The 55,953-nt window shown below is 63.0% G+C and carries 52 protein-coding genes (2 of these 52 cut by a window edge); 29 read left to right on the top strand and 23 right to left on the bottom strand.

The window, feature by feature from the left end; translation table 11 throughout:
* Together ACGYK9_RS14870 and ACGYK9_RS14865 are read left to right on the top strand one after the other, a co-directional pair.
* A protein-coding gene (locus ACGYK9_RS14870) for a TRAP transporter large permease (protein WP_394411725.1) crosses the window boundary here: on the top strand, window positions 1–976 show its 3' portion. It extends 338 nt beyond the left edge of the window; the window shows 976 of its 1,314 coding nt (coding positions 339–1,314); the start codon falls outside the window, past its left edge; its stop codon occupies window positions 974–976.
* 94 nt (window positions 977–1,070) lie between these two features.
* On the top strand, window positions 1,071–2,123 hold the full coding sequence (locus ACGYK9_RS14865; protein ID WP_394411728.1) for a M42 family metallopeptidase: 1,053 nt from the start codon (window positions 1,071–1,073) through the stop codon (window positions 2,121–2,123).
* Window positions 2,124–2,144: 21 nt separating this feature from the next.
* Here the strand turns inward: ACGYK9_RS14865 and ACGYK9_RS14860 are convergent, their stop codons facing one another.
* The 4 genes from ACGYK9_RS14860 to repA all read right to left on the bottom strand — a co-directional run bounded on the left by ACGYK9_RS14860 (window position 2,145) and on the right by repA (window position 7,763).
* Window positions 2,145–4,121, bottom strand: coding sequence for a cache domain-containing protein (locus ACGYK9_RS14860; RefSeq protein WP_394411731.1), 1,977 nt, complete (start codon window positions 4,119–4,121; stop codon window positions 2,145–2,147).
* Between the two features lie 141 nt (window positions 4,122–4,262).
* Window positions 4,263–5,414 carry a plasmid replication protein RepC gene (gene repC / locus ACGYK9_RS14855; protein ID WP_394411734.1) on the bottom strand — a complete coding sequence of 384 codons (1,152 nt, stop codon included), beginning with the start codon at window positions 5,412–5,414 and terminating at the stop codon, window positions 4,263–4,265.
* A gap of 178 nt (window positions 5,415–5,592) precedes the next feature.
* Window positions 5,593–6,588: a plasmid partitioning protein RepB gene (gene repB, locus ACGYK9_RS14850; protein ID WP_394411737.1), complete on the bottom strand. Its 996-nt coding sequence runs from the start codon at window positions 6,586–6,588 to the stop codon at window positions 5,593–5,595.
* Window positions 6,588–7,763 (bottom strand): plasmid partitioning protein RepA, encoded by a 1,176-nt coding sequence (gene repA / locus ACGYK9_RS14845; RefSeq protein WP_394411740.1) that lies wholly within the window; start codon window positions 7,761–7,763, stop codon window positions 6,588–6,590. Before repA ends, repB begins: the two co-directional genes overlap by 1 nt.
* A 451-nt stretch (window positions 7,764–8,214) precedes the next feature.
* On the opposite strand from repA, the gene ACGYK9_RS14840 reads away from it, so the two are divergent.
* From ACGYK9_RS14840 to ACGYK9_RS14830, 3 genes are read left to right on the top strand one after another with little or no spacing between them, the layout of a single operon-like run.
* Window positions 8,215–8,919: an ABC transporter permease gene (locus ACGYK9_RS14840; RefSeq protein WP_394411743.1), complete on the top strand. Its 705-nt coding sequence runs from the start codon at window positions 8,215–8,217 to the stop codon at window positions 8,917–8,919.
* On the top strand, window positions 8,916–9,629 hold the full coding sequence (locus ACGYK9_RS14835) for an ATP-binding cassette domain-containing protein (RefSeq protein WP_394411746.1): 714 nt from the start codon (window positions 8,916–8,918) through the stop codon (window positions 9,627–9,629). The genes ACGYK9_RS14840 and ACGYK9_RS14835 overlap by 4 nt, the downstream gene beginning before the upstream one ends.
* Window positions 9,626–10,438: a substrate-binding domain-containing protein gene (locus ACGYK9_RS14830; protein ID WP_394411749.1), complete on the top strand. Its 813-nt coding sequence runs from the start codon at window positions 9,626–9,628 to the stop codon at window positions 10,436–10,438. Before ACGYK9_RS14835 ends, ACGYK9_RS14830 begins: the two co-directional genes overlap by 4 nt.
* Before the next feature lie 42 nt (window positions 10,439–10,480).
* Here ACGYK9_RS14830 and ACGYK9_RS14825 read toward each other — a convergent pair whose 3' ends face one another.
* The 5 genes from ACGYK9_RS14825 to ACGYK9_RS14805 are packed head-to-tail and all read right to left on the bottom strand — an operon-like array spanning window position 10,481 to window position 14,947.
* Window positions 10,481–10,966, bottom strand: coding sequence for a DUF6505 family protein (locus tag ACGYK9_RS14825; protein ID WP_271690283.1), 486 nt, complete (start codon window positions 10,964–10,966; stop codon window positions 10,481–10,483).
* The gene (locus tag ACGYK9_RS14820) at window positions 10,963–11,679 is read right to left on the bottom strand and encodes a DUF4444 domain-containing protein (RefSeq protein WP_394411752.1); all 717 of its coding nucleotides are present in this window, start codon (window positions 11,677–11,679) and stop codon (window positions 10,963–10,965) included. The genes ACGYK9_RS14825 and ACGYK9_RS14820 overlap by 4 nt, the downstream gene beginning before the upstream one ends.
* A complete protein-coding gene (gene apbC / locus ACGYK9_RS14815) occupies window positions 11,676–12,746 on the bottom strand; it encodes an iron-sulfur cluster carrier protein ApbC (protein ID WP_394411755.1) in 1,071 nt (356 codons plus the stop codon). Before apbC ends, ACGYK9_RS14820 begins: the two co-directional genes overlap by 4 nt.
* Before the next feature lie 5 nt (window positions 12,747–12,751).
* Window positions 12,752–12,955, bottom strand: a complete 204-nt coding sequence (locus ACGYK9_RS14810; protein WP_394411758.1) for a DUF6494 family protein — start codon at window positions 12,953–12,955, stop codon at window positions 12,752–12,754.
* 27 nt (window positions 12,956–12,982) lie between these two features.
* A complete protein-coding gene (locus ACGYK9_RS14805) occupies window positions 12,983–14,947 on the bottom strand; it encodes a 4Fe-4S binding protein (protein WP_394411761.1) in 1,965 nt (654 codons plus the stop codon).
* A 381-nt stretch (window positions 14,948–15,328) separates the two neighbouring features.
* Between ACGYK9_RS14805 and ACGYK9_RS14800 the strand changes: the two genes are divergently transcribed.
* The 12 genes from ACGYK9_RS14800 to ACGYK9_RS14745 all read left to right on the top strand — a co-directional run bounded on the left by ACGYK9_RS14800 (window position 15,329) and on the right by ACGYK9_RS14745 (window position 26,285).
* Complete coding sequence (locus tag ACGYK9_RS14800) at window positions 15,329–15,868, top strand: DUF3305 domain-containing protein (protein WP_394411873.1); 540 nt, start codon at window positions 15,329–15,331, stop codon at window positions 15,866–15,868.
* Entirely contained in the window at window positions 15,865–16,497 is a 633-nt protein-coding gene (locus ACGYK9_RS14795) for a DUF3306 domain-containing protein (protein WP_394411764.1), read from the top strand. Before ACGYK9_RS14800 ends, ACGYK9_RS14795 begins: the two co-directional genes overlap by 4 nt.
* Complete coding sequence (locus ACGYK9_RS14790; protein WP_394411767.1) at window positions 16,494–17,102, top strand: molecular chaperone; 609 nt, start codon at window positions 16,494–16,496, stop codon at window positions 17,100–17,102. The genes ACGYK9_RS14795 and ACGYK9_RS14790 overlap by 4 nt, the downstream gene beginning before the upstream one ends.
* 65 nt (window positions 17,103–17,167) lie before the next feature.
* Window positions 17,168–17,380, top strand: a complete 213-nt coding sequence (locus ACGYK9_RS14785; protein WP_394411770.1) for a twin-arginine translocation pathway signal protein — start codon at window positions 17,168–17,170, stop codon at window positions 17,378–17,380.
* A gap of 101 nt (window positions 17,381–17,481) precedes the next feature.
* A complete protein-coding gene (locus tag ACGYK9_RS14780) occupies window positions 17,482–20,469 on the top strand; it encodes a formate dehydrogenase subunit alpha (protein ID WP_394411773.1) in 2,988 nt (995 codons plus the stop codon).
* A 12-nt stretch (window positions 20,470–20,481) separates the two neighbouring features.
* Entirely contained in the window at window positions 20,482–21,075 is a 594-nt protein-coding gene (gene fdh3B, locus ACGYK9_RS14775; RefSeq protein WP_067266580.1) for a formate dehydrogenase FDH3 subunit beta, read from the top strand.
* Window positions 21,076–21,142: 67 nt separating this feature from the next.
* Window positions 21,143–22,342, top strand: a complete 1,200-nt coding sequence (locus ACGYK9_RS14770; protein WP_394411776.1) for a formate dehydrogenase subunit gamma — start codon at window positions 21,143–21,145, stop codon at window positions 22,340–22,342.
* Window positions 22,343–22,376: 34 nt separating this feature from the next.
* Complete coding sequence (locus ACGYK9_RS14765) at window positions 22,377–22,502, top strand: hypothetical protein (RefSeq protein WP_259950196.1); 126 nt, start codon at window positions 22,377–22,379, stop codon at window positions 22,500–22,502.
* Between the two features lie 17 nt (window positions 22,503–22,519).
* Window positions 22,520–23,875 (top strand): sigma-54-dependent transcriptional regulator, encoded by a 1,356-nt coding sequence (locus ACGYK9_RS14760; protein WP_394411779.1) that lies wholly within the window; start codon window positions 22,520–22,522, stop codon window positions 23,873–23,875.
* A 242-nt stretch (window positions 23,876–24,117) separates the two neighbouring features.
* The gene (locus tag ACGYK9_RS14755; protein ID WP_067266585.1) at window positions 24,118–24,876 is read left to right on the top strand and encodes an amino acid ABC transporter substrate-binding protein; all 759 of its coding nucleotides are present in this window, start codon (window positions 24,118–24,120) and stop codon (window positions 24,874–24,876) included.
* A gap of 3 nt (window positions 24,877–24,879) precedes the next feature.
* Window positions 24,880–25,554, top strand: a complete 675-nt coding sequence (locus ACGYK9_RS14750) for an amino acid ABC transporter permease (protein ID WP_322329781.1) — start codon at window positions 24,880–24,882, stop codon at window positions 25,552–25,554.
* Window positions 25,551–26,285, top strand: coding sequence for an amino acid ABC transporter ATP-binding protein (locus ACGYK9_RS14745; RefSeq protein ID WP_394411783.1), 735 nt, complete (start codon window positions 25,551–25,553; stop codon window positions 26,283–26,285). The genes ACGYK9_RS14750 and ACGYK9_RS14745 overlap by 4 nt, the downstream gene beginning before the upstream one ends.
* Window positions 26,286–26,535: 250 nt before the next feature.
* On the opposite strand, the gene dctP is transcribed toward ACGYK9_RS14745, so the two are convergent.
* Genes dctP through ACGYK9_RS14730 form a run of 3 tightly spaced genes read right to left on the bottom strand, consistent with a single transcriptional unit; the run spans window position 26,536 to window position 29,456 of the window.
* Window positions 26,536–27,624, bottom strand: coding sequence for a TRAP transporter substrate-binding protein DctP (gene dctP / locus ACGYK9_RS14740; protein WP_067266589.1), 1,089 nt, complete (start codon window positions 27,622–27,624; stop codon window positions 26,536–26,538).
* 19 nt (window positions 27,625–27,643) lie between these two features.
* Window positions 27,644–28,939, bottom strand: coding sequence for a TRAP transporter large permease subunit (locus ACGYK9_RS14735; protein WP_394411876.1), 1,296 nt, complete (start codon window positions 28,937–28,939; stop codon window positions 27,644–27,646).
* 16 nt (window positions 28,940–28,955) lie between these two features.
* On the bottom strand, window positions 28,956–29,456 hold the full coding sequence (locus ACGYK9_RS14730) for a TRAP transporter small permease subunit (protein ID WP_348540721.1): 501 nt from the start codon (window positions 29,454–29,456) through the stop codon (window positions 28,956–28,958).
* A gap of 242 nt (window positions 29,457–29,698) precedes the next feature.
* Between ACGYK9_RS14730 and ACGYK9_RS14725 the strand changes: the two genes are divergently transcribed.
* Window positions 29,699–30,793 carry a TRAP transporter substrate-binding protein gene (locus tag ACGYK9_RS14725; RefSeq protein WP_271690295.1) on the top strand — a complete coding sequence of 365 codons (1,095 nt, stop codon included), beginning with the start codon at window positions 29,699–29,701 and terminating at the stop codon, window positions 30,791–30,793.
* A 284-nt stretch (window positions 30,794–31,077) separates the two neighbouring features.
* Here ACGYK9_RS14725 and ACGYK9_RS14720 read toward each other — a convergent pair whose 3' ends face one another.
* From ACGYK9_RS14720 to ACGYK9_RS14685, 8 genes are all read right to left on the bottom strand, one after another.
* Complete coding sequence (locus tag ACGYK9_RS14720) at window positions 31,078–32,469, bottom strand: TRAP transporter large permease subunit (protein WP_394411786.1); 1,392 nt, start codon at window positions 32,467–32,469, stop codon at window positions 31,078–31,080.
* On the bottom strand, window positions 32,469–33,047 hold the full coding sequence (locus tag ACGYK9_RS14715; protein ID WP_067263666.1) for a TRAP transporter small permease subunit: 579 nt from the start codon (window positions 33,045–33,047) through the stop codon (window positions 32,469–32,471). Before ACGYK9_RS14715 ends, ACGYK9_RS14720 begins: the two co-directional genes overlap by 1 nt.
* A 141-nt stretch (window positions 33,048–33,188) precedes the next feature.
* Window positions 33,189–34,109, bottom strand: a complete 921-nt coding sequence (locus ACGYK9_RS14710; protein WP_394411789.1) for an isoaspartyl peptidase/L-asparaginase family protein — start codon at window positions 34,107–34,109, stop codon at window positions 33,189–33,191.
* The gene (locus ACGYK9_RS14705) at window positions 34,106–35,005 is read right to left on the bottom strand and encodes a polysaccharide deacetylase (RefSeq protein WP_394411792.1); all 900 of its coding nucleotides are present in this window, start codon (window positions 35,003–35,005) and stop codon (window positions 34,106–34,108) included. Before ACGYK9_RS14705 ends, ACGYK9_RS14710 begins: the two co-directional genes overlap by 4 nt.
* Window positions 35,002–35,754, bottom strand: coding sequence for an SDR family NAD(P)-dependent oxidoreductase (locus tag ACGYK9_RS14700; RefSeq protein ID WP_394411795.1), 753 nt, complete (start codon window positions 35,752–35,754; stop codon window positions 35,002–35,004). The genes ACGYK9_RS14705 and ACGYK9_RS14700 overlap by 4 nt, the downstream gene beginning before the upstream one ends.
* Complete coding sequence (locus tag ACGYK9_RS14695) at window positions 35,751–36,764, bottom strand: ketopantoate reductase family protein (protein WP_394411797.1); 1,014 nt, start codon at window positions 36,762–36,764, stop codon at window positions 35,751–35,753. Before ACGYK9_RS14695 ends, ACGYK9_RS14700 begins: the two co-directional genes overlap by 4 nt.
* Window positions 36,761–37,462, bottom strand: coding sequence for a creatininase family protein (locus tag ACGYK9_RS14690; RefSeq protein WP_271690301.1), 702 nt, complete (start codon window positions 37,460–37,462; stop codon window positions 36,761–36,763). The genes ACGYK9_RS14695 and ACGYK9_RS14690 overlap by 4 nt, the downstream gene beginning before the upstream one ends.
* The gene (locus ACGYK9_RS14685) at window positions 37,459–38,427 is read right to left on the bottom strand and encodes a GntR family transcriptional regulator (RefSeq protein ID WP_394411799.1); all 969 of its coding nucleotides are present in this window, start codon (window positions 38,425–38,427) and stop codon (window positions 37,459–37,461) included. Before ACGYK9_RS14685 ends, ACGYK9_RS14690 begins: the two co-directional genes overlap by 4 nt.
* 188 nt (window positions 38,428–38,615) lie before the next feature.
* Here ACGYK9_RS14685 and ACGYK9_RS14680 point away from each other — a divergent pair, with 188 nt between their 5' ends.
* From ACGYK9_RS14680 to ACGYK9_RS14655, 6 genes are all read left to right on the top strand, one after another.
* Window positions 38,616–40,187, top strand: coding sequence for an ABC transporter substrate-binding protein (locus tag ACGYK9_RS14680; RefSeq protein WP_394411801.1), 1,572 nt, complete (start codon window positions 38,616–38,618; stop codon window positions 40,185–40,187).
* Between the two features lie 73 nt (window positions 40,188–40,260).
* Window positions 40,261–41,235: an ABC transporter permease gene (locus ACGYK9_RS14675; protein ID WP_394411804.1), complete on the top strand. Its 975-nt coding sequence runs from the start codon at window positions 40,261–40,263 to the stop codon at window positions 41,233–41,235.
* Window positions 41,235–42,167: an ABC transporter permease gene (locus tag ACGYK9_RS14670; protein WP_394411807.1), complete on the top strand. Its 933-nt coding sequence runs from the start codon at window positions 41,235–41,237 to the stop codon at window positions 42,165–42,167. The genes ACGYK9_RS14675 and ACGYK9_RS14670 overlap by 1 nt, the downstream gene beginning before the upstream one ends.
* Window positions 42,164–43,129, top strand: coding sequence for an ABC transporter ATP-binding protein (locus ACGYK9_RS14665; protein ID WP_394411810.1), 966 nt, complete (start codon window positions 42,164–42,166; stop codon window positions 43,127–43,129). The genes ACGYK9_RS14670 and ACGYK9_RS14665 overlap by 4 nt, the downstream gene beginning before the upstream one ends.
* On the top strand, window positions 43,126–44,151 hold the full coding sequence (locus ACGYK9_RS14660; protein WP_394411813.1) for an ABC transporter ATP-binding protein: 1,026 nt from the start codon (window positions 43,126–43,128) through the stop codon (window positions 44,149–44,151). The genes ACGYK9_RS14665 and ACGYK9_RS14660 overlap by 4 nt, the downstream gene beginning before the upstream one ends.
* Complete coding sequence (locus tag ACGYK9_RS14655; RefSeq protein ID WP_394411816.1) at window positions 44,148–45,647, top strand: carboxypeptidase M32; 1,500 nt, start codon at window positions 44,148–44,150, stop codon at window positions 45,645–45,647. Before ACGYK9_RS14660 ends, ACGYK9_RS14655 begins: the two co-directional genes overlap by 4 nt.
* A 27-nt stretch (window positions 45,648–45,674) precedes the next feature.
* On the opposite strand, the gene ACGYK9_RS14650 is transcribed toward ACGYK9_RS14655, so the two are convergent.
* Window positions 45,675–48,059: a transketolase-like TK C-terminal-containing protein gene (locus ACGYK9_RS14650; RefSeq protein WP_394411819.1), complete on the bottom strand. Its 2,385-nt coding sequence runs from the start codon at window positions 48,057–48,059 to the stop codon at window positions 45,675–45,677.
* A 78-nt stretch (window positions 48,060–48,137) separates the two neighbouring features.
* Window positions 48,138–49,340 carry a methionine gamma-lyase gene (locus ACGYK9_RS14645; protein WP_394411822.1) on the bottom strand — a complete coding sequence of 401 codons (1,203 nt, stop codon included), beginning with the start codon at window positions 49,338–49,340 and terminating at the stop codon, window positions 48,138–48,140.
* A gap of 94 nt (window positions 49,341–49,434) precedes the next feature.
* Between ACGYK9_RS14645 and ACGYK9_RS14640 the strand changes: the two genes are divergently transcribed.
* The 4 genes from ACGYK9_RS14640 (at window position 49,435) to ACGYK9_RS14625 (ending at window position 53,193) form a co-directional block, all read left to right on the top strand.
* Window positions 49,435–49,914: an Lrp/AsnC family transcriptional regulator gene (locus ACGYK9_RS14640; protein WP_394411825.1), complete on the top strand. Its 480-nt coding sequence runs from the start codon at window positions 49,435–49,437 to the stop codon at window positions 49,912–49,914.
* 77 nt (window positions 49,915–49,991) lie between these two features.
* Window positions 49,992–51,065: a serine hydrolase domain-containing protein gene (locus tag ACGYK9_RS14635; RefSeq protein WP_394411828.1), complete on the top strand. Its 1,074-nt coding sequence runs from the start codon at window positions 49,992–49,994 to the stop codon at window positions 51,063–51,065.
* A gap of 16 nt (window positions 51,066–51,081) precedes the next feature.
* Window positions 51,082–52,218, top strand: a complete 1,137-nt coding sequence (locus tag ACGYK9_RS14630) for an aminotransferase (protein WP_394411831.1) — start codon at window positions 51,082–51,084, stop codon at window positions 52,216–52,218.
* 12 nt (window positions 52,219–52,230) lie between these two features.
* A complete protein-coding gene (locus ACGYK9_RS14625) occupies window positions 52,231–53,193 on the top strand; it encodes a pyridoxal-phosphate dependent enzyme (protein ID WP_394411834.1) in 963 nt (320 codons plus the stop codon).
* Window positions 53,194–53,214: 21 nt separating this feature from the next.
* On the opposite strand, the gene ACGYK9_RS14620 is transcribed toward ACGYK9_RS14625, so the two are convergent.
* Window positions 53,215–54,543: a DUF2793 domain-containing protein gene (locus ACGYK9_RS14620; protein WP_394411837.1), complete on the bottom strand. Its 1,329-nt coding sequence runs from the start codon at window positions 54,541–54,543 to the stop codon at window positions 53,215–53,217.
* Window positions 54,544–54,787: 244 nt separating this feature from the next.
* Between ACGYK9_RS14620 and ACGYK9_RS14615 the strand changes: the two genes are divergently transcribed.
* Window positions 54,788–55,953 carry the 5' portion of a nucleotide sugar dehydrogenase gene (locus ACGYK9_RS14615; RefSeq protein WP_394411840.1) on the top strand. 10 nt of this gene lie beyond the right edge of the window, so the window shows 1,166 of its 1,176 coding nt (coding positions 1–1,166); it begins with the start codon at window positions 54,788–54,790; its stop codon lies off the right edge, out of view.

The following is a 55,953-nucleotide window of genomic DNA, read 5'->3' as shown; positions in this document are numbered from 1 at the left end:
ATCGCTCGCCACCGCCGCCACGATGTCCAAGGTCGCCATGCCGGAGATGCGCAAATACGGCTATTCCGACAGCCTCTCGACCGCCTCCATCGCCGCCGGGGGCACGCTCGGCATCCTGATTCCGCCATCGGTGATCCTCGTGATCTATGGCTTGCTGACCGAGACCTCGATCGGCGCGCTGTTCATCGCGGGCATCGTGCCCGGCGCATTGGGCATCCTGCTCTACCTCGGCGCGGTGCGCTTTTCCGTCGCCATGAACCCCGAGGCCGGCCCCGCCGGCCCCCGTGCGACTTGGGGCGAGCGGCTACGCGCGCTCAATCACGTCTGGTCGGTGCTGGCGCTTTTCGCGTTGGTCATCGGCGGGCTCTATGGGGTCTTGGACTTCTGGCCGATCCACCTCGCCTTCTCACCGACCGAGGCCGCGGGCATGGGGGCGGCGGGGGCCTTCCTCATCGCTTGGGCGCGCGGCGGGCTCAGCTGGCGGGGCCTGCGTGAAGTGCTGGAGGAGACGACGCTCACCTCCGCCTCGCTCTTCTCTGTGCTGATCGGGGCGTGGATCTTCTCCAACTTCGTGAACCTCGCGGGGCTGCCCGAAGGGCTGCTGGCCACCGTCACCGCCCTCGACCTTGGCCCTTGGGTGGTAATGGGGCTGATCCTTCTAATCTACATCGCGCTCGGCTGCATTTTCGAGAGCATGTCGATGCTGCTGCTGACGGTGCCGATCTTCTTCCCACTGGTCACGAGCCTTGGCTTCGATCCGGTCTGGTTCGGCATCATCGTCGTCGTCGTGACCGAGATCAGCCTGATCACCCCGCCTGTTGGCCTTAACGTCTTTGTCCTTAAAGGCGTGGTGGGCGATGTTTCCACCGGCACGATCTTTCGCGGCGTCACCCCGTTCTGGCTGGTCGATATCCTGCGGCTGATCCTATTGCTCGTCTTCCCCGCGCTGGTGCTGTTCCTGCCGGGTCAGATGTAGCCCCCTGCCCTCTCAGCCTCATCGGGCCGCGTCTGTTTGCACTTCGGCAGGCGCGGCGCGATAGTGCGGCCAAATCACCAAGGATGAGGCCAGCATGAACATCGACCTACTCAAAGACCTTTGCGAAACCCCCGGCGTTCCGGGGCGCGAACACCGCGTGCGCGATCTGATCACCCGTGAGATCGAAGGGCTGTTCGACCATGTGGAGACCGACGCCATGGGCTCCCTCCTCTGCCGCCGGGATGCGACGGCGGGCGATGGCAAGGCGCCCAAGATCATGCTGCTCTGCCATATGGACGAGATCGGCTTTCTGGTCAGCCATGTGTCGAAAGACGGGTTCCTCTACCTGCAGCCCGTGGGCGGTTTCGATCCGCGCAACCTCTTCTCGCGCCGGGTGCTGGTCTGCACCGATCAGGGCGATCTGAAGGGCGTGATGAACCCCGGCGGCAAGCCCATCCACATCTCCTCCCCCGAAGACCGTAAGAAGATCCCCGAAGTCTCGGAATTCTTCGTCGACCTCGGGCTGGGCGAGAAGGCGAAGGAGATCGTCAAGGTCGGTGACTTCGTGGTTATGGACGAGCCATTCCTTGAGATGGGTGAGCAGTTCGTCTCCAAAGCGCTCGACAACCGCGTGGCCTGCTGGCTGGGGATCGAGGCGATCCGCAAGCTGGCCGACAAGGGGCGTGGCGCGGAGATTCATGTGGCCTTCACCTGTCAGGAAGAAGTCGGCCTGCGCGGGGCGCGCACGGCGGCCTATAACGTGCAGCCCGACATCGGCCTTGGCATCGACACGACGCTGGCCTGTGACACGCCCGGCGTGCCTGAGCACCTCTCGACCACGCGGCTCGGTAAAGGCTTTGGCCTGCACGTCCGCGACAGCAGCTTCATCGCCGATATGGACCTCGTGCGCGACATCGAAAAGCTGGCCGAAGCCCGCGACATCCCCTTCCAACGCACCATGCTTGCCGCAGGCGGGCAAGACGGTGCTGCGGCGCAGCAAGCCGCCGCTGGCGCGCGGGCCGTGGGGATCGTGGTCGGCACCCGCTACATCCACACGGTGACCGAGATGGTATCGAAAGGTGACCTGCAAGCCGCACTCGATATCCTCGTGGCCTATCTTGAGGGCTTTGACGGTAAGGCAGCCTAAAGCCCCCTGCCCCCCTCCGCGTCACGCGTGGACAGGGGGGCCCGCATCCTCGGGGGCTTGCGGCAGCCAAACGGTAAAGGCCGCGCCCCCTTCCGCCCGATTGCGGACCGTGATGATCCCGCCGGCCCGCTGGATCAGCGTCTGAGAGATCGACAGGCCCAAGCCCGTCCCCTCCCCCGGTTTGGTGGTAAAGAAGGGATCGAAAAGCGAGCCGAGCAACGCCTCAGGCACCCCCGGTCCGCTGTCATGCACCGACAACGCCACACCGGCCACGCCGTCGCGATCCTCAGGGCTAAGGTACAATGCCAACCGCCCTGCCCCCTGCATCGCCTGCACCGCATTGACCACAAGGTTCACCACGACCTGCTGGATCTCACCGGAGTCCGCACGCACCGCCAGCACCTCGTCCAGATCACAATGCACCTCGATCCCGCCCCGGCTGATGAGGTGATCGACCAGCACGAGACAGTCCTGCACCAAGGGCCGCAGCGCAATATTATGTTCACAATCAGAAAACTCGGATGGCGCGGCGAACTTGAGCAATTTGCCGACGATGACCTCGATCCGTGACAGCTGCCGGTCGATCAAGCCGAGTTCCGTGGCCACCGGCTCTGCATCCGGGCCGAGCGTCTCCCGGATGACATCTACATTGCCCATGATCACCGCGACGGGATTGTTGATCTCATGCGCGACCCCCGCGGTGATTTCACCGATGGAGGCGAGCTTCTCGCTCATCACCAATTGACGGAATGTCTGCTCCAGCTTCTCGTTCGCCTCGCGCAGTTCAGCAGTGCGCTGATCAACCCGCTGGTTCAACGCGTCATTCCAGCTGCGCAACTGCCGGTCGCGTTCCTGCACCTGCTCCAGCAACCAATCGAGGTGATGCGCCACCGCCCCGATCTCATCCCGTGCGGGGACCGCGCCGATCCGCGCCGAGAGTTCCCCCTTGCCGACCCGGTGCATGACTTTTGTCATCCGTTCAAGCGGCGAGAAGATACCGCGCGCCAGCCAAAGGAACACCGGCGCCGACAGCGCAAGCACGGCAAAGAAAGCAGCCAGCATCCACCAGAACGCCTCCCGCTTCGCCTGCGCAAAGGGTGCTTCGAGGAAGCCGACGTAAAGCATCCCTACCCGCTCGCCGAAACTATCCGTGATCGGCTGGTAGCCAGAGATGTACCAATCGTTCACTACGAAGGCCCGGTCGAGCCAAGTGCGCCCCTCAATCAACACGGCCTCCCGCACCTCTGCCGAGACCCGGGTGCCGAGGGCGCGCACATCTTCGAAAAGGCGCACATTGGTCGAGATGCGCAGGTCATCTAGGAAAAGCGTCGCCGTGCCCTGCCTGTCCCCACCGGTCACCGCGTTGAGATAAACGAGGTCATTGATCGTATCGATAAAGTCGAGGTTGCGGTTCAACAGCATCCCGCCCACCAAGACCCCTTGCTTTCCGTCCAAATCAACCGGGCTCGCAGCGTGAACCACCATGCCGCGGTCTTCGATCTTTCGGTCCGTCGGCACGGCGGCGGGCGTATCGATCACCGGCACCTGCGCGCGGACCGCGAGGGCGTCGTTCAACCTTGTCAGCCGTGCGTTGCTGAATACATCGATCTCCGCGCCGCTCTGGCCCCGCGCTGCGCGGGCGATCACCGGCCAATCCTCTCCGTCTTCGACGGCGACGTCGACGGGGAGGAATTGCAGAAAATCCAATCCCAGCCGGTCCTGTGTTACAGCAAAGAAAGCCGCTTGTTCTGCCGTCGGGCTATCAAGCTGCCGGGCGAATTCGACGGACCCGGCGACGGCGTCCAACTCATTGCCCGTCTGCGCCAACAACCGCGCGAGATATTGGTTGGCGATCCTCAGCTCGCTTTCAACATTCGCGATGAGGACTTCGTCATAATCCGCCGTCCAGCGTGACATGCCCAGAACCAACAGAAGCGGCATCAGCACAATGAGCGGTGTGAGCGCGAGGATAAGTAGGCGGAGGCGGACAGAGGTCATGGGTTTTCCCGGAGAGCTTCACCTAAGTTAGCCGTTGAGCCAAGGAGGGTGAAGCATATGGAGGGATTTTGCCGATAGAACGCTCAATTTCTTAAACTGCCAGGCGTAAGTTAACCTAAGTCACTGTAAAACATATGATTTTCAAATTGTCAGCTGACAATTTCGCCGGTTTGCCAAAGCTGAGACCATCGGACCAAGGGAAAACGCACCATTTCTGGCCATCTGCGTCAAACGCCTCAGATAAGCTCCGGGGCTACGGATCGTCGCGGCTTTCTCAAGCAAGCAAAGGACCGTCACAGCAGCGCTCTCCGGGCCCATGTCTCGTTTTGCCTCATTTAGCACGGGCGGGTCAATCCCCAGCATCGGCGCAATCCGGTCTCCGACCCGCACAAGGTCTCCCCAGTTACGCATTTCACCCGGGAAAAAGCTGCGGGCCTCTGCGCAGGCGTCCACGACATCCGCGAATGATACGCCTTCTTCTTTCTCAGAATAGTCAGGTTCGGCTTTGTCAGCCGTACGAGGGGCAACATCACCGTGGCCGCGCTCTTCAGAGACAAAATAGGATTTATCTGATTCCTGTATGTGCCGCTCAATTTCGCCGTCGTTGGCGCTCATTTGATCCGTAATCGGGGCAGGGGGGAGGGGTGCTATTTCGCCCGCAGGTTCTTCTCCACGGGCATTTCCAAGTGCCACACGGAGCGCCGTCTCAAGCTGAGACAACGCCCTTTCATCCGGTTTGCGCCGCAGAACCCGGCCCGCCTCATTAACCAATTCCTCGCTGCAACCCTCACGGATCAGCGCATGCCGTAGGACCAGAACGCGGTCCCTCAGCGCCTGCAAGCGCTCCTGCTCTGCCTCGGCAGCCTGAGCTGCTGTCTCGATCATCGCTGCCTGAACCACGAGGGGGGCGAGGTCAAATCCAAAGGCCAGCGCAATCGCGCCCCCTTGGTTTCGTGCAAAACGCTTTCGGTTGGGGCTATCATGCCGCGCAATCAGGCCCACGCGGACCAACTGCGCCAGATGCCGCCTCAGAGTGCTCTCGGGCATACCGTGAAGCCGTTCAGAGAGCCGGGCGTTTGAGGCAAATACAATGCCCGCCGCGCCATCTGGAATATGCCGGCTTGGCAGATAACTCAGCAAAGCCTTCAATACGGTGAGAGTGCGGTGCGACAGCTCGAAAGCCTCTGCCGCGGTTGTCAGCCGGTCGAGCAAAGCCCATTTGTCCGGCCCCTTGCATTCCACTTGGGTAGCCGATTTAGGCCGCCCGAACGTAGTTCGGAACGTGTTTTCCATCTAAAATCACAAAAGACAACAAAATACCGGCCCTATCCCATTGGGTAGAGTTGACATCGATAAATCTTTGGGGCTATCTCGAAGGTGCAAAGTTTGAGAAGGGCCTTCCGGGATTTATCCTGGGGGGCTTTTCTTTTGTGGTCTTGGATGTGCCTCCTGTTGCTACTTCCTCAATGTCTCACGCGCGGGTCTTCTGCCAGCGGTCGTGAATCTCCTGCAAAAGCTCTTCTGCATGTGCATCGAGCCATTTATCAAAACCTTCCGCTGCGCGGGCGGGCACGGTGACCGTGACACCACGCTTGCCGCTGCGAATGTCCGCGAGCGCTTTGCCATCTCGGCTCCGCAGCGTGCGGGGCTTGGCCGATGGGGCAGGGGAGGCGGCAGACTTTTCAGGGGTCGTCGAAGCCTCAGCGAAAATCGCCTCAAACCGCTCATCCGAGGTGAACCCGTCCCAATCGGGTCGCGCCATTCGTTTTTCTGCCCGTTCTTTCGCGCCCGGTTGTTCAAACAATTTGACCAGTGCCATCCAGCGATCACGCCCGATGGATGGCGCCGACCCGATCTGACGCAGAAAGGGCAGATCGAACGCATGGCCGACCTTGAGCATCCGGCTGACCATTGGCAGGTCGATCGAAAGCGCATCCGCGATTGTCTGCCGGTCATGGCCCCCCGTATCGAGTTGCGCTGCAAAACTGGCTTTCTCGATGAAAGAGAGATCCTGACGGGCCGTATTCTCTTGGCCCTGCGCCATTACCAAAGCGTGGTCATCCAGCTGACGGACCATCGCTTTCACCGGCATCCCAAGGACTTTCAGCGCCTGAAGTCGCCGCCGCCCGTAGACAATCTCGAACCTTCCCGGGGTTTGCGGATGCGGTCGAACCAGAACCGGGACCTGCTGCCCATAGGTCTTCAGACTGTCGTGTAACTGTTTTTGAGCCTGCGTATCAGTCCCTAAACGGTCTTCCACGCCGGCCATGTCAATCAGCCTGCCGTCCAATTCTTGAACTGCATTCTCTTGCATCCGGTTCAATGAGGACTGTAGCGCTCCAACAGCCCCACGAGGCATGAGGCTAGGCTTGCTCCGGCTCTTATTAGGCTCTAACGCGGGCGTTTTCGGCGGCTCCGTCTTGGGAGATTTCGCTGGTGCGGATGATAAAATACCTTTACGTGCCATTACCGCCCCCATGCTTTCTGGATCATGCTTTCGATCTCATCATTCACAAGATTGAGTGAATCCACCGCGCGGTCATAGGTCGTCCGATGAAACTGCGACCTGTCCACCTCATAAATGGTCTGATGGGTCAGCCCCGCGTCAGAAATCGCAGTGGATTTCAGCATCGGGGCCACCATGACTTCCTCGTCAAAGAGTTGCCGCAAGAAGGATAGAACCTGCTGCTGCGGCCCGTCATTCGGCTCATAGCGGTTGATAAGGAAGCGCAGGAAGTCGAACTCCATGCTTGCCCCCGCGTTAGAGACGACATCGAGCAGATCGGCGCTCATCTGAAGGAATTGCGACATGGATGCGACGTCGAGCATGTTCGGGACCACTGTGATCAACACACCCGTCGAGGCGCAGAGCGCCGACATGGTCAGATAGCCCAATTGCGGCGGGCAATCGAAGATCACCACATCGTAATTCTGCTCTACATCCTGCAAGGATGTCGCCAAACGCGCGAAAAACGGGGGCTGCGTGTTGTTGAGCAGTGCCTGAGGCGTTTCGTGCTCGAACTCCTGCAGCATCAACCCGCCCGGGGCCAAATCAATGCCCGTAAAGAAAGTGGTTTGGATCACATCGGCCAAGGGCACTGGATCATCATAGCGGATCGCATCGTAAATGGTGCCAGAGTTCAGGAAATCATACTCAGGCCGATAGCCAAATAGCGTTGTTAGAGACGCTTGTGGGTCGATATCGACACAGAGCACGCGATAGCCTTTGAGGGCCAACCGCTGTGCCGCGTGGATCGCGCTCGTGGTTTTGCCGCTACCGCCCTTGAAGTTCAAAAAGGACAATACTTGCAGTTTATCCCCTTCACGTCGGCCGCGTTTATAGGCGCCGCGGGTTTTTGCGGTGGATTCTAATGTCCGCCGGATCGACAGCAGATCGTCGGCACTGTAGTGCCGCCTCCCGCCGGGGCTGGTCTGTACATCGACGATCTTATTATCGAAATGGAGTTTGCGAAGGAAGCTCGTGGAAATGCCAAGCAATTCAGCCGCTTCCCCGGCGGAGAAGCGGCGCAACTCCTTGCGCGCGTCAGGTGCAAAGACCTTCAGCATGTGACTTTCCAACGCCTCGGAAAGCGTTTCCGCATTACGGCGGATCCGTGTATTGATGTGTACCGTGTCCGTCACATCTGCCCTCGCTCTCAGTAACGCTATTATTCGGTAGCGCTTTTGTTTCCGTTACTTAATGCGATTGGAGCGAAGCTTGCAATAGATTCTTGCGGAAGGAGAGGGTAAGGCGGCATTAATTATCTGGCCAAACGCAAAGATAGAATGTCCCACTCGACAGAAGTGATTGTAGATAAAGAATAAAACTATCCTTGCGGCAAAAGGCCCTCGCCAACCACGAGTTAACCCCACGCGCGCGTCCGCTCCCCCTTGTTAGAGCCACATCCTTCCTTTCGCGGGAATCACAGGTGGGTCAACTTGACCTTCTGTCCTTCTGAGCGAGGTAAAATCAAAGCCAGCCTGTCTTCCTAGGTAATTTCACGCCCATAGACTCTGGCGCCCGAAGGATAGTCCTGACACTCTGCGCGGGCGATGGGGCCGCGGGCTCCTATTCGGGGGAGGCCTCCGCGAGATGGTCGATATTTGGAGCGGTATGACGCAGGCCTTTTGGCTTGTCTTTACCTTCGATGCCGAGCTGGTGGAGATCGCCGGCCGGTCTCTTCGTGTCACCCTCTCTGCTTTGGCTGTCGCCTGCCTGATCGCACTGCCCCTCGCCGCTTTGGTCGCCGTCAAACGGTTCCGCGCAAGGCGGTTGGTCATTGCCATATTGAACGCGCTCATGGGGCTGCCGCCGGTCGTGGTGGGGCTGATCGTCTATGTGGTTCTCTCCCGTTCCGGGCCGCTTGGGGTGTTCGGACTGCTCTTCACCCCCCCGGCGATGATCATCGCGCAGGTGATCATTATCGTGCCGCTGATCGCTTCCATCGCGCATCAGTCGATCCGTGAGCTTTGGCAGGAATATCATGACCTTCTGATTTCGATGAATGTTACGCAGGGCCAGAAGATACGGACCCTCCTCTGGGACTCTCGCCGCGCGTTGCTGACTGCAGCACTAGCGGGGTTTGGCCGCGCGATTGGCGAGGTCGGAGCGATCATGATCGTCGGCGGCAACATCGACCATGCGACGCGCGTGCTGACCACGGCCATCGCGCTTGAAACTGGCAAGGGGGAGTTCGCCTTGGCGCTCGCCCTCGGGTTTGTGCTGATTGGGCTTGCGGTGGCGGTGAACCTCGCCATCCATTGGCTGGGCCGGACGGAGCGGGAGGGCCGGTGGTGACGCAGCTTTTCCCGATGCAGGCCAAAGCGATCGAAAGCCGCAGGCGTGGGCAGCGGCTGGTGGGGCCGATCGATCTGACGCTGGACGGGCAGGGCGCTACGGTTGTGATGGGGCCGAACGGCGCGGGGAAGACCACGCTGTTGCAACTGCTGCACGGCACCGCACGGCTCTCGGCTGGAGAGATCGAGTGGGCTTGCTCGACCGAGGAGGCGCGGCATCACCAAGCATTTGTCTTTCAGCGCCCGGTCATGCTGCGACGTACGGTGCTTGAGAACCTCATCTACCCCTTGCGTCTGCGCGGCGTGTCAAAGGCCCACGCGCGAAAAGAAGCCGAGGAATGGGCCAACCGCGTCGGGTTAGAGCCGCTTTTGGGCCGCGCGGCCCCGGTGCTCTCGGGCGGTGAGCAGCAAAAGCTGGCCCTTGCCCGTGCACTGATCTGCAAACCCAGATTGCTGTTTCTGGATGAGCCCTGTGCCGCATTGGACGGGCGCGCGACGCGAGAGATCGAGGCGATTTTGCAATCGGCGAAATCGACCGGCACGCGGCTGATCCTATCGACACATGACCTTGGCCAAGCCCGCCGTTTGGCCGATGACGTTTTGTTTCTGCTGGGGGGCCGTCTGCATGAGGCCGGTCCCGCAAATGTGTTTTTCAACCAACCTGAGACCGCAGAGGCTCAGGCATTTCTAAGAGGAGATATCGTAGAATGAAACATTGGATGATCGGCGCAATTTCCGCGCTGGCGATGAGCAGTGCCGCGCAGGCCGCGGATGTGATGAAGATGGCGGTGACCACCTCGTTCAACAACTCGGGCCTTGCGGACGTGCTCTTGCCCGAGATCGCGGCGGACCTTGATCTGGACGTTCAACTGCTGGTCGTCGGCACCGGGCAGGCGATCAAACTAGGTGAGGCGGGCGACGTAGATGCGATCCTCGTCCATTCGCGCAAGGCGGAAGAAGCCTTTGTCGAAGGCGGCTTTGGCAGCCACCGGACCGAGATCATGTATAACGATTTCGTTTTCATCGGGCCGAAAGACGATCCGGCGGGCATCGAAGGGTCGGAGGCGGCCACGGCCGCCTTGGGCGCAATCGCCGAGGCGGAGACTGCCTTCGTGAGCCGCGGGGACGACAGCGGTACGCATAAGAAGGAACTGTCCCTCTGGGCCGAAGCGGGCCTTGACCCGGCGGCATTCGGGGATTGGTACAATGCTGTCGGTGCGGGCATGGGCGCCGCGCTGAACACCGCGTCGGGGATGCCCGCCTATGTCATGTCGGACCGCGCGAGCTGGCTGAACTTCGGAAACAAAGGCGATCTGGCGCTGCTCTACGCGGGCGATCCGGTTCTGTTTAACCAATATGCCTATCTGCCGGTGAATCCCGAAATGCATGGGCATGTGAAAAACGAACTGGCCTTGAAGTTGGAGGATTGGCTGACATCAGACCGCGCGAAAACCTTGATCAATGACTACAAGATCAACGGTGAGACGCTCTTTGTCTTCAACGCGGCAGAGACTGAATAGCCTTTGTTAGAGACCATCCGCGCCTGCCGGGGCGCGGGTGGTTCATTCGGGCAAGTCGCCGTGGATGGCGAATTGCTCGAGGCCTGCGTCCTGCGGCTGGATCATGCGAAAGCTTTCGCGCACGCCCGCCTCGGTCAGCTCGCGCGCCACTGTGAGCAGGCAATTGGGCGCGTGATCGGCGCAGAGATCGACCATCTGCGCCAGTTCCTCCTTCGCCACGGGGCGTGCCGCATCGACCGAGGGCGCGCCGTAGTATGTCACGAAATGCTGCGCCAGCAGGGCCGTGAGTGCTTCGACCTCGGCCTCTTCGATCTGGGTGACAGCGACGAAGGTGACGCGGCCAAAGGTTTCCAGCCCCAGCCAGCCGTTGGCGAAGGCTTGGCGTGCCTTGCCGGTAAGATCACCCTCGGTCCAGTCCGAGAACTCGAACCCGCCCGAGATGCACCATTCGCCGGTGCGGGCGGGGGAGGCGAAGACGTTGCGGTCGCTTTCGTCGAAATGGATCGCGCGGGCGAGTTTGAGGGTCATGGGGCGGGCTCCAATAGGGTGGTGAGCGGGATGAGACGGGTGGTCTCTTTGTCCCGCAGTAACATGCCGAAATCCTCGTCGACACCGATGAATGTACCGCTTTGGCCCTGTACGGTCACCTGTGTGTCGAGGTCGAAGACCAACCCGCGCCATTCACCGTGCAGCGATTTCGGGCCGAGGTCCTCCCAGCGGTTGATCCAATGCAAGCTGTGCCGCGCCCAGGATTCCACGAGGGCAGGGGGCTGGATCTCGGCGCAGCCTTCGGCATAGAGCGCGGTTTGGTCGGGGGTGAGGCCGGTCCGGGTCATCTCGGGATCGTCTTCAGGGTAGAGCGGCAGGGTGAAGCCCACGACGAGCCAGTCGGGCACCGCCTGAGCGTCACTCGTGGATGCTACCATGCGAAAACGGCCACAGGAAGCGCCGTTGAGGCGAATGCCGCCGTCCCAGTCCAGCTGAACCGCCACCTCGGGCGGCGACAGCGCGCCGAGGGCGTTTTGAAATCCGACGCCGCAGAGCGGCAGCATCGTCACGGCGCGCGCCAGCGGCACCTCGGGGGCGAAGACCAGCGCGGCCTCGATCTCCGTCTCGCCCAAGCGGTAGCAAATCAGCCCCGCGTCGCAGCCCTCGGCCGCGCGGGCGCAGGCGGCGGCGAGGGCATCGCCCGTCACCGCCTCGCCCGACATCAACGGGGGAAAGGACAGGGTCTCGCTCATGCCGCGCCGCTGTCGACCAATGTCTTGGCGATGACGTGGAAAGCCGCGGCCTGCTTGCTGTCGGGCTGGCTCACGGTGATCGGCGCGCCGCCGTCGGAGGCAAGACGGATCTGCAGGTCGAGCGGCACTTCGGCCAAGAGCGGCACGCCCCATTTCTCGGCCTCCGAGGCGACACCGCCGTGGCCGAAGACATGCTCTTCGTGACCGCAGTTGGAGCAGACATGGGTCGACATGTTCTCGATCATGCCGAGGATCGGCACCTTGAGTTGGTTGAACATGTCGATGCCCTTGCGGGCGTCGATCAGGGCCACGTCCTGCGGGGTAGAGACGATCACCGCGCCGTCGACTTGCGCCTTTTGCGCCAGCGTCATCTGCACGTCACCGGTGCCCGGCGGCAGGTCCACGATCAGCACGTCGAGCGCGCCCCATTGCACCTGCGTCATCATCTGCTGCAGCGCGCCCATCAGCATCGGCCCGCGCCAGACCACGGCCTGATCCTCGTTGGTCATGAGCCCAATCGACATCATGGTGACGCCGTGGTTGCGCATCGGCAGGATGGTCTTGCCATCGGGCGAGGCGGGCCTGCCCGAAACCCCGAGCATGCGCGGTTGGCTGGGGCCGTAGACATCGGCATCCAGGAGCCCCACGCGGCGGCCTTGAGCCGCCAGCGCGCAGGCGAGGTTCGCCGAAACCGTGGATTTGCCCACGCCGCCCTTGCCCGAGGCCACGGCGATGATCCGCTCCACACCGGGGATCTTCTGCGGGCCCGAAGGCTTCGCTTTGCGCTGCGGCTTGAGGTCGGGGGGCGGGGCCTTCTCGCTGTGGCCGGTCAGCACGATGGAGACTTTCGAGACCCCCTCGACCTGTGTCAGCGCGGCTTCAGCCTGCGCCTTGGCCTCCTCATAGGCCTTGGCTTGCGCGGGCGGAATTTCCATCACGAAACGCACCGCGCCTTCGGCGTCCACGTTCAGCGCGCGCATCACGCCGCTGGCCACGATATCGGTGCCCGTGGCCGGATCGGTCACGGTCTTCAAGGCGGTCAGGACCGCTTCCCTGCTGGCAGTCACGTCGCTTATGCCTCGCCCTTGTCCGCGCCGGCGATGGTGCCGTCGATGGTGTGTTCAAGACCGAGTTCCGGGATCGAGATCACGGCCTGAACCGGGAAATTTTTGCCGGCGGTGTCGTGTTCGCGCATGGCTTTCTCGATGGCCTGCTGCGAGGTCACGCCGACCTGCTTGAGAAACTTGCGCATCGACATGTTGAAGTCTTCGCTCATGGGGTGGCTCCTGTGCTTGGGGGCGGCCTAGTGGTCGCGCCGTTTGGAGAGGTAATCGTCGGTGGTGCGGGGCCGGGGACGTTCGCCGCCCGTCATCGGGTTGTTCGTGCTGTGATACTGCGCATTGATGCGGCAATCATCGCACATCTGGATCATCCGCAGCTTGGCCTCGTCGGCGAACATGGAATGGCTGCGCAGCTTGTCGGTGATCCGCTCGACGGTGGATTTCACGCCGAAGAGGCTGCCGCATTCCACGCAGGCAAAGGGTTCTTCCTCGTTCAGCACACGCTGGCTCAGCGCCGTCTCGGTCAGGTCGAGCCGCGGCGCGAGGGTGATGGCATCCTCGGGGCAGACATTGGCGCAGAGGCCGCATTGCAGGCAAGCGTCCTCCTGAAAGCGCAGCTGCGGCAGGTCCGGGTTGTCGCCAAGCGCCCCCGAGGGGCAGAGCGAGACGCAGGAGAGGCAGAGCGTGCAAGCGTTCTTGTCCACCAGCACCGCGCCGTAGGGGGCACCGGCGGGCAGGTCCAGCACCTCCGCCTCGGGGTTCAGCGCGCGCGCGGATTGGCGGGCGATCTGGCGGCGGCTGCCCATGGGGCGCACGGGCTGGGCGACGGGGGCAGGGGCCGCGCCATCGTAGAGGATATCGGTCAGCGCATCGGGGTCGGGCGTGTCGATCAGGGACATGCGCGCCTCGCCCGCGATGGCGCGGGCCAGCGCGGTCTGGGTCTCGATGGCGTCGCGGTCGGCCTTGGGGCCGAGGAGCAGGGAGACATGGGCGAAACCGGCAGCCAGCGCGGCCAGCGCCTCGGCATGACCGAAGGCGGCGAGGGCGTCGAGTTCCATCGGCACCACGTCCGCCGGCAGCCCGCGGCCGTGGCGCGCGGCGAGGCGGATCATCTCGGCGCCGTGGGCATCGTGGACTAGCAGGCGCGGTGCTTCGCCGCCCGCTTCGAGATAGGCGCGCGCCAGCGTCTGGACCCGGCGCATGGTGAAATCCACCGGCGGCGCATCATAGCTGATCGCGCCCGAGGGGCAGGCCGATGAACAGGCGCCGCAGCCCGCGCAGATCATCGGATCGACGGTGATGTGATCGCCGTTGGGGGTGATCGCGCCGGTGGGGCAGAGATCGAGGCAGGCGGTGCAGCCGGTCTGCCCGGCGCGGGAATGGGCGCAGAGCAGCGGCTCGGTGCGGACATAGAGCGGCTGCTCGAAGGTGCCGGTGAGATGCGAGGCCGCCAGAATGGCGGCGGCCACGCCCGCCGGATGGCCCGGATCGGCGCGCAGGTAGCCTTCGCGTTTTTCGTGCGCGGGGAAGAGCGGCGTCTCGCCGCGCAGGTCGAGGATGATGTCGCATTGGCTGCGCGCGCCGTCGCGCGGCGCGGTCCAGGTCAGCGGGCCACGGCCGCGCGGGTCGACCTGCCGGAGCGCGTCGATCACCACCTCGAACTGACCAAGTGCGCCCTTGGCGCGACGCAGCTTGCCGGAGATCAGGTCGAAATCGCGGACCTCGGGCAGGTTGTCCTCGGCCTCGGTCACCGCGTCGTCTATCAACAGCGTGACGCTGAGGTGGTCCTTCAGCTGCGCCGCCGCTTCCAGAGCCGCCGGACCGCGCCCGACGATCAGACAAAGCCCTTCGGAGGCGACGTCGATGGTTTTTTCAGCCGGAACGTCCAACAGCGCTTCCGTCGCGAGGGCGGACATTTTGGGTAGTTTGCCCCGGGGGTCATCGGACCATCCGGCCCGGTCGCGCAGGTCCAGAAGGGGGGCAGGCGGCAGGCCCAATTCCTCCGCCAATTCGGTAAAGACCCGCTCCTCTTGGGTGCAGCATAAAATGGCATCCCCGGCGGTGAGCGCATTGGCCGCACGGTCGATCTGGGTGGTGCAGAGGGCCGAACAGGGGGGGGTGACCGCCAAACCTGTACGTTCGGCCAATGCATCGGAATCGATACGCTGCGACCCTGCGCAATCGCATGTTATCAATGTCTTGGCCATGAATTTTCCCTTGTTTCGCACGTCAATCCGCGGCCTCTCCGGCGACGGCTGAGGCCCCAAGCTAGACGGGATTTGCCACCTCCTACAACCGGAATTCGCCGCGCGACCGCGTCGCGACAGGGGCGATCGGCGGGGCGGCGCGGCTCCTTGCCGCCCGGGTGATTCGATATCGGCGATTTGCCGGTTTTCCGATCAAAATACTCAAGTTAGACAAATAGGCCGAGGCGCCATTGACGGGCAGAACCGGCGGGCCATCTTGTCTCGAAAGCCGGGTTTTTCGGGCCTCGGCGCGGATTAGCGCTTCCCCCGGACCGGGCTTTCCGGCGAAGGTCTTCGAAACGGAGGAGCGACTTGATTCACAACCCGACAATGTATCGGACGATGCCCTTGGGCATTGTGCTGCGGCGCGCGCCGGGGGTGACCCGTTGGGCCAAGTGGAGCTGGAAAGCGACCGCCGTGCTGCCCGGTGCCGGGGAGGCGGATTGGCGTGAGCTGCGCCGCGAAGGTGAGATCGTCGAATACCACGCCGCGACCCTCAAGCTTGAACTGCACGGGGCCGAGACCGAGGCCTATGTGCACGGGCTGGGCGCGGATGTGCCATGTGTCTATGTCGTCATGCGCCCCATTCCCGGCGCGACAGACCGTCCCTTCAAACTCGCGCTGGTTACCGCTTCGCCCTATGAGGCGCAGGACTATTGCGACAGCGCCGAAGAGGTCGTGGAAAAGGTCGCGATGACGCCGGGGCTGATCGCATGGGTGCAGGAATTCGTCGAAGAGTTCCATCAAGAGGAAGCCTTCGTCAAACGCCGCCGGGATCGTCTGCGCACCGATCGAAAGCAAGACGGTATCGGCGACCCGCGCATCGAAAAGCCCGCTGACATCTACGCCTCGCCCGCGTTGAAACGAAAGCGTCTGGCATGAGCGGTTTCTGGCAAAAGCGCCGCGCCGCCGTCGCCGCCGAGGCGGAGGCAGAAGCGCGGCTTCACGAAGCCCGCGCAGCCGCCGCCGAAGAGGCCGCGCTGGCCGAGCGCAGCGATGATGATCTCTTGGCCGAGTTCGACCTGCCCGCGCCTGAGGATCTGGTGAGCGGCGAACAGCTGCGCGCCTTTCTCAAGGCGCAACTGCCGCAACGGCTCAAGACCCGCGCGCTGCGCAGCTTTTGGAAAACCAATCCGGTGCTCGCCTGCCTCGACGGGTTGAACGACTATGACGACGATTACACAGCGGCAGCCACCGCTGGAAAGCCGGTCAACACGATCTACAAAGTGGGCCGGGGCATGGTCGCTAAGGTCGAAGAGGTGCTGACCGCCGAAGCTGACGCGCCGGAAAAGGCTGTTGAGGCAGAAGCGCCCGCGCTGGCGCCGACCCATGATGTCGTCGTGCCGGGCCCGCGGCGCACCGAAACGGCTCTGGCTCAAGACGCGCCTTACGAGGCGCAGACGGTGACCCCCGAAGAAGACGCCGAGGCGCAGCCTGCGCCGACCCACCGCCGCATGCGGTTTCACTTCGCCAGCGATCTGGCACAGGACATGGAAGGTAGCAGCGCATGACCCAATTGGCCGCGACGCCCCTGCCCGAAGAAGACCGCCTGCGCGCGGACCTCTACAACTTCATGGGGCTTATCCTTTCCGGCCCGCCGGATCAGATCCTGCTGGATCAATGTGCCGCCCTGTCGGGCGACGACAGCGAATTGGGGCAGGGGTTCAAAGCGCTCTCCAAACTGGCGGGCAAGACCAAACCCGCGGGGGCCGAGAGCGAGTTTAACCGACTTTTTATCGGTTTGGGCCGGGGCGAACTGTTGCCCTATGCCAGCTTCTACCTCACTGGCTTTCTCAACGAAAAGCCGCTGGCCGCACTGCGCCAAGACATGGTCGCACGCGGCTTGGAGCGGGCGTCGAATGTGTTCGAGCCCGAAGACAACATCGCCTCATTGATGGAGATGATGGGCGCGATGATCGCAGGCCGTTTCTCGGCCCCCGCCACGGTGGCACAGCAAAAGACATTCTTTAACCGGCATATCGCCCCTTGGGCCGGGCATTTCTTTGCCGACCTCGAAGGCGCGAAAAACTCGGTCTTCTACGCCCCGGTGGGCAAGATCGGCCGCGCCTTCATGCAGATTGAGGCCGAAGCCTTCCGGCTGAGCAAAGACGACTAGACCAAGCGGGATGAGACAGGCGGGGCCGCGCGCCCCTGAACAAGAGACGTAACAGGAGAGAGAAGATGACACGCAAGCCAGAGGGAACCACCGACACAGCCGTTCGCAAGGATCGGCGCGACTTCCTGAAATTCGCGGGCAGCGCCGCGCCTTTGGCCGCCGTCGCCGTGGCCACCACCGGGACCGAGGCCGAAGCGGCCAAGGCGCCCGACCTGTCGTCGGACCGTATCCAAGACACCGAACACACGCGCGCCTATTACGCCGCTGCGCGGTTCTGACCAGATAACCGGGGCGCGGCCCCGAAAATTGGCAGGGCGACAACGCCCGCCGTTCAATAGCCACCTCAGGCGGGGCCAGCCCGCGCATAGGGAGTGAAGATATGTTGAGGAAAAAGACCAATGGGGTCGCGCGGTCTGCGCAGCGGACAGGCATCATGTCCGATGTGGCGCGCAGCGGTATTGACCGGCGCGCGTTCCTGCGCGGCTCGGGACTTGCCATCGGTGGGCTTGCCGCAATCGCGGGCACCGCGGGCAGCGTGCAACAGGCCAGCGCCGCCACCGCCGCCGTCAGCGGCAAGATGGAAGTCAAGAAATCCGTCTGCACCCATTGCTCGGTCGGTTGTACCGTCATCGCCGAAGTGTCGGACGGTGTTTGGCTGGGTCAGGAACCCGGTTGGGACAGCCCCTTCAACCTCGGCGCGCATTGCGCCAAGGGCGCCTCGGTCCGTGAGCACGCCCATGGCGAACGCCGCCTGAAGTACCCGATGAAGAAGGTCGGTGGCGAATGGCAGCGGATCTCTTGGGATCAGGCGATCAATGAGATCGGCGACAAGATGCTGTCGATCCGTGACACCTCTGGCCCGGATTCTGTCTACTGGCTCGGTTCGGCGAAACACTCTAACGAACAGGCCTATCTGTTCCGCAAGTTCGCGGCCTACTGGGGCACCAACAACGTCGACCACCAGGCGCGGATTTGCCACTCCACCACCGTGGCGGGCGTGGCGAACACGTGGGGCTACGGCGCCATGACCAACAGCTACAACGACATCCACAAGTCGCGTGCGATCTTCATCATCGGCGGCAACCCAGCCGAGGCGCACCCGGTCTCGCTCCAGCACGTGCTGAAGGCGAAGGAAGAAAACAACGCGCCGCTCATCGTCTGCGACCCGCGTTTCACCCGCACCGCCGCCCATGCCGACGAATATGTGCGCATGCGTCCCGGTTCGGACGTGGCGCTGGTCTGGGGCATCCTCTACCACATCTTCGAGAACGGCTGGGAGGATGAGGAATTCATCCGTACCCGCGTTTGGGGCATGGATGAGATCCGCAAGGAAGTCGCCAACTGGACGCCCGATGAGGTCGAGCGCGTCACCGGCGTGCCGGGCTCCCAGCTTGAGCGCGTCGCGCGCACGCTGGCCAACCACCGTCCCGGCACCGTGATCTGGTGCATGGGCGGCACGCAGCACACCAACGGCAACAACAACACCCGCGCCTACTGCATCCTGCAGCTGGCCCTTGGCAACATGGGCACTGCGGGCGGCGGCACCAACATCTTCCGCGGCCACGACAACGTGCAGGGTGCCACCGACCTTGGCGTTCTGGCCGATACGCTGCCGGGCTACTACGGTCTGTCCGATGGCTCTTGGGCGCATTGGGCGCGCGTTTGGGGTGAGGATCTTGAATGGATCCAGAGCCGTTTCGCCGCTTGGACCGATGGCGCAGGCGAAGAGCAGCGCATGATCAACCTCACCGGCATCCCGGTGTCGCGTTGGATCGACGGCGTGCTTGAGGATCGTGAGAACCTCGAACAGCCCGACAACACCAAAGCGATGGTGCTCTGGGGCCACGCGCCGAACTCGCAAACCCGTCAGGGCGAGATGAAGACGGCGATGGAGAAACTCGACCTCTTGGTTGTGGTCGACCCATACCCCACCGTTTCCGCCGTTCTGCATGACCGGACCGAAGACACCTATCTGCTTCCGGCATGTACGCAGTTTGAAACCTCTGGCTCGGTCACAGCATCGAACCGCTCGCTCCAGTGGCGCGAAAAGGTCGTGGAGCCCCTGTTTGAGAGCCTGCCCGACCACACGATCCTCTATAAGTTCGCCAAGAAGTTCGGCTTTGAAGATCGCATGTTCCGCAACATCGAGGTGAATGGTGAAGAGCCGCTCATCGAAGACCTGACGCGCGAGTTCAACAAGGGCATGTGGACCATCGGCTACACCGGGCAGTCGCCCGAGCGGATGAAGATGCACATGCAGAACCAGCATACTTTCGACAAAACCACCCTGCGCGCCGTTGGGGGCCCGGCAGATGGTGATTACTACGGTATGCCATGGCCCTGCTGGGGCACGCCCGAAATGAAGCACCCGGGCACGGCGAACCTTTATGACATGTCGCTGCCGGTGGCAGATGGCGGTCTGACCTTCCGCGCCCGTTTCGGCGTGGAACGTGATGGTGAGAACCTTCTGGCCGAGGGCGTCTATTCCAAAGGGTCCGAGATCAAGGATGGCTATCCCGAATTCACCATGCAGATGCTGATGGATCTGGGTTGGGACGGTGACCTGACAGCGGATGAGCGCCGCATCATCGAAGCGGTCGCCGGCTACGAAGCGCCACAAAACGCGGATGACGGGCAAGCAGAAGTCGGCGAAACCTCGCAGCAGGGTGAGATCGATTCCGATTATGTGGCCCAAGTCGGCGGCATCAACTGGAAGACCGACCTGTCGGGCGGCATCCAGCGGGTGGCGATCAAACACGGCTGTGCCCCCTTCGGCAACGCCAAGGCGCGCTGCGTGGTCTGGACCTTCCCCGATCCGGTGCCGAAACACCGCGAGCCGCTTTATTCCAACCGGCGTGATCTGGTGGCGGATTATCCGACCTATGACGACAAGACCTTCTGGCGGGTGCCGACGCTCTATGCGTCGATCCAAAAGAACGACTTCTCGCAGGAATTCCCGATCATCCTCACCTCCGGCCGTCTGGTCGAATATGAGGGCGGCGGGGATGAGACCCGGTCGAACCCATGGCTGGCCGAGCTGCAACAGAACATGTTCATCGAGATCAACACCCGTGACGCCAACAACCTCGGTGTCCGCGACGGGTCCGATGTCTGGGTCGAAGGCCCGGAGGGCGGCAAGATCAAGGTGATGGCCTTGGTCACCGAACGAGTGGGCGAGGGCGTGGCCTTCATGCCCTTCCACTTCGGCGGGCACATGGGCGGCGTCAGCCTGCGGGACAAATACCCCGACGGGGCCGACCCGATCGTGCTGGGCGAAAGCACCAACACCGTGCAGACCTACGGCTACGATTCAGTCACACAAATGCAGGAGACCAAAGCGACTCTCTGCAAGATCATGCCAGCGTAAGGAGACAAGAGAATGGCAAGAGCAAAGTTTCTCTGCGATGCCGAGCGCTGCATTGAATGCAACGCATGTGTCACGGCTTGTAAGAACGAACACGAGGTGCCTTGGGGCATCAACCGCCGCCGCGTGGTGACCATTCAGGACGGCCAGCCGGGCGAACGCTCGATTTCGGTCGCCTGCATGCACTGTTCGGACGCGCCCTGCATGGCGGTCTGCCCGGTGGATTGTTTCTACCAGACCGACGACGGCATCGTGCTGCACTCCAAAGACCTCTGCATCGGCTGCGGCTACTGCTTCTACGCCTGCCCCTTCGGCGCGCCGCAGTATCCGCAGGCCGGCAACTTCGGCAGCCGTGGCAAGATGGACAAATGTACCTTCTGCGCCGGCGGCCCCGAAGAGAACCACTCCCAAGCCGAGTTCCAGAAGTACGGTCGCAACCGGATCGCGGAAGGCAAACTGCCGATCTGCGCCGAGATGTGCTCGACCAAGGCGCTGCTGGCCGGTGACGGGGACATGGTCTCGGACATCTACCGCGAGCGCGTGGTCGCACGCGGCTTCGGCTCCGGCGCTTGGGGCTGGGGCACGGCTTACGAGCAAAAGGGCCAGTAACGGCTTTCGGGGGCGGCCTGATCGGGCCGTCCCTTTTCTCCATATCTGTCTAGCCGGGGGATTTCCCATGCTGCGCCACCTGATGGCTCTTTTCATTCTCGCCTTGGCCGCGCTGCCGGTCAGCGTCACGGCGCAGGACGTGCGCCTGCCCGAGAACGCGACCCCCTCGGCCATCGACCGCGCCAGCACCGGCGGCGCGCAGAACTTGGCCGATATCGAACGGCGTCAGAACGGCGCAGAGATCGACGATGGGTTCAGGCGCAACAATCTGGGCGGCGATGCGGCCACGGTGCCAAGCCTTGGCCCGCTCGGCGGACGCTCCGACCCCGACCTTTGGCGCGGCATCCGCTATAACGAATTGCCCGTGCGCGTGAGTACGATGAACAAGACGGGCCGCGTCCTTGTTCAAGACAACGGGATGTGGTGGCAGCAATTCCGCGAAGGCCCACTGGCGACCTATGGCGCTTGGCTGCTCGCCGGGACGCTGGCCGTTCTGCTGCTCTTTTACCTTTTGCGGGGCCGGATCCGCATCGAGGGCGGCAAGGTCGGGCGCACCGTCACCCGCTTCAAAGCCATTGAGCGTTTTGCGCATTGGATGCTGGCGGGGTCTTTCATCCTGCTCGCGCTGACGGGCTTGGCCACGCTCTTTGGCCGCAAGGTCGTCATCCCTCTGCTGGGGCATGAGTTCAACTCGACCCTGTTGACCGGCTCGAAGTTCATCCACAACAACGTTTCATGGGCCTTTATGATCGCGCTTGTCATGGTCTTCGTCATGTGGATTTGGCACAATATCCCGAACAAGACCGATTGGGTCTGGGTCAAACAGGGCGGCGGTTTCATCGGTGACAAACACCCGCCCGCCAAGAAGTTTAATTTCGGCCAAAAGATCGTCTTTTGGGCCGTGATCCTGCTGGGCTTCTCGGTCTCGCTCTCGGGGCTGTCGCTGCTCTTTCCCTTCGAGATCCAGCTTTTCGGTCATACGTTCAACATCATCAACGACATCGGCATGGCCGAGGCCGCAGGCTTTGGTCCGCTTCAGGGCGATCTGACCCCACATGCCGAAATGCAATATGCCCAGTTGTGGCACGCGATCATCGGCTTTTTGATGATGGCCGTGATCTTGGGCCACATCTATATCGGGACACTCGGTATGGAGGGCGCCTTTGACGCCATGGGCAATGGCGAGGTGGATGAGCGGTGGGCCGAACAACACCACTCGCTTTGGCTCGATGAGGTCAAACAAGACAAACGGACCCCCGCAGAATGACGGGCGGCGGCGTTCAAATCAAAGGAGTCGCGCGATGAAAGCCATGTTGGCAGGGTTTCTGGGCGTCGCGGTGATCGGCGTCGTGGCCTATTTCGGGCTGCATGAGATAGGCTTTTCCTCCGCCGAGGTCTATTCTGGTGAAAACGTCCGGCTGGACTGACACCAAAGAGGCATATCATGGCGGCAGGCGATGAATACGGCGGCACGCTCGAAGGCGCGTCGATCCTTGTGATCGACGATGAACCGGGGATGCGCCATTTCCTCACCAAGATATTGGAGCCGCGCGTCAAACGCGTGGCCCAAGCGGCTTCTCCTGCGGAGGCCACCAAGCTCTTGGACGAGGCGCATTTCGATGTGGTCGTGCTGGACAATGTCATGCCCGGCAAGACCGGTCTGGAATGGGTCGTCGAACAGCGCCGCAAGGGGTTCTACGCCGACACGGTCCTGATCACGGCCTATGCAGATCTTGAAACTGCCATTGCCGCGCTGCGGGCAGGCGTCAGTGATTTCGTGCTGAAACCTTTCCGGGCGAACCAAATCCTCGGCGCGGTGTCGCGCACATTGGACCGCAAGAACCTGCGCCGCGACAACACCCTGCTCAGGCGCGAGTTGCAGGGTGGTGCCGCGGTGCAGATGCTCGGTAAATCCGAGGCGCTGTCGAAAGTGCGCGGCATGCTCAACCGTCTTGCCCCGGTGCCGACGCCGGTGCTCTTCACCGGTCCCAGCGGCACGGGCAAGGAGTTGGCCGCGCGGCAGTTGCACCAAATGTCTGACCGCGCCGATAATCCCTTCGTCGCGGTGAACTGTGCCGCCATCACGCCAGACCGGATCGTGCCCGAACTCTTTGGCGCGGTGGAGGGGAACGAGACCCTGCAACCGGGGCTGTTCCTCCTGGCCGACGGCGGCACGTTGTTTCTGGACGAAGTTGTGCAGATGCCGGAACAGCTACAGGCGGCGCTTTTGCGGGTGTTGGAAGACCAGCGCATCCGGCCCGAGGGGGCGGAGCGGGAGATCCCGCTGAACCTGCGGTTCCTGTTCGCCACCAACGCCGACCTGCCCAAGGCGGTGGAAGAGGGGCGTTTCCGCGCCGACCTCTATCACCGCATGAATGTGGTCGAAGTCGCGATGCCGCCGCTCAAGGACCGGTCTGAGGATATCGTCGAACTGGCGGCGATGTTCATGCAGCAGTTTTCGACCGCGCTCGGCATGCCCGCGCTGCGTTTGGATGCGGAGACTTTGCTGAAATTGCGCCGTTACGACTGGCCGGGGAATGTGCGCGAATTGCGCAACCTGATCGAACGCTCGGTGATCCTCGGCAGCCTGCCCGAAGCCTTTGCGGGCCATGGCGCGGTCGATGGCCCGCGGGCGATCGAAGACCTCGAACTGGTCACGCAGCGCCATATGCTGCACATCCTTGATCTGTCGAACGGCAACCGGGCCGAGGCCGCGCGCCGCTTGGGCGTGTCGCGCAAAACCGTCGACCGTAAGCTCGCCGCTTGGGCTGCCGAAGGGTTGGATATCGAGGCGTTTTGACGGATAAAGCTATGCCAATTGCGCATATCTGTTCCGCATGTGAGGAATCTGCTTCAAATTCGCAGAATATTGTTCCGTCACATACACTGTGACTGGGAGGGTATTCCCGACGGGGCGCTCTCCTAAACCCGTTATTCCATCTGAACCGATCCTGCCCGTCAAACGTTCCTGTTTCAGCGACGGTGTTGAAGCGGGCGGCACCCAGTGACATCTGAAGCGCAAGCGTTAGAGGAGTAAATTCAATGCTGAAACAGATCGTTACCGCCACCGCGCTCGCCGCGGTCACCGGCACCGCAGCCTTTGCCCAAGACAATGACACGCTCCGCGTCGGCATGTCGGGCGGCTATTTCCCCTTCACCTTCGTGAAGCAAGACGTGCTTCAGGGTTTTGAAGTCGATGTCATGAACGCCGTCGGCGAAGAGGCGGGTTTTGAGGTCGAGTTCGAGACCATGGCCTTCTCCGGCCTGATCGGCGCGCTGGACGCAGGCCGCATCGACACGATCGCCAACCAGATCACCATCACGCCCGAGCGTCAGGAAAAATTCGCCTTTACCGCGCCTTATGTCTTTGACGGTGCACAGGTCGTGACCAAAGAGGGCAACGAAGAGATCGGCGGCGTCGAAGACCTGCGCGGCAAAACCGTTGCGGTGAACCTTGGGTCGAACTTCGAGCAGCTATTGAACGAACTCGCCTTCGCGGATGAGATCGAAATCAAGACCTATGAGTCCAACATTGCCCAAGATACCGCGCTTGGCCGGGTCGATGCCTTTGTGATGGACCGGGTTTCTTCGGCGCAGCTTATTCAGGAAAGCCCCCTGCCGCTGCAACTGGCGGGCAAGCCCTTCTCTGAGATCCGCAATGCCCTGCCGTTCCAAGACAACGACGAAGGCCGCGCGCTGCGTGACCGTGTCGACACTGCGCTGGAATCCCTGCGCGAAGACGGTACACTGGCCGAAATCTCGGACAAGTGGTTCGGCACAGACATCACCAAAGCGGAGTAACCCATGCGGGCGCTAGACCTTGACTACATGCTGGGGCTGGTGCCCGTCATATTGGGCTACGTACCGCTGACCTTGTTCATGGCGGTGGCGGGGATGGTGTTCGCACTCATCCTCGCCTCGCTTTTGGCGGTCGAACGGGTTGTGAAAGTGCCCGTGCTCGACTGGTTCGTGATCGTTTTCATCAGCTTCTTCCGCGGCACGCCGCTACTGGTGCAACTGTTCCTCTTTTACTTCGGTCTGCCGCAGGTGCTGTCGTTCCTGACCAATATCAGCGGTGTGACTGCCGCCATCATGGGGCTGACCCTGCATTTTGCCGCCTATATGGCCGAAAGCATCCGCGCCGCGATCATGGGGGTGGACCGCAGCCAATGGGAGGCCGCCCAGTCCATCGGCATGACCCAAGGTCAGATGATGTGGCGGATCATCCTGCCACAGGCCGCCCGGATCGCCGCGCCGACGTTGGTGAATTATTTCATCGACATGATCAAAGGCACCTCGCTCGCCTTTACCCTCGGCGTGACCGAGATGATGGGCGCCGCGCAGAAAGAAGCCGCAGGGAGCTTCCTTTATTTCGAGGCCTATCTAGTGGTGGCCATGATCTATTGGGTCATTGTCGAAGCGCTGAGCCAAGTGCAAAAGCGGCTTGAAACCTATCTGAATAAGGCGTTCGTGCGATGATTGATATCACTGGCCTGACCAAAGATTTCGGCGGCGCGCCGGTTCTGAACGGCATTGATTTGCAGATTGCCGAGGGCGAGCGGGTGGTCGTGATAGGCCCCTCCGGGACCGGCAAGTCGACCCTGTTGCGCTGTCTCAATTTTCTCGACGTGCCGCAAGAGGGGGTCATTCGCATCGGCGATGTGACCGTCGACGCCGCCAAGGCACGCAAGGCGGATATTCTGGCGCTGCGGCGTCGGACGGCGATGGTGTTCCAGAACTACGCGCTTTTCGCCAATAAGACGGCGAAAGAGAACATCATGGAAGCGCTTGTCACGGTGCAGAAACGGCCCAAGGCCGAGGCCGAAGAACGCGCGCTCGCGGTTTTGGCCGAGACCGGCTTGGCCGATAAGGCTGACAGTTTTCCGGCGGCGTTGTCTGGCGGGCAGCAACAGCGTGTTGGCATCGGTCGCGCCATGGCGCTCGGGGCGGAACTGATGTTGTTCGATGAGCCGACCTCGGCACTCGATCCGGAATGGGTGGGGGAGGTGCTCGACCTGATGCGCGCGGTGGCGGAGCGCAAGCAGACCATGCTGATCGTGACCCATGAGATGCAATTCGCGCGCGAGATCGCGGATCGGGTGATCTTCATGGACGGCGGGAAGATTGTTGAGAGCGGTGCGCCGTCAGAGATCTTTGGCGCGCCGAAGGATGCGCGGTTGCAGAAGTTCTTGAAACGGGTTGAGGGGTAGGGTGATTTTGCCACCGGGGCCGGAATCAAGCCGCAGGCGCCGGGCCATCGTCTGGCCGCCCGGACGGGTAGGCGATTTGGTGAGGCTGGGTGCAACCTCGCGAAAGCACATCATGGCTGAGGGATAAAGTGGCAGCGTCTAGCGTTTGATCGCTGACCCGCGGGCAGGCGATTGACCTCGATCTTCTTCCCCAAACGCAAAAAAGGCCCGCCATTTGGCGGGCCTTTCCGTTTAAACCTAACGGCTCAAATCATTCCGCGCAGGCGCGGATTTTCTCGATGTCCGGTCCATTCGGCGTGCGGCCCAGGTTGAACGGCGCCGAAGCGTCACGCCATTTCGCGTAGTCGTTCAGATACTCCAGCTGGCTCAGGTAAACCTTGGCGGAATCGGGGTTCTCGCAGGCGGTCTCCTCGATGGTCTCGTTCGCCATCTCCTGAACCTTGGTCAGCGTCTCGTCATCGTAGCGGTTGATTTCGATGCCCGCGTCGAGGAACTGCTGGTAGGCTTCGGTCGCGCGCTTCTCGGTGAAAGACAGCGACCAAACAAGGTTGGCCTGCGCCGCAATCTCAAGGGCTTCGCGGGTCTCGTCCGACAGGGCGTCCCATGCGCCTTTGTTGATCATCACACCGAAGATCGACGCCGACTGGTGCCAGCCCGGTGTCGCCCAGTATTTGGTGACCTGCTGGAAACCGCCCGAGAAGTCGACGTTCGGGGTCGAGAATTCCGCGCCATCGATCACGCCGCGCTCAAGCGACTGATAGATTTCGCCACCGGCCATGGAGACCTGCGACCCGCCCAGTTTTTCCAACAGACGGCCCTGCTCCAGACCCGACAGACGCAAACGCTTACCCTTGAGGTCCTCCAGCGTGACGATCTGTTCGTTGGTGCGGAAGCCGGATTCGTTGTTGGTCACGCCGTAGGGCAGATAGACCATGCCGAACTTGCCGTAGATCTCGTTATAAAGCTCTTTGCCGCCCCATTGCTCGATCCAGTTGACGTAGTCGACCGCGTTGAACAGGCTCGCCGTGGTCGCCAGCGGCGAGAAGGCAGAGTTGCGGCCCGCCCAGTAACCGGGCCAGTCGGCACCAGCCTGCACGGTGTTGGATTCAACCGCGCCGAACACTTCGCCCGCGGGCACGAGGGAGCCGCCTTCGAAGAATTCGATGGTCAGGTCGTCGCCGGTCAGCTTGTTGGCCAGATCGACGAAATGCTTGTCGATCTCGATCAGTTCCAGCGAAGTGGGCCATGTGGTGGTCATGGTCCAGCTGTCTTGGGCCGCGGCCTGCGTGGCAACGCCCGCGCAGAGTGCCAGACCGGCAAGGGTTGATTTCAATTTCATAATCTCTCTCCTCCGTTGATTATTTTGTATAGAGCGTTTCCGGCAGCCAGGTGACAAGCTGCGGGAACAGGGCGATGGCCACGCACATCATCAGGATCAGACCGATGAAAGGCAGCACGCCGACGATGATATGCGACGTCTTGACCTCACGCGGGGCAATGGCGCGCAGGTAGAAGAGCGCATATCCAAAGGGCGGGGTCAAAAAGGACGTTTGCAGAACCACCGACATCAGGACGACGAACCACAACAGGCTCACGTCCATCTCCTGCACGATCGGCAGGAAGATCGGGAAGGACAGCAGCACGATGCCGGTCCAGTCAAGGAAGGCCCCGAGGATGAAGACGATGAACATCATCATCGCGATCAAGAGCCAAGGCGCCATGTCGAGGTTGCGGATGATCTCCTGCGTCGCGCGCAGACCCCCGGTGATGTTGAACACGCCGGTAAAGGCCGTGGCGCCCACGACGATAAACAGGATCATCGCCGAGGTGCGCCCGGTTTCCAGCATCGCGCCGTAGAAGGATGCCCAGCTGAACTTGCCGCGCATGATGACGATCACCAGTGCCAGCGCCGCGCCGATGGCGGAAGCTTCCGTCGCCGTGGCGATGCCCGCGAGCAGAGAGCCCAAGATGCCGAGTATCAGCACCAGCGGCGGCACGGCTTCGATCAGCAACATGCGCAGGAGGGCGGGTTTCGAGATTTTCTCATCCGGCTCAACGGCGGGGGCCATGTCGGGTCGGACCACAGCGACAACGAAAACCCAGACCGCATAGAGCAGCCCCAGCACCACGCCCGGCACCATGGCGCCCGCGAAAAGCTCTCCCACCGAGAGGGGGGAATAAGAGGCCATGAGGATCAACATGATCGACGGCGGGATCAGAATGCCCAAACAGCCCGAGGCGGCGATGACCCCGGTAGTCAGCGTGGGGCTATAGCCATATTGCAGCATCGGGCGCAGGGCCATCACGCCCATCACGGTGATCGAGGCGCCGATGATACCCGTGGTCGCGGCGAGCAGGATCGAGATGAAAACCACCGCGAGCGCCAGACCGCCGCGGATGTTGGACATCAAAAGCCGCAGTGATTCGAACATCTTATCCGTCACGCCCGAATCGGACAGGAACCTTGCCATCAAGATAAAGAGCGGAATCGCGATCAGCGTGAAGTTGTCTAGCACATCGCCGAAAATCCGGTTAATGACGATGCCTAGCACCATCGGTTTGCCGGCGATGACAGCGCCCAAAACGGCGGTGCCGCCCAGAACGAAGGCCAGCGGGTGGCCCATGAAAAGGCCCAGCAGAAGCAGGCCAAACATGGTGAGTGCAATGAGTTCAGGCGTCACGGGGCAGTTCCTGACGGTTAAGTACGAGTTTCAAGAATTCCGCCACGCCTTGCAGCAGCAAAAGACCGGCAGCGAGGGCCATGGCCATTTTCAGCGGATAGACCGGCAGCTGGACCGAGCCATATGTCGTCTCACCTTGGGCATAGGAGCGCATGGCGAATTCATAAGAGCGGGTGGTGAAGATCCACGCGAAGGGGAAGAAAAAGATCACATAGCCCGCCGCTTCGACCCAACGGCGCAGGTTGGGGCCGAGGGTTTCGGTGATCAGATCGACCCGCACATGGGCCTGATGGCGCAGCGCATAGCCGCCCAGCATCACGAAATAGAAGCCATAAAGTTGTTTCGTGACGTCAAAGGCCCAGCGGGTCGGGTCATTCAGCGCATAGCGCATGAAGACGTCATAGATGATGATTGCGGCGAAAATGACGGCGACGACCGACACGATGCGCCCGACGAATTCGTTCATCTGGTCGATGAATTTTATCAAGATCTGAGCCCTCCCTGGCAGCTCGCACATTATTGGCCTTTCTGCCGAAAACAAGGCAAAAGACCATTAATAATGCTGCTTTAAGTAGCACTACGTATGCGGCTTGGGGCGGGATTGTCCAGAAGGTGAGATTTCAATTTGCCTAAGCCATGGACATTTTCGAAAAGCGACGATTATCTGCTGCGCATGGCCCTCCGCGTCGACGTCGGGGGAGGCTAAGCAAATATCCGTTTGGGAGGAAAAACATGGATCGTCGTTCATTTATCCGCAAGGCAGGTGTGATGGGGGCAGGTGCCGCCGCCACGACACTTGCAGCGCCCGCTATTGCGCAGGGCAACATCACATGGCGCATGGTTACCACATGGCCCAAGAACTTCCCCGGTCTGGGTGTCGGCGCGCAGCGTCTGGCCGACCGGATCACCGCTGCCTCGGGTGGCGAGCTGACCATTCAGGTCTTCTCGGCTGGTGAGATGGTGCCCCCGCTGCAATCGCTCGACGCCGTGATCGACGGCACCGCTGAGATGAGCCACGGCGCCGCCTACTACTGGCAGAACAAATCCCCCGCGCTGTCCTTCTTCACCGGCGTTCCTTACGGCATGACCACGCCGGAACTGACGGCATGGATGCGCTACATGGGCGGTCAGGAGATCTGGGACGAGATCTATGACCAGTTCGGCGTCCAGGGCTTCCTGTCGGGCAACACCGGCACGCAGACCGGCGGCTGGTTCCGCGATGAGCTGAAGAGCCTCGACGACGTCAAAGGCGTGCGCTTCCGGACGCCGGGCCTCGGTGGCCGCGTGTGGGAGAAACTGGGCGCGACCGTGACCAACATGGCCGCGGGCGAGATCTTCCAAGCGCTTCAGTCAGGCACGCTCGACGCTGCGGAATTCGTCGGCCCCTACAACGATCTGGCGCTCGGTTTCCATCAAGTGGCCAAGAACTACTACATGCCGTCCTTCGTGGAATCGGGTCTGGCGACCGAGCTTGTCGTCGACAAGAAGAAGTATCAGGAACTGCCCGAGAACCTGCAGGCGATCATCCGTGACGTCAGCCAAGCGGAATACGATCAGGTAGCTGCGGACTTCTACGCCAACGACCCGCGCGCGCTGAAGACCCTGCAGGAAGAGCATGGCGTGACCGTGCGCAACTTCCCCGACGACATCATGGAAGCCGGTGCCAAGGCCTCGGTTGAAGTGGTCGAAGAACTGCGCAACAGCGACGACCCGCTGGTCAAGAAGACCGCCGAAAGCTTTGTCGAAGCGCTGAACCTCGTCCGTACCCGGACCGAGAACATCGACAGCCCCTATGTGCAGGCGCGTCAGAAGTTCCTGAAGTACTGAGCTTCGCGCTGAATGTGATTGGAAAGGCCCGGTGGAAACGCCGGGCCTTTTTCATGGGCGAACCCCAAGAAATCTGTCCCGCCCGGTGGCACACCGGGCATCGCCCTCCCTCCCCCCGGAGGGCGATTTTGCGACGTAGCCCGCGCCGGATCGGTTCGCGAGATGGGCACCGGCGCAGCCCCCTTCACGGGTTCGATCGCCCACCAGGGAGGGCGATGCCCTTACCGCTCAACCAAAAAGGCCCGGCGTTGCTGCCGGGCCTTTGAACGTCGAGGGGGGCTATCTCACCCCGCGATCAGCTTCGGCAACCAAGTCACGATCTGCGGGAAGGCAAAGAGGATCGCAATCGCCACCACCTGCAACATCACGAAGGGCAGGATACCTTTGTAAATCGCGCTCGTCGGCAGATCCGCCGGGGCCACCCCGCGCAGATAGAACAGCGCAAAGCCGAAGGGCGGCGTCAGGAAGGATGTCTGCAAGTTGACCCCGACCAAGACGCCCAGCCAGATTGGATCGATGTCCAGCATCAACAGCACCGGTGCCGTGATCGGGATCACGATAAAGATGATCTCAAAAGTATCGAGGATGAAGCCCAAGAAGAACATGATGATCATCACCACCGCCACTGCGGCCAAGGGGCCACCGGGCAGGTTGCTGAGGAACTCATGCACCAGATTGTCGCCGCCCATCATGCGGAACACGATGGAAAAGACCGAAGCCCCCAGCAGAATGACAAAGACCATGCTGGTGATCGTGGCCGTGGCGATCATCGTCTCCCGCAGGATGCGGAAGGACAGACGCCAGCGCATGGCCGCAAGCACCATCGCCCCCACAGCACCGACAGAGGCCGCCTCGGTCGGGGTGGCAATGCCGCCGAGGATCGACCCCAGCACGGCAAGGATCAGCAAGAGCGGCGGCATCAGGGCGACAAAGAAATCTCGCACCAGCTGGCTTTTCTCATCCGCCGGAACCGGCGTCGCGGGGCAGGAGGCGGGCGCGGTCGCGGCTTTGAAGAGAACGTAGCTGAGATAAAGCGAAACTAGCAAAATCCCCGGCAGCAGCGCCCCGGCGAAAAGATCCCCCACAGAGACGGGCGTGGGGGCAAAGTTGCCCTTGGCCATCTGCACCTGAGAGTTAATGCCCGAAAGCATATCGCCCATGAAGATCAACACGGTGGAGGGTGGAATGATCTGACCCAAGGTGCCGCTGGCGCAGATCACCCCGGTTGCAAGCTTGGGGTCATAGCCCGCCCGCAGCATGGCGGGCAGAGAGATCAGGCCCATGGTGACAACCGTGGCCCCCACGACGCCCGTGGATGCCGCGAGCATTGCCCCCACAAGCACCACCGAAATCCCCAAACCGCCGCGCATATTGCCGAAAAGTTTGCCCATGGTGAGCAAAAGCTGCTCGGCGATCTGGCTGCGTTCCAGCATCACCCCCATGAAGATAAAAAGCGGCACGGCGACCAAGACTTCGTTGGTCATGAAGCCGATATAGCGGTTCGGCAGCGAGCCGAAGTTCGAGGGATCGAAAACGCCGAACCCCATGCCCACGGCGCCAAACAGCAGCGACACGCCCGCAAGTGTGAAAGCCACCGGAAAGCCGAGCAGCAAAAAGCCGATCACGCCAAAGAACATGAGCGCGGCGAGCATCTCGCCAATGAAAATCGGATCCATCAAACGGCTCCCTGCGGATGGTCTGCGGGGATTTGGTCCCGGCTGTATTGCATGGATTTGGGCACCAGCTCAGCATTGCCGCTGAGCACGAGGATGGAGCGGATGATCCATGCAATCCCTTGAATTGCGAGTAGAAATGCGAAGCCGATGATGAAGGCTTTGAGAATGTAAAGCCCCGGCATGCCGCCCACATTGGCCGACCCTTCTTGATAGCCCCAAGCCCGGATCACGAAGGGGATCGAATAGGTGTAGACGATCCAGCAAAAGGGCAGCAGAAAGACGATGACACCGATCAGGTCAATGAGCGCGCGGCGGGCCATGGTGGCGGGGCGGTAGAAGATGTCGACGCGCACATGGTCATCGCGCAGCAGCGCAAAACCGGCCACGGCCGTGAACATCGCGCCGTTGAGCCAGATATAAAGGTCTTGCATCCAAACGAAGCTGATCGCGAAGACATAGCGCTGCACAACCACGGTGAAACAGACCAAGACGATGCCGAGTGCGAGCCATGAGAAAAGATTGCCGATGACCAAGTTCACCGCGCAGATCACCCTGGCAATTGCTGCTAAAAAACGCACATTGTCCCCTCTCCCGTCAAGTTCGTTTGATCGTCAATCAAAGGGAGGGGACAAAATGTCAAGATTTAGATGGCGGGCGGCTCTTCCCGGCGGCATTTGTCGCCTTCCCGTGGCAGGAAGGCAACCGAAGGGCCGCGCCGCTCAATAGATACTGGTTTCGGGCGCGCTGCCTTTTCGCACCATGCCGCGGTACATGCCCTGCGAGTTAAACGGCATGGCGATATTGCCCGCGGCATCCACCGCGATGATCCCGCCCGAGCCGTCGTTGGGTGCCAGTTCCTGCATCACCACATGTTCGGCGGCGGTGGCCAGATCCTCGCCCGCGTGGCGCATCCGCGCGGCGATCTCCCCGGCGGCGTTCCAGCGGATGAAAATCTCGCCATGCCCGGTGGCAGAGACCGCGCAGGTCTCGTTGTCGGCGAAGGTGCCCGCGCCGATCATCGGCGTGTCGCCAACCCGGCCTGGGGCCTTGGCGGTCATGCCCCCCGTTGAGGTGGCGGCGGCAATGTTGCCCGCCGCGTCGCGCGCCACGGCCCCCACGGTGCCATGCCGCCGCGCCGGATCGTCCGAAACCTCGCCGCGGGCGCGCATCTCGAGCGTCTCCTGCAAGGCATCCCAGCGGGACTGGGTGAAGAAATAGTCACGGTCGGCGAACTCAAGCCCGGCCTGCCGGGCGATCTCCAGCGCGTTTGGGCCGATAAGGGTGACATGCTCGGTCCGTTCCATGACGGCGCGCGCCAGTTTCACCGGGTTCTTCGGCCCGAAAACACCGGCGACCGAGCCCGCGCGCCGGTCGGCGCCATCCATCACGGCGGCGTCCATCTCCTGCACGCCCTCGGAAGTATAGACCGCGCCGCGCCCTGCGTTGAACAGCGGCTCATCTTCGAGCGCGCAGACCGCGGCCACCACCGCGTCCATCGCGCTGCCACCGTCGCGCAGCACCGCTTCGCCGGCTTCCAGCGCACGGGCGAGGCCGTCGTGATAGGCGGCCTCCTTCTCGGGCGTCATGTTTTCCTTGAGGATGGTTCCGGCACCGCCGTGGATGGCAAGGGAATAGGTCATGTTTGTCCTTTCAATCCGGCCTGTTCGGCGCAATAGCCGGCGATCTCGGCATGGGTGGCGATCCAGCAATCGCCGCGGGATTTGATGTGGTCGATCAGCTCGTCGAGGATGAAGATGCGCGAGCGGTAGCCTGTCACATGCGGGTGCATGGTCAAGAGGAAGAGCCCGCCCTCGTCATAAGCGCCGTCGAACTCGCGCCGGAAAATGTCGAGCACATCCGCGGGCGGCGTATAGGGCCGCTGCGCGCCAAAACGGTTCATCATGAAATAGACGGCATCGTCGCGTATCCACTCCACCGGCAGTTCCACGATCCCGGTCGCCTCGCCCTTCTCCACGATCTCGTAGGGGTCGTCGTCCGAGAACAGGGAGCTGTCGTAGAGTAGCCCCATCTCGCGGGCGATCGAGAGCGTGTGGGCGCTGTAGTCCCAAGACGGCGTGCGCATGCCGACGGGGCGGGTGCCGGTGATCTTTTCCAGCGTGTCCGAGGCGCGCAGCATCAACTCGCGCTCGGCCTCCGGCGGGACCTGCGTATTGCGCTCGTGGATCCAGCCGTGCAGGCCGATCTCGTGGCCCTCCTCGGCGAGGCTGCGCTGCTCTTCGGGGTGCAGCAGGGCAGAGACGGCGGGCACGAAGAAGCTCGCCTTCACCCCATGCCGGTCGAGCACGCGGCGAATGCGGGGGATGCCACGCCGTGCGCCGTATTCGCCCCAGCCGAGGCGCGCAATGCTTGTCCCCCCGTCGCGCAGCTCGTTGGTTTCATGATCGCTGTCGAAACTCAGCGCCACGGCGCAGCGCGCGCCGCCGGGCCATGTTTTCGGCAGCAGGTTCTGCCCGGCGCGGACCTGTTCGACCAGCCCGCGCCAGTGCGGCTCGTCCCATTCATGCGGCTCGCTCATGCGTGGCCTCCGTCGACGGAAAGGATTTGGCCCGTGATCCAACCGGCGCGGTCGGAGCAGAGGAAGGTGACCGCATCCGCGATGTCCTGCGCGCGGCCCAAGCGGCGCATGTGGATGCCGCCGATGATCTGCTTCTGCCGCTCGGGGCCGAAGGCGTCCCATTGCTTTTCCGTCGAGGGGTTCGACAGGACAAAGCCGGGCGCCACGGAATTCACGGTGATGCCCTGCGGCCCAAGCTCCAGCGCGAGTTGCTTGGTCAGGCCCACAAGCGCATGTTTCGCCGCCGCATAGGCTTGGATGCCGGTAAGGCTGGGCTTCAGCCCCGCGCCAGAGGAGATGGTGACGATCCGGCCCGATCCCGTTTCCTTCATCGCGGGCGCGAAACCTTGGGCGCACCACATGGCGGCATCGACATTGGCCTGAAAGATCGCCTGCCAGTCGTCCTCGTTGATCTCTTCCAGCGGGCGCCCGACCTGACCGCGCACGCCGCCGGCGGAGGTCACCAGCCCGTCGATCCGCCCGTGCCGTTCGAGGATCTCGGCGCAGAGCGCGAGGGTCGTTTCGCGGTTGCCCAGATCGCCGCTATGCAGCGTCACGCCCTCGACCTCCAGCGGGGCGAGGCCCGCGGCGTCGATGTCCATCGCGGCCACGGCGGCCCCGGCGGCGCGGAGCTCGGACAGTATCGCGGCGCCGATGCCCTGCGCCGCGCCGGTCACGGCAAAGACCTTGCCGGTCAGATCGATCCTCATGCCGCCACCAACAGGTCGACGAGGTCGGCGGATTGTTCGCGCTTGCCGTCCTCGATGTCGTGGATAAGCTCAACCATGCGCGCCAGCGTCGGCACCGCGATGCCTGCTTCACGGCCCAAGTCGACCATGACGCCGATCTGTGCGTCGACCTCGGTCTTGCGCTTGCGCACCGCGAGGTCGCGCCAGATGCCGGAGTGGGTCTTGGCGGTCTTGCGGTTGTGGGCGATCATCTTCTCCATCGCGGCGTCGATGGCCGCGGTATCGTTCTTGCGGAAGGCTTCCGGGTCGAACCCGTTGAAACCAAGGGGGGACACGCCCTCATGCGCGGCCAGTGTCATCACCTCGTGCCCAAGCGCGCGGTAGGCGGCGCGGTGCTCGTCGCGCGCCATGGCGTCGGACATGCTGTCGGGGGTGAGGGCGGTACAGAAGAGAAGCGCACCGTAGCCCATCTTGCCCCAGAGGTAGCCCCAGATGTTGTCGGTGGCGACGGCCTCGGGTTCGACCAGTTGCAGAAGGCTATGCACCTCGGCCACGCGGTCGCTCATGCGCCCGTCGAGTTCCCCCACCGCCACGGCGGCGCGGTTGCCGAAGAGGATGCGGCCCGGCTCCAACCAGTCGGCGCCGTAGTTGACGAAACAGCCGACCGTGTTCTCGGCCCCGATGCGCGCGGCGATGACCTTTTCGTTGAGCCCGTTCTGGGCCGAGACGACATAGCCGCCCGGCGCGAGATGGGGGGCAAGCATCTCCAAAGCGGCGGCGGTGTGGTGCGCCTTCACGCAGAGGAAAATGTGATCGTATTGGCCAGTCAGTTCGTCCGGCGTGCTGGCCGGGAGGACTTGGGTAAATGCTTCGACCGGGCCTTCAATGCGCAGCCCGCTGCTGCGCATTGCTTCGACATGCTCTTCCACGACATCGACCATATGCACGGCATGACCTGCGCGGGCGAAATAGGCGCCGAGGATGCCGCCGATGGCACCGGCGCCCCAGATCAGGATCGGCGTCTCGCTCATGCCCAGTCCCCCTCAAGCTGCGCGCGGGTCTCGCGCACGGCGATCTCCCACAGGCGGTCGGTATCGGCGTCAGGCTTCTGGTAAACGCCGCCGTAGTTGCCGTCCCCGATGAGCGCGCGCACGCCGGCGGCGTTGCGGTCGCGCAAGCGGTCGAAATCGACGAAGGGTTTCTGCTCGTCCGGCAGTTCGCGGCCGGGCAAGCGGGTCCAGGGGAAGTTCTCCATCCAGGACGCGTGGGAGGCGACGGGGTCGATCTCCTGCACGCAGTTCCAGGTCTCGGGCGCACGCCACCAGTCATGGAAACGGCAGCGAGCCCCTTCGTTGGCCTCCATCCACTCCATCGTGACGGGCTGCACCGGGCTGTTGCCGCCGTGACCGTTGACGATCAGCACGCGGCGGAAGCCGGTGGCATAGAGGCTGTCGAGGATGTCGCGCAGAAGCGCCGCATAGGTCGAAAGCTTCAGCGAGACGGAGCCGGGGAAACCCATGAAATAGGGTGTCAGACCATAGGCCACCGCCGGAAATACCGGAACGCCCAGAGGTTCGGCGGCATCGGCGGCGACCTTTTCCGACAGGATCGAATCGACCGAGAGGCTGAGGTAGGCGTGCTGCTCGGTGCTGCCGAGGGGCAGGACACAGCGGTCGTCGGTCTTGAGGTATTCTTCGATCTCGAACCAATTGCTTTCGGATATCTTCATTCTTCGGCGGCCTTTGTGGATTTGAGAGAGGCCCGGCATGTCTCAATGGCGGGCAGGATTTCTGAACGGATGGCGTGCACGTCTGGGGTGTGACGGTATTCAAAAGCGGTCTGCTCGGGGCGCAACGCGCCACGAAGGTAGTCGGCACCGGTGGCATAGATGACCACATCTGCCTCGCGCATGGCCGATGACAGGCCATTCTCGTCACGAACCTTCATGGTCAACTGCGTGACATGCGGGGCAAACCGCAGGATGCCCGCTTTCATGATCGTAACGAAGCCGGGAAAATAGGAGTAAGCGAGCGTCTTGGCGTCAGGCGGGATCGAGGCCAGCGCCACGCGGGTCGCCTCGTTGGGGATGAGTGTCAGGCCCAGCACTTCGACATTCGGCAAAATTTCTCGCGTTTTGGACAGCAGGGTTTTGGGCGCGATAATCAGGTCGATGTCCTTGGGCGGATTGGGTGCGATCTCATCCAGAACGGCGGCGTCGATCTCATCGCCCTCGGGCAGATGCTGGCGCAGTTCATCTGCATAAGCGCGGGTCGCGTCGATGAAATTGCCGACCATCAGAATGCGCAGCGGGCGCGGGCTGGCGCTGCTGGCCATGGAAATGCGCACAGCCAGTTCCGACGCGCTGACACCACAGGATTTCGCAAGGCTCAACAGTTCAGCGATCTGTTGATCAAGCTGCCGAAAGCGCCCGTCGTGGGCGCGGCTGCCACCGCCGCTGACGAATGTACCCGAGCCGACGCGCCCCTCGACCAACCCCGAGGATTGCAGCGCGGCGTAGACATTGCTGACCGTGACCGGGGAAATCTTCATCCGCGCGGCCAAAGCGCGGACCGAGGGCAGGCGCGCGTCGGAGGGCAATTCGCCCGACGCAATCCCGAATTCCAGCGCTCCGCGGAGCTGAACGGAAAGAGATACGGACGAGCTGCGATCCATCGCCTGTACGATTCGATCCATTGCCCGTTCAAATTTTGCCTGTTTGTCACTCATGTCTGTAACACTGCCTCAAAAGCCGTGGCGCGACAAGCTTATATATTGGGCTTATACGGCATGCGAATGTTGCAATGTTACATATTTGTGTTGACCGTCACAATTATAGCTGTCTAGTGTAACTGCAAGATATAACACATGGAGGTTTTTGACCAATGAAGAAGCTTACCCTGAAATCCGCCGTCGCCGCATTGGCGCTGATCGCTGCCGCGCCAGCAGCGATGGCCGCCGATCTGGTGATCGGCCTGCGCGCCGGCCCGGATTCGATTGACCCGCATTGGTCGACCTTGGGCTCGCAGGCCGAAGCCCTGCGCCATGTCTTCGACACGCTGGTGGACGTTGACGAGAAGCTGCAGCTCAAGCCCGGCCTCGCCGTCAGCTGGGAGCCGATCGACGACACCACATGGGAATTCAAGATGCGCGAGGGCGTGAAGTTCCATGACGGCACCGACTTCACCGCCGAGGACGCGAAATTCTCGATCGAGCGTATCCCGGAAGTGACCGGCCCGATGCCGATGACCCTCTACACCAAATATGTCGACAGCGTCGAAGTGGTCGACGACTACACCCTGCGCGTGAAGACCAAGGGCATGGCGCCCTCGCTGCCCAACGACTTCACCCGTCTCTTCGTCGTGCCTTCTGAGACCGGCATGGAAGCGGGCAACGAGCAGTTCAACTCCGGCGAGAAGGCGATCGGCACCGGTCCCTACACCTTCGTCTCCTGGCAGCCCAAAGGCGATCTGGTGCTCGAGCGTTTCGACGACTACTGGGGCGGCCAGGCCGCGTGGGAGACCGTCACCCGCCGCGAGATCCCTGAGGACACTTCGCGCGTTGCGGCCCTGCGTTCGGGTGAGGTTGACCTGATCAACTACGTTCCCGCCTCCGACTACCTCGCGATGAAGAACGATGGCGACATCGAAACATTCGTGTCTGACTCGGTCTATATCCTGAACATCGCGCCGTCGGTGAAGGACGAAGAGCCGCAGCCGATCAAGGTCAACGGCGAAGAGGTCGAGGGCAACCCGCTGCAGGATCTACGCGTGCGCAAGGCGCTGGACCTGGCGATCAACCGCGACGTGCTGGTCAACGTGGTGCTCGAAGGTCTGGGTACGCCTGCCAACCAGCTGATGCCCGAAGGTTTCTTTGGCTACAGCCCGGAACTGGGCGAGCGCGAATATGACATCGAGAAAGCCAAGGAACTGCTGGCCGAGGCCGGCTACCCCGAGGGTTTTGAGATCGATTTCACCTGCACCAACAACCGCGTGCCCGGCGATGCCGTGGTCTGCGAAGCGCTGGCGCAGATGTGGTCGCGTCTGGGTCTGAAGGTGAACGCACAGGCGCTTAACGGCACCGTCTTCTTCCCGGCTGCGGCGCGCGAGGAATACACCATGACCATGTCCGCATGGGGCACCCTGACTGGTGAGGCTGCCTATACCTACGGCGCACTGGTGCACACCAAGGATGCCGAGAAGGGCTTTGGCAACTTCAACCGCGCAGGCTATTCCAATCCCGAGTTCGACCGGGTCTTCGGCGAAGGCGCCCAGACCCTCGACCCCGAAGCGCGCCGCAAGCTCTATGAAGAGGCCTCCTACATCGCGATGGAAGACCGCGCGCTGATCCCCACGGTGATCCTGCAGACCGTCTGGGCGGCGGACGCTGATACGATCAACATGACACCGCGTGTCGATCAGGAAACCCGCGCCTATGCAATCACACCGGTCGAATAAGACGCGATAACATCCCGGGCGCCCGCTGCTTGCCGGCGGGCGCCTTCCTTTTTCTGCTGATGGGCGAGGTCGAATGCTCAGCTATTTTATAACCCGGTTGGCGCAGGCGGTTGTCGTGGTCTTTGCCATGTCGGTGATCGTCTTTGTCGGCGTCTTTGCCATCGGCAACCCGATCGACGTGATGATCGACCCCGGTGCCACGCAGGCAATCCGCGAGAAACTAATCGCGCAATACGGGCTCGATCAACCACTGGTCGTGCAATACTGGACCTTCCTCAAGAATGTGGCGCAGGGCGATCTGGGCACTTCGATGGTCTATAACATCCCCGTCGTCGACCTCGTCTTCTCGCGCTTCCCGGCGACGCTGGAACTGGTGCTTGTCTCGGTGCTGATCGCCGTGGGCGTGGGCATTCCCGCCGGTCTTTGGGCAGGCTACCGCCCCGACAGCATTGGCGCCAAGATGATCATGGCGCTCTCGGTTCTGGGCTTTTCGGTGCCGACCTTCTGGATCGGCATGCTGCTGATCATGGGCTTCGCGGTCGAACTGGGTTGGCTGCCTTCGGGCGGGCGCGGGGATGAGGCGACGGTCTTCGGCATCACGTCCTCGCTCTTTACCCCCGATGGCTGGAGCCATGTCATTATGCCCGCGATCAACCTGTCGCTGTTCAAGATGGGCCTGATGATCCGCCTTACCCGCGCCGGCATGGTTGAGGCGATGGGCACCGACTACGTCAAATTTGCCCGCGCGCAGGGGCTGCCGGACCGGCAAATCGTCTTCCGACACATCCTGCGCAACATCTCAATCCCGATCGTCACCGTGCTGGGGCTCGAGCTCGGCTCGACACTGGCCTTCGCCGTGGTGACCGAAAGCGTGTTCAACTGGCCCGGCGTCGGCAAGCTGATCATCGACTCCATCCTGCAACTCGACCGGCCGGTGATGGTCTCTTACCTGATCATGGTCGTGATCCTCTTTGTCCTCATCAACCTCGTGGTTGATCTGGTTTACGCCCGTCTGGACCCGCGGGTCCGTCTGAAAGGAGGCGCATGATGCCCGAGATCGTCGCTGAAAACATCGCCGCCGTCCCCTCGGCCCCGCCGGTGGAGACGCGCGCTGAGCGGTTGCGCAATTTCTGGTCCGACTTCCGCGAAAGCTGGGTCGCCGTTGGCGCGCTCATCGTGATCGGGGTGCTGCTGTTCCTCTCCTTCGGCGCGCCGCTGGTCTCGCCGCAGGATCCCTATGACATGGCCGCGCTCGACTGGCTCGACGCTTTCCTGCGCCCGGGCACCGAAGGCTCTGGCGGCTATGTCCATCTGCTGGGTACCGACAACGCGGGCCGTGACATGCTCTCGGCCATTTTCTACGGGCTGCGCACCAGCTTCGTGATCGGTCTGTCAGCGGGCGCGCTGGCGCTTCTGGTCGGCATCGCCGTGGGTCTTACCGCCGCCTATTTCGGCGGCCGGATCGAGGCCCTGCTGATGCGGATCGTCGATCTACAACTCTCGATGCCCGCGATCCTCTTGGCTTTGGTGCTGGTGGCGATGCTGGGGCAGGGGGTGGCGCAGATCATCCTCGCGCTGGTCGTCGCACAATATGCCTATTTCGCCCGGACCACCCATGGCGCGGCCAAGGTCGAACGCGGCAAGGACTATATTGAGGCCGCGCGCTCGACCCCGCTGCCGACGCATCGCGTTCTGTTCAAGCACCTGCTGCCCAACGTCCTGCCGCCGCTGATCGTGGTTGCAACGGTTCAGGTAGCAAGCGCCATCGCGTTGGAGGCGACGCTGTCCTTCCTCGGCGTGGGCCTGCCGCTGACCGAACCTTCGCTGGGGTCGCTGATCTCCAACGGGTTCAAATACATCCATTCGGACCGCTACTGGCTGTCGATCTATCCCGGGTTGGCGCTGATGGTGACCGTAGTTGCAATTAACCTCGTGGGCGATCAGGTCCGCAAGGTGCTCGACCCGAGGAACAGCCGATGAGCGCCGCACTGGAGGTCAGGGGACTGACCACGCAATTCAGCACCCGAAAGGGGGCCGTCACCGCCGTCAATGACGTGAGCTTTTCGGTCCAGCCGGGGCGCATCCTCGGGCTGGTAGGGGAGAGCGGCTCGGGCAAGAGCGTCACCGGTTTTTCGATCATGGGGCTCATCGATGAGCCGGGGCGGATCACCGCAGGCGAGGTTCTGGTGCAGGGCACCGACATGCGCAGCCTCAGCGCCGAGGGCCGACGCCAGATGCGGGGCCGCAACGTCTCGATGGTGTTTCAGGACCCGATGATGACCCTCAACCCGGTGCTGCGGGTGGGCGACCAGATGGCCATGGCCGTGCGCGTGCACGACAAGGTCAGCAAGGCCGCCGCATGGGACCGCGCCCGCGAGGCGCTTGAGATCGTCGGCATTCCGGCCCCCGCCGAGCGGTTGCAAGCCTATCCGCACCAACTCTCGGGCGGGATGCGCCAGCGCGTGGCGATTGCCACGGCCCTGCTGCACCGGCCTGCCGTGATCCTCGCCGATGAGCCGACCACCGCGCTCGACGTCTCGATCCAAGGCCAGATCCTCGCCGAGGTGCGGCGGCTGGCGGATGAGACCGGCACCGCGATCGTCTGGGTCACCCATGACCTCGCCGTGGTCTCTTCGCTCGCCGACGACATCGCGGTGATGTACGCAGGCCGGATCGTCGAAAGCGGCAGCGCCGAGGCGGTCATCGCCCATCCGCGTCACCCCTATACGCGCGGGTTGATCGACTCGGTCCCGGGCCTGCACGAACCGGGCCGCGACCTGCCGCAGATCCCGGGCTCCACCCCGCAGCTGGCGAATCTGCCCTCGGGCTGCCCGTTCCGCCCACGCTGCCCGCGCGCCACGGACATCTGCGCGACGATCCCACCCAACACTGGAACCGAGGCACATTCCGTCCTGTGCCACCATCCGATCGAGGCCACATGACCGACCCCATTTTGAAAATCGACGGCGTCTCCAAGCGGTTCACCCGCAAGCCGGGGCTGGTGGTCCGGGGGCTGGACCGCCTGTCGGGGCGCGACTCCACCCAGACCGTGCATGCGGTTAACGACGTCACCTTGAGCGTCCCGCGCGGCGAGGTGCTGGGCATCGTCGGCGAAAGCGGCTGCGGCAAGTCCACGCTGGGGCGTGTCGTCTCGGGCATCTATGCGCCGAGCGCGGGCAGCGTCACGCTCGAAGGCAAGCCGGTGGCGCGCGAGTTGCGCGGCAATGTCGACAAGCTCACGACCCGCGTGCAGATGATCCACCAAGACCCTTTCGCGAGCCTCAACCCCCGCATGAAGGTGGGCGAAATAATCGCAGAAGGCCCGCGCATCCACGGGCTGATCCCGGCGCGTGAGGTGCAGGAACGGGTGCGCAGCCTGCTGGAGCAGGTCGGCCTGGAGGGCGCCTACGCCAACCGATTGCCGCACCAGTTCTCGGGCGGGCAGCGCCAGCGGGTCGCCATTGCACGCGCTCTGGCGATGCAGCCCGAGCTTCTGGTGCTGGACGAGGCCGTGGCCTCGCTCGACGTGTCCATCCAAGCGCAGGTGCTGAACCTCTTCATGAAGCTGCGGCGCGAGTTGGACCTCACGGCGCTGTTCATCAGCCACGACCTCTCGGTCGTGCGCCACGTCTGCGACCGGGTGGCGATCATGTACCTCGGCCGCGTGGTCGAGACGGCGCCGGCGGATGAACTCTACGCCAAACCGCTGCACCCCTATACCGAGGCGCTCTTTGCCTCCGTGCCGACCCTCGGCACCGGGCGCGCCCATTTTCACCCGATCAAGGGCGAGATCCCCTCGCCGATCGACCCGCCCAAGGGCTGCGCTTTCCATCCGCGCTGCCCGCTTGCAGGGCCGCGCTGCAAAACCGAGGTGCCGCGCCTCGTGAACCCGAAAGACAACCGCAGCGTCGCCTGCCACCTGCATGACGGGGGCACCGGCGCCGAAACAGGAGCCGCCGCATGAGCCTGACCCTGACCGACCGCGTGGGGCGGCTGAACGACGTGCTCGTCTCGGTAAACCTGCTGAACTGGGACGCGCGGGTGATGATGCCCAAGGGCGGGGCCGAGACGCGCGGCCACCAGATCGCCACGCTCATGGGTATCGCGCGCGAGATGATCCTCGACCCCGAGATGGGCAAGGCCGCCGAAGCCGTGCTCAAGAGCGACGCGCCCGAGATCGAGCGCCGCGCCGCGCAATCAGTGCAGGAGGCGCGCACCCATCACGCCCGCATCCCCGCAGCCTTGCTGCGCCGACAGGCCGAGCAATCGATCACCGCCGGCGCCGCCTGGACCGAGGCGCGCCGCACTGGCGACTTCGCCCTGTTCCAGCCGCATCTTCAAAGCATCGTCGATCTGGCGCGCGAGAAGGTTGAGGCGCTCGGCCATGACGGCCACCCCTACGATCCAATGGCCGATGTTTTCGAGCCCGGCGCCACCGCGGTGCAGCTCACCCGGTTCTTCGACCAGCTCCGCGACGGCATCCGCCCGATCCTCGACGCGGCCCTCGCCCGGCCCGCGCCGCGCAGCGATTTCCTGTTCCGCGACTATCCCGTCGCCGGCCAGCAGGCCTTCTGCGCCTATATCGCCGAGGCCCTGGGCTATGACATGGACCGCGGGCGTCTCGATACGGCGGTGCATCCTTTCGAGATCTCCATGACCCGCAACGACGTGCGGATCACCTCGCGCTGGAACCCGAACTACCTGCCAATGTCGATCTTCGGCACGATCCACGAGGCGGGCCATGCGCTCTACGAGATGGGCGCCGATCCGGCGCTCACGCGCGGGGCGCATGCGACCGACATGATCGGGCTCTATGCCGTGGCGGGGACCAGTTTCGGGATGCACGAAAGCCAGTCGCGCCTGCTGGAAAACCACATCGGCCGCTCGCCCGCCTTCTGGGCGGTGCACTACGGGCGGCTGCGCGACACCTTCCCCGAGCAGTTGGGCGACGTGAGCGAAGAGGAATTCGTCGCCGCGATCAACCGCGTCTCCCCCGGCCTCACCCGGGTCGAGGCGGACGAGCTGACCTATGATCTGCACGTCATGTTGCGCGTGAAGATCGAGATGGCGCTGATGGACGGCTCGCTGAAGGTCGCCGACGTCCCCGAGGCGTGGAACGCGGCGATGGGCGAGGATCTGGGGTTGAAGGTGCCGGACAACGGCGCGGGCTGTCTGCAGGACGTGCATTGGTCGCACGGCTACATCGGCTCCTTCCCGACTTATACCGTGGGCAATTCGACCGCCGCGCAGATCATGGCGCATCTGGATGCCACGCAGCCCGAGGTGCGCGCGGGCGTGACGGCGGGCGACTACGCGCCGCTTCACGCGGCATTGGGCGATCTTGTCTGGCAACACGGCCGGTCGCGCAGCCGGGCCGAGGTCCTCGCCGGAATCGGGGCAGGGGCCTACGACCCGACGGCCTATCTGGCCTATCTGCAAGCCAAGTTCGGCAGGTGGTGAGGGGGGCAGTTTGCCCCCCTTCGAACCTTAGCCCGCCACCCGGTGCAGCATCTGGCGCCCCGGGGTCAGCCCCTGCACCTTTTCCACAATCGAGCGGGCGTCGATCCCGAAATGCCGGTAGAGGTCGGCGATGGTGCCGGTCTGGCCGAAATGCTCGACCCCAAGCGGCACCGTCTGATGCCCCACGACCGCGCCCAGCCAGGACAGCGTCGCTGGATGGCCGTCGATCACCGTCACCAGCTTGCAGTCGCGCGGCAGCTGACCCAGCAGCGTTTCGATATGGCTCTGCGCCGCGTGGTTGCCGCGCGCCCGGGCGCGCTGTGCCGCGGTCCAGCCGGCGTTCAGCCGGTCGGCGGAGGTCACCGCCAGCACGCCTACGTCGCGGCGGCCCTCGGCGATGCTGCCCGCGGCCTTGATCGCCTCGGGGGCCACGGCACCTTGATAGGCGATCACCACGTCGCAGTTCGGCCCCGGCTTGCGCAGCCAATAGGCTCCGTCGATGGCGCCTTGGCGGAAGTCCTCGTCGACGCGTTTGCCGGGCTGTTCGATGGGATTGGTGGTGAGCCGCAGATAGACCGAGCCGCCGGTCTCGTCGCGCAGCCATGTGCGCTCGTCCGGGTCGCCCTCGCCGTCGCGTTGCAAATAGTCGAAGGCCCACTGCATGATGACAGCAAGCTCATCGGCGAAGGCGGGCTCGAAACTCGCCAGCCCATCCTGACTCATGCCGATGAGCGGCGTGCCGATGGATTGATGCGCCCCGCCTTCGGGCGCGAGTGTCACGCCCGAGGGGGTGCCCACGATCATGAAGCGCGCGTCTTGGTAGCAGGCGTAGTTCAGCGCATCCAAGCCGCGCGCGACGAAGGGGTCATAGACCGTTCCGATGGGAATGACCCGCTTGCCGAAGAGCGAATGCGACAGGCCCGCGGCGCCCAGAAGCAGGAAGAGGTTCATCTCGGCGATGCCCAGCTCGATATGCTGGCCCTCGGGGGTGAATTCCCATTTCGCGGTGGAGGGGATTTTCTCGTTGATGAAAGTGTCGGCCTGTTCGCTGCGGGCAAAGAGCTTGCGGCGGTTTACCCATGGCCCGAGGTTCGTGGTGCCGGTCACGTCCGGAGACATTGTGACAATGCGCTGCGCCAGATCGCTGTCGCCCTTGGACAGATCGTCGAGGATCTTGCCGAAGGCCATCTGCGTGGAGATTTCCCGGTCGCTCGACAGTTCGATCTGCGGCACCGGCAGGCTGGCGTCACTGTAGCGGCGGCGGCCTTTGGCGAAAAACGGCACGCGGTCGAGCGCGGCTTGCAGGGAATCGGGGTCGTCGACGGTGGCGAATTTCTCCCATTCCGCGCCCTCATCCACGCCCATGTGCTTTTGCCAGTCGGCCATCTGGGTCTTAGTCATCAACCCGCCGTGGTTGTCCTTGTGGCCCGCGATCGGCGTGCCCCAGCCCTTGATGGTATAGGCGAGGAAACAGACCGGGCGGTCGTGGTCGATGGCGGCGAAAGTTTCGGCCATCGTCTGCACACAGTTGCCGCCGAGGTTCTCCATGAGCTCGGCCAGTTCGTCATCCGAGCGCGCGTCGATCAGCGCCGTGACATCGCCCTGATCGCCAAGCGCTTCCATCAGCCGTTCGCGCCAGACCGCGCCGCCCTGATAGGTCAGCGCCGAGTAGAGCTGGTTGGGGCAATTGTCGATCCAGTCGCGCAGCTTGTCGCCACCGGGTTCCTCGAACGCCGCACGCTGCAGGGCGCCGTATTTCACCTTCACCACGTCCCAGCCGAAGGCGTCGAAAATCTGCTCGATGCGTTTGAACAGACCCTCGCGCACCACCCCGTCGAGCGACTGGCGGTTGTAGTCGATGATCCACCATGTATTGCGCAGGTCGTTCTTCCAACCCTCCTGCAAGGCCTCGTAGATGTTGCCCTCGTCCAACTCGGCATCGCCCACCAAGGCCACCATGCGGCCTAGATCGACATCCGCGCCCCATTCCTTCGCGGTGATGTAATCCTGCACCAGCGAGGCGAAGGAGGTCACCGCCACGCCGAGGCCCACCGACCCGGTGGAGAAATCCACGTCGTCCACGTCCTTGGTGCGGCTGGGGTAGCTCTGCACACCCTGAAACCCGCGGAAATTCTCCATCTTCTCGCGGGTCTGGTTGCCCATGAGGTATTGCATCGCATGGAAAATCGGCGAGGCATGCGGCTTCACCGCCACCCGGTCCTCAGGCCGCAGGGCGCTGAAATAAAGCGCCGTCATGATCGACACCATCGAGGCCGAAGACGCCTGATGCCCGCCCACTTTGATGCCGTCGACCTTGGGCCGAATGTGGTTCGCGTTGTGGATCATCCAGTGCGACAGCCACAGCAGACGCTGTTCGATGGTCTTGAGGTGGGCAAGGGCGAGAGCGGTCATGGCAGGTCTTTCATTCTGAGGATCCCTTGGGCGGTGCCCTCCTCGACACCGCCCGCGACTGGTCCGGTTCGTGCCGGATCAGGCCGCTTGCATGTTATGCGCCCCAAGCGCGGCGTAAAGGTCATCAATGATGTCTTCCGCCGATTCAAGCCCGACCGAAAGCCGCACCAACCCCTCGGCGATACCATGTTCGGCGCGTTCCTCGGGCGAATAGGTGGAATGGGTCATGCTGGCGGGGTGCTGGATCAGGCTCTCCGCGTCGCCAAGGCTCACCGCGCGCTGAATGAGGTTCAGCCGGTTCATGAAGGCGATGCCGCCCGCCTTGCCGCCCTTGACCTCGAAGGGGATCATGCCGCCGAAGTTGCCCATCTGCCGCCGCGCGAGTTCGGCCTGAGGGAAGCTTGCCAGCCCCGGGTAGGCGACATGCAGCACCGCCGGGTGCTGCTCCAGCGCCTCGGCGACCTTGGCAGCGGTGGCGCAGTGGCGTTCCATGCGCAGTTCCAGCGTCTTGATCCCGCGCAAGAGCAGCATGGCGGTGAGCGGCGACATCACTGCGCCGGTCATGTCCTTCAGACCCACGAGGCGCACTTGCATCATGTCCTCGGCATTGCCCACCACGAGGCCCGCGACCACGTCGCCGTGACCCGAAAGGAACTTCGTCGCCGAATGCAGCACGATGTCGGCGCCATGTTCGATGGGCCGGGTGATGACCGGCGTGGCATAGGTGTTGTCGACCACCACCTTGGCGCCCACGCGATGCGCGATCTCGGAGATGGCGGCGATGTCCACCAGCCGGTTGTTGGGGTTCGCGGGGGTTTCGAAATAGACCACCTTGGTCTGGTCGCTGATCACCTCGGCGAGGTTTGCAGGCTCGGTCATGTCGACCAGCGTCACCTTGACGCCAAAGCGCGGCAGGCCATGCGTCATGAAGGCGAAGGTGCAGCCATAGAGCGTCTTGTCGATGATGATCTCGTCGCCCGCCTGTAGGAAGGTCCAGAGCGTCGAGGTGATCGCCCCCATGCCCGAGGCCGTGGCGAGCCCCGCCTCGGCGCCCTCGAGGTTGGCGATACGCTTTTCCAGATGGTCGAGCGTGGGGTTGGAAATACGGGTGTAGAAATGTCCCGCGCGTTCGCCTGCGAACATGTCGCCACCGGCCTCGGCGGTCTCGAAGGTGAAGGTCGAGCTCATGTAGATCGGCGGGTTCAGCGCGCCCTGTTCGCTCTGCGCGTCATAGCCGTGGTGGATCGCGCGCGTGGCAAAGGATTTCTGGTTCTCGGTCATGGCTGGCCCCTGTATGATTTTGCAGCATGATCCGATGGCGCAAAGGGCATTTGGTTGCTAATATATGCGCAGATTACAGGAGATTTGGCATATCATGCCCCAAACGCCCCGATTGGACGCTACCGACCGCCGGATCATCCGCGCGTTGCAGCGCAATGGCCGGATGACCAACCTCGATCTGGCGGAGGAGGTCGGCCTCTCGCCCTCGCCCTGCCTGCGCCGCTTGCGGGCGCTGGAGAAGAACGGCGCGATCCGGGGCTACAGCGTGGAGGCCGATGCCAAGGCCTACGGCCTGCCGGTGACGGTCATGGTGCGGGTGACGCTGGACGGGCACGACGAGGGCACGGTGCAGCGTTTCGAAAGCCAAATCCGCGCGATCCCGGAGGTGCTGGAATGTTTCGTAATGAGCGGGCTGTCGGACTACCTGCTGCGCGTCGTGGTGGGCGATCTCGAGGACTATGAGCGTTTCGTGCGCGCACGGCTGCATCCCATCGGCGGCATCGGGTCAATCGACACCAGTTTTGTCTACGGCGTGGTCAAACGCTCCCAAGTCTATCCCGACATCGGCGATTGAGGCGTAGGGAGACATTTAACCGGTTTACAATTCTGCCCCCCTTGGGAAATGTTCGCCCGAAGCCCCGAGGAGCCCCCATGACATTCGCCGCCACCCCCGCCCTGCAAACCGTCGTCGACCATGCGCTTGCGCATAAGACCGACTGGCCCCGCTCGATGTACCATCCTGACGGCACCTATGTCGGCAACCGCGAGTGGAACGAGAGCGGCCCCTGGACCGAGATCGTCGGCCCCGTCAAACCGCGCGGTGGCCCCGCCGGGGTGATCCTGCATCGCGGCCAACGCGTGGCCGATTGGGGCGATACGACGCGCGCCGACATGACCTTCTCCATCGCGAAAAGCTACCTGTCGGTGCTGGCCGGGCTTGCGGTGAAGGACGGGCTAATCGCCGACCTCGACGCATCTGTGGGCGACAGCGTGCCGGGGCCGCATTTCGCAGGCGATCACAACGGGCGCATCACTTGGCGGCATATGCTCCAGATGAACAGCGAATGGCGCGGCGAGATTTTCGGCAAGGACGATCAGGTCGACCACTACCGCCAGATTGGGCCGGGCGCGGACAACAGCAGCAAGGGTCAATTGCGGCAGGTCGGTGCGCCGGGCAGCCACTATGAGTACAACGACGTGCGGGTGAACGCGCTGGCCTATGCGCTGATGATGCGCTTCCGCCGGCCCCTGCCCGAGGTGCTGCGCGCGCGGGTCATGGACCCGATCGGGGCCTCCGCTGACTGGCGGTGGGAGGGCTATTCGACCTCATGGGTCGAGCTGGATGGCACCCGAATGCAATCGGTCACCGGCGGCGGGCACTGGGGTGGGGGCCTCTTCATCTCTGCCGAGGATCACGCGAAATTCGGCCATTTCATCTGCCAGAACGGGGTGTGGAACGGCGAACAAATTCTGCCCGAGGACTGGATGCAGCGGTCCCTGACGCCCACGCCGACACTCGACAAATACGGCTTTCTGTGGTGGCTGAACCGCGGGGCCGAGGCCGATCCGAAACTGCCCGAGAGCGCCTTCAGCGCGCAGGGCGCGGGCGGCCATACGATCTGGATCGCGCCCGAGCAGGGCATTGTCGCGGTGATGCGCTGGCTCGCCCCGACCGCCACGCCGCAATTCCTCCGCCGGCTCTTCGCCGCGCTGGCCGATAGCTGACACGAAAGGAAACACCATGCATATCAAGACCTTTGGCGTCGAAATGTGGATGAACGAATTCGAGAACCACTGCCGCTACAACCTCGCCGAGACCTGCGTGGACTCGATCACCTTGGGCGAGTTGATCGACATGGCGGGTGTCGACAATTCCGTGCTGGGCGAATTGCGCGGCATGCGCATGGGCTATGGCGCGATCGAGGGCTCGGACCGGCTGCGCGACGCGGTGGCGGGGCTCTACGAGAACCAGTTCCGCGAGAACGTGCTGACAACCCACGGCACCATCGGGGCCAATGCGCTGGTGCATCAGACGCTGGTCAGCCGCGGCGATCATGTCATCGCCATCGTGCCGACCTACCAGCAGCATTACTCGATCCCCGAGAGCATCGGTGCCGAGGTCGAGCTGCTGCACCTGCGCGCTGAGAACGGCTTTCTGCCTGACCTCGACGAGCTGCGCGCGATGATGCGGCCCGACACGCAAATGATTGCCACCAACAACCCCAACAACCCGACCGGGGCGCTGATGGATCGGGCGATGCTCTCGGAGATCGCCGAGATCGCACGGGGCAGCGGCGCATGGGTGCTCTGCGATGAGGTCTACCGCGGCACCGATCAGGCCGGGAGCGGCTATACCGCCTCGATCTGCGATCTCTACGAGCGTGGCATCAGCACGGCGGGCATGTCCAAGGCCTATTCGCTGGCCGGGCTGCGCTTGGGGTGGGTCGCGGGGCCGAAGGCCCTGCTCGAAGACATCATGATCCACCGCGATTACAACACGATTTCCGTCGGGCGGATTGACGAGTATTTCGCGGCCCTTGCCCTCGAAAACCGCGCCCAGATTCTCGACCGCGCGCATCGGATCACGCGTGAGAACCTCGCAATCCTGTCGGATTGGGTCGAGGCTGAGCCGCTGATCTCATGGGTGAAGCCGCAAGCGGGCACCACGGCGCTGCTGGAATACGACCTGCCGCTGCCGAGCCGTGATTTCTGCACGCAATTGCTGGAGGAAGAGGGCGTTCTTTTCACCCCCGGCAGCGTCATGGACATGGAGGGCTGGCTGCGCATCGGTTTCGCCAATTCGACGGCGGACTTGCGCGACGGGTTGGCGCGTGTTTCGGCTTTCCTCGCGCGTCACGACGCAGCACAGCCAAGCTAGATGGCGCCCGTCATGCCGTCAGCCTCAGACCTGATCGCCAAAAGCGCCGCCCGTTCCTGCGTGGTTCATCGCAAAATCGCGGGCGCGGTTTACCGCACGCCGGTGATCGCCTCCCGCTTGCCAATGGCAGAGGGTTCGCGGCTGTTCTACAAGACCGAGAACTTCCAGCATACCGGGTCATTCAAGCTGCGCGGCGCCAGTGCAAAGCTGACAACGGTGCCGCTCGACCGGCCTGTCATCACCGCATCTTCCGGCAACCACGGCATCGCCTGTTCGCTTGCGGCCCAGACCACGGGGCATGAGTTGATCGTGGTACTGCCCGAAACCGTCGTCGCCAAGAAACGCGAAATCATCGAAAGCTACGGCACGAGGGTCGTGATCCATGGGGCCGATGCCTCGCTTTCAGAGCTGCATGCGCAGAGTTTGGCCGAGGCAGAGGGCTATACCTATATCTCACCCTACAACGATGCCGAGGTAATCGCGGGGCAGGGCACCGCCGCGCTGGAACTGCTCGACCAGATCGAAGGCATCGACAATGTCTTCGTCTCGATGGGCGGCGGTGGGCTGATCTCGGGCATGGGATCGGTGATCAAGGAATTCTCCCCGCGGACCCGCGTGATCGGTGTGAGTGCCGCGAATAGCTGCGCGCTGGCCGCGTCGATCAGAGCAGGCAAGATCGTCGAAACGGAACATCTCGACACGCTGGCCGATGGCGTGGCGGGCGGGGTCGATGCGGACTCGATGACCCTGCCGCTCGCAAGCGCGGTGATCGACGAGATCGTCCATTGCGACGAGGGTCAGATCGCCGAAGCGTTAAAAGTGTTAGCTTGGGAAGAGAACATGCTGGTCGAAGGGGCCGCCGCTTTGGCGCTGGCGGCCTATCTGGCAGGGCCGCAGAACTACGCGGGCCAGACCTCTGTCGTTTTGCTATGCGGTGGCAATTATGAGGTCGAGCAGTTGCGCGGAATCATCTGACGGCTGCCCGGCCATTTCCCCTCAGCGCATGTCGAACCGCAGGTCGACCCAACGGCCATCAGGAATGTCACGAGGCGCACCGCCGGCCCAGCCGTCCTGCCAGATCACCTCGCGGGTGCGGATATCGAGCGCGCCCGCATCATAGCTGCACGCGACATGAACCAGCCGATTGCCATTCGCATCCTGCGGCGCTTCGATCTGCCAGCCGCGGCTGGCGAGCGGCGGCACATTCGACAATCGGTAATGGCCGAGCCCGATCCGTTCGAACCCTGCACCCAAAGGCACCGCAGGCTCTTCACTGCCATCGCGGAACAGGCGCACGATCGGGCTGGCTTCCTTGATGAACCCATTGGCATCCACGGTCGTATTCGCCCCGGACCACAGGGGCTGCCACGCGCCCCATGTCCCCGTCGCCCGGACACGAAAGGCCAGACCCGGCGTGTCGATCCCCAAGGCGAACTGCCACAGATAGGCGCTCTGCCCGCCCAAGGTGCTATTGCCGCAGAGCAGGCCGAAGACCCCATTCAGCGCCGGGAAAGGGTTGGCCCCGGAAGGCGCCTGCGCATGAGCGCCGCCATAGCTTGAAAAACTGCCCGAAAGATCATGCGCGTCGAGGTCCGTCACCAGCGGCCCCGCGTCAGCGCCGATGCCGAAATCCCCGACCCGCAGCAGCCGACCCACGGTCGCATCACCTACGTCCTGCGTCAGCGCCGCGCCTGAAGCGATGCCGCTGGCCGCGTCAAAGGCCAGTGCGGTGGTCCAACTGCTGCCATCGGCGCTGACCTTGATGGCGAAATCATCTCGCCCCGCCGTGCCCATCTCGGCACGGCCAGACCAATCGGTTTGGAACAGCAGGCTCGCGGTATCGGCGGCGCTGGCCTTGTTGAGCTTCAGCTGATGCCCCGCCCCTTCGTGGGTAAACAGGCTCGCGGGGGAGGAGACCGACAATCGATTGCCACTGTCGTAATCCGTATTAACCCCCAGCCCGGAGAGGTTCGCCAGATCGGGGGGCGAGACCTTGGCCCAAGCCCCAGCCCCCCAACGGTGCAGAATCCCGGTCGATTTATCCAAAGCGACCCAGCCGTCTTGCGGGGCGGTGAACTGCCAGGTCTCTCCGACCCAGGCGGCCAGTTCACCGGGATGACCTGCCCAAGCCTCTGTCGGTGCATCACCAAGCGCATGAACCTCCCCCGCCTGCGGCAGGGCGGGCGGCGTGTTGGCCTCAAAGCCTTCGACCGCAAGCTGCACCAGAAGATCGAGCCGTTGCAGCGCTTCGTTATGGGTCACATGTTTTTGCGCCTGTGCGGGCATCAAATAGGGCAGGGATAGGCGCTCAGAGGTGTCGGGCATCGGGGCTCTCCGCATTATGGGTTGCCTGAGACTGTGAGAAGGAAGTCTTGCCAGCCTGACAACCCACCGTTCGGGATACGCGCAACAAGCGGCGGTTCTGCCCCATGGCACGGCGCGGGCGGAAGGTTCACGATGCGGCTTTCACTTTCGCCCAACCGCCCTAACTCCCTGTCAGGCGGTGCCTTTTCAAAACGAGAGCCGCAGTTTAACATCACGCCACGCCGCGCAAGAAAGGCCCACGCTTATGTCCAAGACCAAGATCGCCGTTGTCGGTATCGGCTACGTCGGGCTTTCGAATGCGGTGCTGCTGGCGCAGCACAATGAGGTAACAGCGGTCGATTTGAACGCAGAACGGGTGGCGCAAGTGAATGCCCGCCGCGCGCCAATCGTCGATCCGGAGATCGAGCAATATCTCGCGGAAAAGCCCCTCACCCTCCGGGCCACGACCGATGCCGAGGCGGCATATCGCGAGGCCGATTACGTGCTCATCGCTACGCCGACCAACTATGACCCACGCACCAATGTCTTCGACACCTCCAGTGTTGAGGCGGTGGTGCGGGATGTCTTGGCGGTCACGAAAACGGCCACCATCGTTATCAAATCCACCGTCCCGGTGGGCTATACCGCGGGCCTCTCCGCCGAGTTGAACAGCGACCAAGTCATCTTCAGCCCGGAATTCCTGCGCGAGGGCCGCGCGCTCTACGACAACCTCCACCCCTCGCGCATCGTCGTCGGCGAAGACAGCCCGCGCGCCCGGCGCTTCGCGCAACTGCTGGCCGAGGGGGCAATCGACGACGACATTCCCATGCTCTTTACAGGCCCATCCGAGGCGGAGGCGGTCAAACTCTTCGCCAATACCTTCCTCGCCATGCGGGTGGCCTATTTCAACGAATTGGACAGCTACGCGCTGACTAATGGGTTGGACACGCGGCAGATCATCGACGGTGTCTGCCTCGACCCGCGCATCGGTGGGCATTACAACAACCCGTCGTTTGGTTATGGGGGCTATTGTTTGCCCAAGGATTCCAAACAGTTACTGGCCAATTACTCTGACGTGCCGCAAAACCTGATCAACGCCGTGGTCGAGGCGAACCGCACCCGCAAGGATTTCGTCTCGGAGCAGATTCTGGCGCTTAGCCCTCAGCGGGTGGGCATCTACCGGTTGGTGATGAAGGCTGGGTCGGACAACTTCCGGCAAAGCTCGGTCCAAGGGATCATGAAGCGGCTCAAGGCCAAGGGCATCGAGGTGATCGTTTATGAGCCGGTGCTGCAAGAGGAACGCTTCTTCGGCTCCGAAGTCTCCCGCGATCTGGAAGCGTTCAAGACGCGCGCGGATGTGATCGTGGCCAACCGCAATCACCCCGATCTGGCGGATGTCCCCGACAAGGTCTTCACCCGCGATCTTTTCGG

The organism is Sulfitobacter sp. 1A15258 (assembly GCF_043557045.1).
Lineage (GTDB): Bacteria > Pseudomonadota > Alphaproteobacteria > Rhodobacterales > Rhodobacteraceae > Sulfitobacter > Sulfitobacter faviae.
Note: the sequence above shows the minus strand (reverse complement) of the source record. Positions and strands in the feature narration are given on the sequence as shown.

Bases quoted from the DNA above. Each gene is read 5' to 3' on its own strand.
- ACGYK9_RS14785 (WP_394411770.1), top strand. From the start codon at position 17,168: ATGACACGCAAGCCAGAGGGAACCACCGACACAGCCGTTCGCAAGGAT.
- ACGYK9_RS14755 (WP_067266585.1), top strand. From the start codon at position 24,118: ATGCTGAAACAGATCGTTACCGCCACCGCGCTCGCCGCGGTCACCGGC.
- ACGYK9_RS14795 (WP_394411764.1), top strand. From the start codon at position 15,865: ATGAGCGGTTTCTGGCAAAAGCGCCGCGCCGCCGTCGCCGCCGAGGCG.
- ACGYK9_RS14750 (WP_322329781.1), top strand. From the start codon at position 24,880: ATGCGGGCGCTAGACCTTGACTACATGCTGGGGCTGGTGCCCGTCATA.
- ACGYK9_RS14765 (WP_259950196.1), top strand. From the start codon at position 22,377: ATGAAAGCCATGTTGGCAGGGTTTCTGGGCGTCGCGGTGATCGGCGTC.
- ACGYK9_RS14830 (WP_394411749.1), top strand. From the start codon at position 9,626: ATGAAACATTGGATGATCGGCGCAATTTCCGCGCTGGCGATGAGCAGT.
- ACGYK9_RS14770 (WP_394411776.1), top strand. From the start codon at position 21,143: ATGCTGCGCCACCTGATGGCTCTTTTCATTCTCGCCTTGGCCGCGCTG.
- ACGYK9_RS14640 (WP_394411825.1), top strand. From the start codon at position 49,435: ATGCCCCAAACGCCCCGATTGGACGCTACCGACCGCCGGATCATCCGC.
- ACGYK9_RS14685 (WP_394411799.1), bottom strand. From the start codon at position 38,427: ATGGATCGAATCGTACAGGCGATGGATCGCAGCTCGTCCGTATCTCTT.
- ACGYK9_RS14725 (WP_271690295.1), top strand. From the start codon at position 29,699: ATGGATCGTCGTTCATTTATCCGCAAGGCAGGTGTGATGGGGGCAGGT.
- ACGYK9_RS14675 (WP_394411804.1), top strand. From the start codon at position 40,261: ATGCTCAGCTATTTTATAACCCGGTTGGCGCAGGCGGTTGTCGTGGTC.
- ACGYK9_RS14780 (WP_394411773.1), top strand. From the start codon at position 17,482: ATGTTGAGGAAAAAGACCAATGGGGTCGCGCGGTCTGCGCAGCGGACA.
- ACGYK9_RS14760 (WP_394411779.1), top strand. From the start codon at position 22,520: ATGGCGGCAGGCGATGAATACGGCGGCACGCTCGAAGGCGCGTCGATC.
- ACGYK9_RS14720 (WP_394411786.1), bottom strand. From the start codon at position 32,469: ATGGATCCGATTTTCATTGGCGAGATGCTCGCCGCGCTCATGTTCTTT.
- ACGYK9_RS14790 (WP_394411767.1), top strand. From the start codon at position 16,494: ATGACCCAATTGGCCGCGACGCCCCTGCCCGAAGAAGACCGCCTGCGC.
- ACGYK9_RS14705 (WP_394411792.1), bottom strand. From the start codon at position 35,005: ATGAGCGAGCCGCATGAATGGGACGAGCCGCACTGGCGCGGGCTGGTC.
- ACGYK9_RS14630 (WP_394411831.1), top strand. From the start codon at position 51,082: ATGCATATCAAGACCTTTGGCGTCGAAATGTGGATGAACGAATTCGAG.
- ACGYK9_RS14820 (WP_394411752.1), bottom strand. From the start codon at position 11,679: ATGAGCGAGACCCTGTCCTTTCCCCCGTTGATGTCGGGCGAGGCGGTG.
- ACGYK9_RS14620 (WP_394411837.1), bottom strand. From the start codon at position 54,543: ATGCCCGACACCTCTGAGCGCCTATCCCTGCCCTATTTGATGCCCGCA.
- ACGYK9_RS14655 (WP_394411816.1), top strand. From the start codon at position 44,148: ATGAGCCTGACCCTGACCGACCGCGTGGGGCGGCTGAACGACGTGCTC.
- ACGYK9_RS14710 (WP_394411789.1), bottom strand. From the start codon at position 34,109: ATGACCTATTCCCTTGCCATCCACGGCGGTGCCGGAACCATCCTCAAG.
- dctP (WP_067266589.1), bottom strand. From the start codon at position 27,624: ATGAAATTGAAATCAACCCTTGCCGGTCTGGCACTCTGCGCGGGCGTT.
- repC (WP_394411734.1), bottom strand. From the start codon at position 5,414: ATGGAAAACACGTTCCGAACTACGTTCGGGCGGCCTAAATCGGCTACC.
- ACGYK9_RS14745 (WP_394411783.1), top strand. From the start codon at position 25,551: ATGATTGATATCACTGGCCTGACCAAAGATTTCGGCGGCGCGCCGGTT.
- repB (WP_394411737.1), bottom strand. From the start codon at position 6,588: ATGGCACGTAAAGGTATTTTATCATCCGCACCAGCGAAATCTCCCAAG.
- ACGYK9_RS14825 (WP_271690283.1), bottom strand. From the start codon at position 10,966: ATGACCCTCAAACTCGCCCGCGCGATCCATTTCGACGAAAGCGACCGC.
- ACGYK9_RS14810 (WP_394411758.1), bottom strand. From the start codon at position 12,955: ATGAGCGAAGACTTCAACATGTCGATGCGCAAGTTTCTCAAGCAGGTC.
- ACGYK9_RS14700 (WP_394411795.1), bottom strand. From the start codon at position 35,754: ATGAGGATCGATCTGACCGGCAAGGTCTTTGCCGTGACCGGCGCGGCG.
- ACGYK9_RS14625 (WP_394411834.1), top strand. From the start codon at position 52,231: ATGCCGTCAGCCTCAGACCTGATCGCCAAAAGCGCCGCCCGTTCCTGC.
- ACGYK9_RS14735 (WP_394411876.1), bottom strand. From the start codon at position 28,939: ATGTTTGGCCTGCTTCTGCTGGGCCTTTTCATGGGCCACCCGCTGGCC.
- ACGYK9_RS14690 (WP_271690301.1), bottom strand. From the start codon at position 37,462: ATGAAGATATCCGAAAGCAATTGGTTCGAGATCGAAGAATACCTCAAG.
- ACGYK9_RS14865 (WP_394411728.1), top strand. From the start codon at position 1,071: ATGAACATCGACCTACTCAAAGACCTTTGCGAAACCCCCGGCGTTCCG.
- ACGYK9_RS14860 (WP_394411731.1), bottom strand. From the start codon at position 4,121: ATGACCTCTGTCCGCCTCCGCCTACTTATCCTCGCGCTCACACCGCTC.
- ACGYK9_RS14680 (WP_394411801.1), top strand. From the start codon at position 38,616: ATGAAGAAGCTTACCCTGAAATCCGCCGTCGCCGCATTGGCGCTGATC.
- ACGYK9_RS14650 (WP_394411819.1), bottom strand. From the start codon at position 48,059: ATGACCGCTCTCGCCCTTGCCCACCTCAAGACCATCGAACAGCGTCTG.
- ACGYK9_RS14660 (WP_394411813.1), top strand. From the start codon at position 43,126: ATGACCGACCCCATTTTGAAAATCGACGGCGTCTCCAAGCGGTTCACC.
- ACGYK9_RS14695 (WP_394411797.1), bottom strand. From the start codon at position 36,764: ATGAGCGAGACGCCGATCCTGATCTGGGGCGCCGGTGCCATCGGCGGC.
- ACGYK9_RS14840 (WP_394411743.1), top strand. From the start codon at position 8,215: ATGGTCGATATTTGGAGCGGTATGACGCAGGCCTTTTGGCTTGTCTTT.
- fdh3B (WP_067266580.1), top strand. From the start codon at position 20,482: ATGGCAAGAGCAAAGTTTCTCTGCGATGCCGAGCGCTGCATTGAATGC.
- ACGYK9_RS14665 (WP_394411810.1), top strand. From the start codon at position 42,164: ATGAGCGCCGCACTGGAGGTCAGGGGACTGACCACGCAATTCAGCACC.
- ACGYK9_RS14635 (WP_394411828.1), top strand. From the start codon at position 49,992: ATGACATTCGCCGCCACCCCCGCCCTGCAAACCGTCGTCGACCATGCG.
- ACGYK9_RS14805 (WP_394411761.1), bottom strand. From the start codon at position 14,947: ATGGCCAAGACATTGATAACATGCGATTGCGCAGGGTCGCAGCGTATC.
- ACGYK9_RS14645 (WP_394411822.1), bottom strand. From the start codon at position 49,340: ATGACCGAGAACCAGAAATCCTTTGCCACGCGCGCGATCCACCACGGC.
- ACGYK9_RS14800 (WP_394411873.1), top strand. From the start codon at position 15,329: ATGCCCTTGGGCATTGTGCTGCGGCGCGCGCCGGGGGTGACCCGTTGG.
- ACGYK9_RS14670 (WP_394411807.1), top strand. From the start codon at position 41,235: ATGCCCGAGATCGTCGCTGAAAACATCGCCGCCGTCCCCTCGGCCCCG.